The 53,712-nt window shown below is 58.4% G+C and carries 63 protein-coding genes and 4 pseudogenes (2 of these 67 running past the window's edge); 27 read left to right on the forward strand and 40 right to left on the reverse strand.

Annotated elements, in window-relative coordinates:
- A protein-coding gene (locus ASD99_RS11030) for a zinc-dependent alcohol dehydrogenase (protein ID WP_057143632.1) crosses the window boundary here: on the reverse strand, positions 1–485 show its start. 670 nt of this gene lie to the left of the window's left edge; only the first 485 of its 1,155 coding nucleotides appear in the window; the start codon lies at positions 483–485; the stop codon falls past the left edge of the window.
- Between the two features lie 371 nt (positions 486–856).
- Here ASD99_RS11030 and ASD99_RS11035 point away from each other — a divergent pair, with 371 nt between their 5' ends.
- The 5 genes from ASD99_RS11035 to xth all read left to right on the forward strand — a co-directional run bounded on the left by ASD99_RS11035 (position 857) and on the right by xth (position 4,646).
- Complete coding sequence (locus ASD99_RS11035; RefSeq protein ID WP_057143634.1) at positions 857–1,597, forward strand: DUF4142 domain-containing protein; 741 nt, start codon at positions 857–859, stop codon at positions 1,595–1,597.
- 21 nt (positions 1,598–1,618) lie between these two features.
- On the forward strand, positions 1,619–2,215 hold the full coding sequence (locus tag ASD99_RS11040) for a general stress protein (RefSeq protein WP_057143636.1): 597 nt from the start codon (positions 1,619–1,621) through the stop codon (positions 2,213–2,215).
- Positions 2,216–2,839: 624 nt separating this feature from the next.
- A complete protein-coding gene (locus ASD99_RS11045) occupies positions 2,840–3,031 on the forward strand; it encodes a DUF3606 domain-containing protein (RefSeq protein WP_057143720.1) in 192 nt (63 codons plus the stop codon).
- Between the two features lie 485 nt (positions 3,032–3,516).
- Positions 3,517–3,855 (forward strand): SemiSWEET family sugar transporter, encoded by a 339-nt coding sequence (locus ASD99_RS11050; RefSeq protein WP_057143637.1) that lies wholly within the window; start codon positions 3,517–3,519, stop codon positions 3,853–3,855.
- Positions 3,852–4,646: an exodeoxyribonuclease III gene (gene xth, locus ASD99_RS11055; RefSeq protein ID WP_057143638.1), complete on the forward strand. Its 795-nt coding sequence runs from the start codon at positions 3,852–3,854 to the stop codon at positions 4,644–4,646. The genes ASD99_RS11050 and xth overlap by 4 nt, the downstream gene beginning before the upstream one ends.
- Positions 4,647–4,888: 242 nt before the next feature.
- Here the strand turns inward: xth and ASD99_RS35435 are convergent, their stop codons facing one another.
- Positions 4,889–5,137, reverse strand: a complete 249-nt coding sequence (locus tag ASD99_RS35435; protein ID WP_057143639.1) for a DUF6894 family protein — start codon at positions 5,135–5,137, stop codon at positions 4,889–4,891.
- Positions 5,138–5,305: 168 nt separating this feature from the next.
- On the opposite strand from ASD99_RS35435, the gene ASD99_RS11065 reads away from it, so the two are divergent.
- Complete coding sequence (locus tag ASD99_RS11065) at positions 5,306–5,515, forward strand: hypothetical protein (protein ID WP_164482283.1); 210 nt, start codon at positions 5,306–5,308, stop codon at positions 5,513–5,515.
- A 19-nt stretch (positions 5,516–5,534) separates the two neighbouring features.
- On the opposite strand, the gene ASD99_RS11070 is transcribed toward ASD99_RS11065, so the two are convergent.
- From ASD99_RS11070 to ASD99_RS11085, 4 genes are all read right to left on the reverse strand, one after another.
- Positions 5,535–5,813: a hypothetical protein gene (locus tag ASD99_RS11070; protein WP_200950987.1), complete on the reverse strand. Its 279-nt coding sequence runs from the start codon at positions 5,811–5,813 to the stop codon at positions 5,535–5,537.
- A gap of 52 nt (positions 5,814–5,865) precedes the next feature.
- A complete protein-coding gene (locus tag ASD99_RS11075) occupies positions 5,866–6,069 on the reverse strand; it encodes a hypothetical protein (RefSeq protein ID WP_244497694.1) in 204 nt (67 codons plus the stop codon).
- A gap of 88 nt (positions 6,070–6,157) precedes the next feature.
- Positions 6,158–6,397, reverse strand: a complete 240-nt coding sequence (locus ASD99_RS11080; RefSeq protein ID WP_057143640.1) for a DUF6894 family protein — start codon at positions 6,395–6,397, stop codon at positions 6,158–6,160.
- Between the two features lie 19 nt (positions 6,398–6,416).
- Positions 6,417–7,142, reverse strand: a complete 726-nt coding sequence (locus ASD99_RS11085) for a Crp/Fnr family transcriptional regulator (RefSeq protein WP_057143642.1) — start codon at positions 7,140–7,142, stop codon at positions 6,417–6,419.
- 422 nt (positions 7,143–7,564) lie between these two features.
- Between ASD99_RS11085 and ASD99_RS33255 the strand changes: the two genes are divergently transcribed.
- Positions 7,565–7,798 (forward strand): hypothetical protein, encoded by a 234-nt coding sequence (locus ASD99_RS33255; RefSeq protein WP_156388971.1) that lies wholly within the window; start codon positions 7,565–7,567, stop codon positions 7,796–7,798.
- Between the two features lie 344 nt (positions 7,799–8,142).
- Positions 8,143–8,484, forward strand: a complete 342-nt coding sequence (locus ASD99_RS11095; RefSeq protein ID WP_057143646.1) for a hypothetical protein — start codon at positions 8,143–8,145, stop codon at positions 8,482–8,484.
- A 375-nt stretch (positions 8,485–8,859) separates the two neighbouring features.
- Here the strand turns inward: ASD99_RS11095 and ASD99_RS11100 are convergent, their stop codons facing one another.
- Positions 8,860–9,147 (reverse strand): hypothetical protein, encoded by a 288-nt coding sequence (locus tag ASD99_RS11100; protein ID WP_057143651.1) that lies wholly within the window; start codon positions 9,145–9,147, stop codon positions 8,860–8,862.
- A 199-nt stretch (positions 9,148–9,346) separates the two neighbouring features.
- Between ASD99_RS11100 and ASD99_RS11105 the strand changes: the two genes are divergently transcribed.
- Entirely contained in the window at positions 9,347–9,550 is a 204-nt protein-coding gene (locus tag ASD99_RS11105) for a hypothetical protein (protein WP_244497695.1), read from the forward strand.
- A 124-nt stretch (positions 9,551–9,674) separates the two neighbouring features.
- Entirely contained in the window at positions 9,675–10,343 is a 669-nt protein-coding gene (locus tag ASD99_RS11110; RefSeq protein WP_057143653.1) for a methyltransferase domain-containing protein, read from the forward strand.
- 27 nt (positions 10,344–10,370) lie between these two features.
- On the opposite strand, the gene ASD99_RS11115 is transcribed toward ASD99_RS11110, so the two are convergent.
- Complete coding sequence (locus ASD99_RS11115; RefSeq protein WP_057143655.1) at positions 10,371–11,567, reverse strand: glycosyltransferase family 4 protein; 1,197 nt, start codon at positions 11,565–11,567, stop codon at positions 10,371–10,373.
- The gene (locus ASD99_RS11120; RefSeq protein WP_057143657.1) at positions 11,567–12,391 is read right to left on the reverse strand and encodes an amidohydrolase family protein; all 825 of its coding nucleotides are present in this window, start codon (positions 12,389–12,391) and stop codon (positions 11,567–11,569) included. The genes ASD99_RS11115 and ASD99_RS11120 overlap by 1 nt, the downstream gene beginning before the upstream one ends.
- Before the next feature lie 171 nt (positions 12,392–12,562).
- On the opposite strand from ASD99_RS11120, the gene ASD99_RS11125 reads away from it, so the two are divergent.
- The 3 genes from ASD99_RS11125 to ASD99_RS11135 are packed head-to-tail and all read left to right on the forward strand — an operon-like array spanning position 12,563 to position 16,495.
- Complete coding sequence (locus ASD99_RS11125) at positions 12,563–13,729, forward strand: glycosyltransferase family 1 protein (RefSeq protein WP_057143723.1); 1,167 nt, start codon at positions 12,563–12,565, stop codon at positions 13,727–13,729.
- A complete protein-coding gene (gene glf, locus ASD99_RS11130) occupies positions 13,722–14,852 on the forward strand; it encodes a UDP-galactopyranose mutase (protein ID WP_057143659.1) in 1,131 nt (376 codons plus the stop codon). The genes ASD99_RS11125 and glf overlap by 8 nt, the downstream gene beginning before the upstream one ends.
- Positions 14,853–14,854: 2 nt before the next feature.
- Complete coding sequence (locus tag ASD99_RS11135; RefSeq protein WP_057143661.1) at positions 14,855–16,495, forward strand: hypothetical protein; 1,641 nt, start codon at positions 14,855–14,857, stop codon at positions 16,493–16,495.
- Between the two features lie 91 nt (positions 16,496–16,586).
- On the opposite strand, the pseudogene ASD99_RS32070 reads toward ASD99_RS11135, so the two are convergent.
- Positions 16,587–16,748 (reverse strand): annotated as a pseudogene (locus ASD99_RS32070) (ferritin-like domain-containing protein); the annotation flags it as partial.
- A gap of 53 nt (positions 16,749–16,801) precedes the next feature.
- Positions 16,802–17,521 (reverse strand): Crp/Fnr family transcriptional regulator, encoded by a 720-nt coding sequence (locus ASD99_RS11140; RefSeq protein WP_057143663.1) that lies wholly within the window; start codon positions 17,519–17,521, stop codon positions 16,802–16,804.
- A gap of 186 nt (positions 17,522–17,707) precedes the next feature.
- Here ASD99_RS11140 and ASD99_RS11145 point away from each other — a divergent pair, with 186 nt between their 5' ends.
- From ASD99_RS11145 to ASD99_RS11155, 3 genes are all read left to right on the forward strand, one after another.
- A complete protein-coding gene (locus tag ASD99_RS11145) occupies positions 17,708–17,944 on the forward strand; it encodes a DUF6894 family protein (RefSeq protein ID WP_057143665.1) in 237 nt (78 codons plus the stop codon).
- Positions 17,945–18,398: 454 nt separating this feature from the next.
- Entirely contained in the window at positions 18,399–18,506 is a 108-nt protein-coding gene (locus ASD99_RS34640) for a DUF2934 domain-containing protein (protein ID WP_413813931.1), read from the forward strand.
- 127 nt (positions 18,507–18,633) lie between these two features.
- Positions 18,634–20,421 carry a thiamine pyrophosphate-requiring protein gene (locus ASD99_RS11155; protein WP_057143668.1) on the forward strand — a complete coding sequence of 596 codons (1,788 nt, stop codon included), beginning with the start codon at positions 18,634–18,636 and terminating at the stop codon, positions 20,419–20,421.
- 779 nt (positions 20,422–21,200) lie between these two features.
- Here ASD99_RS11155 and ASD99_RS32080 read toward each other — a convergent pair.
- Both ASD99_RS32080 and ASD99_RS11160 read right to left on the reverse strand, forming a co-directional pair.
- Positions 21,201–21,431 (reverse strand): DUF768 domain-containing protein, encoded by a 231-nt coding sequence (locus ASD99_RS32080; protein WP_082583235.1) that lies wholly within the window; start codon positions 21,429–21,431, stop codon positions 21,201–21,203.
- Position 21,432: 1 nt separating this feature from the next.
- Entirely contained in the window at positions 21,433–21,651 is a 219-nt protein-coding gene (locus ASD99_RS11160) for a DUF768 domain-containing protein (RefSeq protein ID WP_057143670.1), read from the reverse strand.
- Between the two features lie 279 nt (positions 21,652–21,930).
- On the opposite strand from ASD99_RS11160, the gene ASD99_RS11165 reads away from it, so the two are divergent.
- Complete coding sequence (locus tag ASD99_RS11165) at positions 21,931–22,224, forward strand: hypothetical protein (protein WP_156388972.1); 294 nt, start codon at positions 21,931–21,933, stop codon at positions 22,222–22,224.
- Here ASD99_RS11165 and ASD99_RS34645 read toward each other — a convergent pair.
- From ASD99_RS34645 to ASD99_RS32090, 6 genes and pseudogenes are all read right to left on the reverse strand, one after another.
- Entirely contained in the window at positions 22,211–22,813 is a 603-nt protein-coding gene (locus ASD99_RS34645; protein WP_244497697.1) for a hypothetical protein, read from the reverse strand. The genes ASD99_RS11165 and ASD99_RS34645 overlap by 14 nt on opposite strands.
- Positions 22,814–23,561: 748 nt before the next feature.
- Complete coding sequence (locus tag ASD99_RS11180) at positions 23,562–23,855, reverse strand: hypothetical protein (RefSeq protein WP_057143674.1); 294 nt, start codon at positions 23,853–23,855, stop codon at positions 23,562–23,564.
- Between the two features lie 1,208 nt (positions 23,856–25,063).
- The gene (locus ASD99_RS11185; protein ID WP_057143676.1) at positions 25,064–25,264 is read right to left on the reverse strand and encodes a DUF768 domain-containing protein; all 201 of its coding nucleotides are present in this window, start codon (positions 25,262–25,264) and stop codon (positions 25,064–25,066) included.
- The gene (locus ASD99_RS11190) at positions 25,261–26,118 is read right to left on the reverse strand and encodes an RNA ligase family protein (RefSeq protein WP_057143680.1); all 858 of its coding nucleotides are present in this window, start codon (positions 26,116–26,118) and stop codon (positions 25,261–25,263) included. Before ASD99_RS11190 ends, ASD99_RS11185 begins: the two co-directional genes overlap by 4 nt.
- A 324-nt stretch (positions 26,119–26,442) precedes the next feature.
- Complete coding sequence (locus tag ASD99_RS11195) at positions 26,443–26,940, reverse strand: hypothetical protein (protein WP_156388973.1); 498 nt, start codon at positions 26,938–26,940, stop codon at positions 26,443–26,445.
- Between the two features lie 608 nt (positions 26,941–27,548).
- Positions 27,549–28,361: pseudogene (locus ASD99_RS32090) on the reverse strand (IS5 family transposase).
- Between the two features lie 76 nt (positions 28,362–28,437).
- On the opposite strand from ASD99_RS32090, the gene ASD99_RS11210 reads away from it, so the two are divergent.
- Positions 28,438–28,809 (forward strand): hypothetical protein, encoded by a 372-nt coding sequence (locus ASD99_RS11210; protein ID WP_082583236.1) that lies wholly within the window; start codon positions 28,438–28,440, stop codon positions 28,807–28,809.
- An 837-nt stretch (positions 28,810–29,646) separates the two neighbouring features.
- Here ASD99_RS11210 and ASD99_RS11215 read toward each other — a convergent pair.
- From ASD99_RS11215 to ASD99_RS11230, 4 genes are all read right to left on the reverse strand, one after another.
- Positions 29,647–30,123 carry a ferritin-like domain-containing protein gene (locus tag ASD99_RS11215; RefSeq protein ID WP_057143726.1) on the reverse strand — a complete coding sequence of 159 codons (477 nt, stop codon included), beginning with the start codon at positions 30,121–30,123 and terminating at the stop codon, positions 29,647–29,649.
- A 103-nt stretch (positions 30,124–30,226) separates the two neighbouring features.
- The gene (locus tag ASD99_RS11220) at positions 30,227–30,478 is read right to left on the reverse strand and encodes a GlsB/YeaQ/YmgE family stress response membrane protein (protein WP_023784928.1); all 252 of its coding nucleotides are present in this window, start codon (positions 30,476–30,478) and stop codon (positions 30,227–30,229) included.
- Between the two features lie 88 nt (positions 30,479–30,566).
- Positions 30,567–31,004 carry a DUF4112 domain-containing protein gene (locus ASD99_RS11225; RefSeq protein WP_244497698.1) on the reverse strand — a complete coding sequence of 146 codons (438 nt, stop codon included), beginning with the start codon at positions 31,002–31,004 and terminating at the stop codon, positions 30,567–30,569.
- Position 31,005: 1 nt separating this feature from the next.
- Positions 31,006–31,500: a YidB family protein gene (locus ASD99_RS11230; protein WP_057143688.1), complete on the reverse strand. Its 495-nt coding sequence runs from the start codon at positions 31,498–31,500 to the stop codon at positions 31,006–31,008.
- Between the two features lie 606 nt (positions 31,501–32,106).
- Here ASD99_RS11230 and ASD99_RS11235 point away from each other — a divergent pair.
- A pseudogene (locus tag ASD99_RS11235) lies at positions 32,107–32,670 on the forward strand (recombinase family protein).
- A gap of 840 nt (positions 32,671–33,510) precedes the next feature.
- Positions 33,511–34,209 (forward strand): response regulator, encoded by a 699-nt coding sequence (locus tag ASD99_RS11240; RefSeq protein WP_057143689.1) that lies wholly within the window; start codon positions 33,511–33,513, stop codon positions 34,207–34,209.
- A gap of 161 nt (positions 34,210–34,370) precedes the next feature.
- Here the strand turns inward: ASD99_RS11240 and ASD99_RS11245 are convergent, their stop codons facing one another.
- From ASD99_RS11245 to ASD99_RS11280, 6 genes are all read right to left on the reverse strand, one after another.
- Positions 34,371–34,634, reverse strand: coding sequence for a hypothetical protein (locus ASD99_RS11245; protein ID WP_057143690.1), 264 nt, complete (start codon positions 34,632–34,634; stop codon positions 34,371–34,373).
- Between the two features lie 39 nt (positions 34,635–34,673).
- Positions 34,674–34,871: a hypothetical protein gene (locus tag ASD99_RS11250; RefSeq protein ID WP_057143728.1), complete on the reverse strand. Its 198-nt coding sequence runs from the start codon at positions 34,869–34,871 to the stop codon at positions 34,674–34,676.
- A gap of 80 nt (positions 34,872–34,951) precedes the next feature.
- A complete protein-coding gene (locus ASD99_RS11255) occupies positions 34,952–35,251 on the reverse strand; it encodes a DUF1236 domain-containing protein (protein WP_057143729.1) in 300 nt (99 codons plus the stop codon).
- A 1,278-nt stretch (positions 35,252–36,529) separates the two neighbouring features.
- The gene (locus ASD99_RS11270; protein ID WP_057143693.1) at positions 36,530–36,946 is read right to left on the reverse strand and encodes a hypothetical protein; all 417 of its coding nucleotides are present in this window, start codon (positions 36,944–36,946) and stop codon (positions 36,530–36,532) included.
- Positions 36,947–37,201: 255 nt separating this feature from the next.
- A complete protein-coding gene (locus ASD99_RS11275; RefSeq protein WP_057143694.1) occupies positions 37,202–37,948 on the reverse strand; it encodes an SOS response-associated peptidase in 747 nt (248 codons plus the stop codon).
- Positions 37,949–38,202: 254 nt separating this feature from the next.
- The gene (locus ASD99_RS11280; RefSeq protein ID WP_057143695.1) at positions 38,203–38,454 is read right to left on the reverse strand and encodes a DUF768 domain-containing protein; all 252 of its coding nucleotides are present in this window, start codon (positions 38,452–38,454) and stop codon (positions 38,203–38,205) included.
- A gap of 133 nt (positions 38,455–38,587) precedes the next feature.
- On the opposite strand from ASD99_RS11280, the gene ASD99_RS11285 reads away from it, so the two are divergent.
- Positions 38,588–38,983 (forward strand): low affinity iron permease family protein, encoded by a 396-nt coding sequence (locus ASD99_RS11285; RefSeq protein WP_057143696.1) that lies wholly within the window; start codon positions 38,588–38,590, stop codon positions 38,981–38,983.
- Here the strand turns inward: ASD99_RS11285 and ASD99_RS11290 are convergent.
- The 3 genes and pseudogenes from ASD99_RS11290 to ASD99_RS11300 all read right to left on the reverse strand — a co-directional run bounded on the left by ASD99_RS11290 (position 38,949) and on the right by ASD99_RS11300 (position 40,440).
- Entirely contained in the window at positions 38,949–39,293 is a 345-nt protein-coding gene (locus ASD99_RS11290; protein ID WP_057143730.1) for a low affinity iron permease family protein, read from the reverse strand. The genes ASD99_RS11285 and ASD99_RS11290 overlap by 35 nt on opposite strands.
- Positions 39,294–39,334: 41 nt before the next feature.
- Positions 39,335–39,580: a hypothetical protein gene (locus ASD99_RS11295; RefSeq protein WP_057143697.1), complete on the reverse strand. Its 246-nt coding sequence runs from the start codon at positions 39,578–39,580 to the stop codon at positions 39,335–39,337.
- Positions 39,567–40,440: pseudogene (locus ASD99_RS11300) on the reverse strand (RNA ligase family protein). The gene ASD99_RS11295 and the pseudogene ASD99_RS11300 overlap by 14 nt, the downstream one beginning before the upstream one ends.
- A 448-nt stretch (positions 40,441–40,888) precedes the next feature.
- On the opposite strand from ASD99_RS11300, the gene ASD99_RS11310 reads away from it, so the two are divergent.
- A complete protein-coding gene (locus ASD99_RS11310) occupies positions 40,889–41,077 on the forward strand; it encodes a DUF3606 domain-containing protein (protein WP_057143699.1) in 189 nt (62 codons plus the stop codon).
- Positions 41,078–43,088: 2,011 nt separating this feature from the next.
- Here ASD99_RS11310 and ASD99_RS11325 read toward each other — a convergent pair.
- Both ASD99_RS11325 and ASD99_RS35440 read right to left on the reverse strand, forming a co-directional pair.
- Positions 43,089–43,415, reverse strand: a complete 327-nt coding sequence (locus ASD99_RS11325; RefSeq protein ID WP_057143702.1) for a hypothetical protein — start codon at positions 43,413–43,415, stop codon at positions 43,089–43,091.
- Positions 43,416–43,691: 276 nt separating this feature from the next.
- A complete protein-coding gene (locus tag ASD99_RS35440; protein WP_156388974.1) occupies positions 43,692–43,919 on the reverse strand; it encodes a type IV toxin-antitoxin system AbiEi family antitoxin domain-containing protein in 228 nt (75 codons plus the stop codon).
- A 182-nt stretch (positions 43,920–44,101) separates the two neighbouring features.
- Here ASD99_RS35440 and ASD99_RS33280 point away from each other — a divergent pair, with 182 nt between their 5' ends.
- Both ASD99_RS33280 and ASD99_RS11340 read left to right on the forward strand, forming a co-directional pair.
- A complete protein-coding gene (locus ASD99_RS33280) occupies positions 44,102–44,377 on the forward strand; it encodes a hypothetical protein (protein ID WP_156388975.1) in 276 nt (91 codons plus the stop codon).
- 816 nt (positions 44,378–45,193) lie between these two features.
- Positions 45,194–45,442, forward strand: coding sequence for a hypothetical protein (locus tag ASD99_RS11340; RefSeq protein WP_057143705.1), 249 nt, complete (start codon positions 45,194–45,196; stop codon positions 45,440–45,442).
- 459 nt (positions 45,443–45,901) lie between these two features.
- Here ASD99_RS11340 and ASD99_RS32115 read toward each other — a convergent pair whose 3' ends face one another.
- Positions 45,902–46,147, reverse strand: coding sequence for a hypothetical protein (locus ASD99_RS32115; RefSeq protein WP_082583241.1), 246 nt, complete (start codon positions 46,145–46,147; stop codon positions 45,902–45,904).
- 221 nt (positions 46,148–46,368) lie between these two features.
- Here ASD99_RS32115 and ASD99_RS11345 point away from each other — a divergent pair, with 221 nt between their 5' ends.
- The gene (locus tag ASD99_RS11345; RefSeq protein ID WP_056596036.1) at positions 46,369–46,800 is read left to right on the forward strand and encodes a cupin domain-containing protein; all 432 of its coding nucleotides are present in this window, start codon (positions 46,369–46,371) and stop codon (positions 46,798–46,800) included.
- Between the two features lie 91 nt (positions 46,801–46,891).
- On the opposite strand, the gene ASD99_RS11350 is transcribed toward ASD99_RS11345, so the two are convergent.
- Positions 46,892–47,347, reverse strand: a complete 456-nt coding sequence (locus ASD99_RS11350) for a carboxymuconolactone decarboxylase family protein (protein WP_056596039.1) — start codon at positions 47,345–47,347, stop codon at positions 46,892–46,894.
- A gap of 255 nt (positions 47,348–47,602) precedes the next feature.
- Between ASD99_RS11350 and ASD99_RS11355 the strand changes: the two genes are divergently transcribed.
- Entirely contained in the window at positions 47,603–48,361 is a 759-nt protein-coding gene (locus tag ASD99_RS11355; RefSeq protein ID WP_057143706.1) for a copper homeostasis protein CutC, read from the forward strand.
- A complete protein-coding gene (locus ASD99_RS11360) occupies positions 48,358–48,855 on the forward strand; it encodes a GNAT family N-acetyltransferase (protein ID WP_056596045.1) in 498 nt (165 codons plus the stop codon). The genes ASD99_RS11355 and ASD99_RS11360 overlap by 4 nt, the downstream gene beginning before the upstream one ends.
- A gap of 43 nt (positions 48,856–48,898) precedes the next feature.
- On the opposite strand, the gene ASD99_RS11365 is transcribed toward ASD99_RS11360, so the two are convergent.
- From ASD99_RS11365 to ASD99_RS11380, 4 genes are all read right to left on the reverse strand, one after another.
- Positions 48,899–49,921, reverse strand: a complete 1,023-nt coding sequence (locus tag ASD99_RS11365) for an acyltransferase family protein (RefSeq protein WP_056596048.1) — start codon at positions 49,919–49,921, stop codon at positions 48,899–48,901.
- A gap of 392 nt (positions 49,922–50,313) precedes the next feature.
- On the reverse strand, positions 50,314–51,111 hold the full coding sequence (locus ASD99_RS11370; RefSeq protein ID WP_056596051.1) for an FAD binding domain-containing protein: 798 nt from the start codon (positions 51,109–51,111) through the stop codon (positions 50,314–50,316).
- Positions 51,112–51,122: 11 nt separating this feature from the next.
- Complete coding sequence (locus tag ASD99_RS11375) at positions 51,123–53,474, reverse strand: xanthine dehydrogenase family protein molybdopterin-binding subunit (RefSeq protein ID WP_057143707.1); 2,352 nt, start codon at positions 53,472–53,474, stop codon at positions 51,123–51,125.
- Between the two features lie 129 nt (positions 53,475–53,603).
- Positions 53,604–53,712: the end of a (2Fe-2S)-binding protein gene (locus ASD99_RS11380; protein WP_057143708.1), read on the reverse strand. The gene runs 392 nt beyond the window's last position; only the last 109 of its 501 coding nucleotides appear in the window; its start codon lies off the right edge, out of view — the gene reads right to left on this strand; its stop codon occupies positions 53,604–53,606.

Genomic DNA, 53,712 nt, shown 5'->3' on the forward strand with positions numbered 1-53,712 from the left:
TCGTCTGTCAGGCCATCTGGCACCTTGATAGGGCCAACGTCGGCATAGGGTACGCGCAAGAATTCTGCCTGGCCACCCGCGAAGCCGCCATACATGTGCGAATAACCGAACAGCCCAGCAGTTGGATACCCCATCTGCTCGGCTTGCTTGGCGCCGGCTGGATTCGACCTCTCGCAGAGCGAAAACAGCTGCCACTTGCACATCCGGCACTCGCCGCAGGCGATCGTGAACGGCACCACGACGCGCTCGCCCATCCTGAACTTGGAGTGACCCTTCCCGACTTCAACGACCTCGCCCATTGTCTCGTGCCCAAGCACGTCATGGGCGTGCATTTCCGGGACAAATCCTCCCATCAGATGAAGGTCTGACCCGCAGATCGCACAAGCCGTAACCTTGATGATAATATCGCGGTCGTTCTCAATGATCGGGTCATCCACCTGCTCGCACCGTATGTCACTTTTGCCGTGCCAGGTGAGCGCCTTCATCGTCATTCTCCGGTGGTTGTGCCTCGCTAACCTGCCGCTTGACAAAATGTTCCTGATCCAGCGCGAACCTTTGCTCGGTTTGAATATTCACACCGCAAACAACCAGTGAACTCGCCCTACGGATTTGACCTGACACCCCGTCAGCCTGTGAGAGGACGCATTTCAGCACCGAGAAGGCCGCTCATAGGCTCGATGGCGAACCACCGGCTCTTCCGCGCAATTCGCGCCGCGCCAAAACTTTTTCGCCTGCTTCAACCATGTGAACGACGAACAGCGCCTTCATTGAATTTGGCAGCGCGTTCGTATTTGCCTGGGAACAAACACGCCGCGAGCAGGTTTGGATTCACCAATCTCAACTGAGGAACATCACCATGAGAAACAGTCTTCGTCTGGCGTCGCTATCGTTAGCCGCGTCGGTGGCATTTGCCTGGCCATCGCTCGCTGTCGAGACCGCCCAGGATTTCGTCACCAAGGCCGCGATCGGCGGAATTTTCGAAGTCCAGTCGAGCAAGGTCGCCCAAGACAAGCTGCAGGACCAAGGCCTAAAGGACTTCGCCCAGAAGATGATCTCCGATCATGGCGCCGCCAATGCGAAGCTTGAAAGCATCGCCGGCGAACAGAAACTGAAGGTGCCCGCCGACCTCGATGCTGCACACAAAAGCGATGTCGACAAGCTGCAGGCGGGTCCGGCGCCAGTAGACGCATCTTATGCAGACATGCAGAAGGCGGCCCATGCCGATGCGGTCAGCCTCTTCGAGGCCTATGCCAAGGACGGCGACAACGCCGCCCTGAAATCCTTTGCGGCTGACACGCTGCCCACACTCAAGATGCATCAGGACATGATTCAGAAGGTTGCAACGACGGCGCCTGCTTCTGACGGCAGCACACCGGCTGTCACCAGCGGCGCCACCAATCCGGCAGCTCCAGTTGCCGGCGCCAACAGTTTTACCGAAGCCCAGGCCAAGAGCGCGATCGAAAAGGCGGGTTATGCCGACGTCTCTGCCCTGACAAAGGATGACAACGGCATCTGGCGCGGAACAGCGAGCAAGGACGGCAAGTCGACGCCGATCGCGCTCGATTACCAAGGCAACGTTGTTGCCGGCACCAAGTGAATAGAAAGCCAGGAGAACCAGATGAAAACCGTAACCGGACTGTTCGACAATTATGACGATGCCAATGATGCCGTAGGCGAACTCGTGGCCACCGGCGTCCCGCGCGATGACATCAGCATTGTGGCCAACAATGCGACCGGCTGGCACAAGGATGAGGAGAGCGAAGCCGGCGAGGACGCGGCCACTGGTGCTGGCGTGGGCGCCGTCATTGGCGGCGCCGGCGGCCTGGCAACAGGCCTCGGCCTGATGGCCATTCCTGGGGTGGGACCTGTGGTTGCAGCCGGGTGGTTGGCTGCCACTGCTGTCGGCGCGGTTGGCGGGGCCGTGGTCGGTGGTGCAGCAGGGGGCATCATCGGCGCCATGACAAACGCCGGCGTCCCTGAAAACGACGCCCATGTCTATGCCGAAGGCGTTCGTCGCGGCGGGACGATGGTCACGGCCAAGGTCGACGATAATCTTGCGGCGAATGCCGAACAAATCCTCAAGCAATACAATTCGGTCGACGTCGCTGGCAGACGCAATGAATACGAGGCTGGCGGCTGGACCGGTTTCGACCCGAACGCCGACGTCTATAGCGGAGAAGACCTACAGCGGGATAGACGTGGACGCGATCTTTGATGTGACACTCGCAAGGCGGCCAAGGCCGCCTTGCTCCTTTCAGATCCGCTCATCGCTCATCAGCGGGAGCGTGAATTTACGTGCTCTAAGCGGCTGCAATCCCGCAGCCGAGCCGTGGCTAGGAGCAGGGTTCAATTCTATGAGCGTAAACAAGTCGAACGATTCAAGTCGCGTCGTAAAAGGGCAAGAGCTTGAGATCGACCATCTTACACAGGTCGCATCGATAACACCGAGGCAGGCACGCAGGCTTCTTCAAAAGCACGGCGCCGACTGGCCCAAACTCAAGCGGGAAGCAGAAGCACTAAAACCAAAGACTGACGATATTTAACGTTAGCAGCCGCGTCAGTCCAACACCGTCGATAAGATGGAAAATCGCCTTGGCCTCGCCCGGCTTTAGCTTCTGGATGCGTCTGTCAGGTTCGACGATATCTTGTATATATGCGTCGCACTTCCACGTCTCGACAAGATGCGCCCCAAGAGCCCGGCGGATGTCATGATATGAGTTGCCTCACGAATTCGGGATCCAAGTCAGCGTCAAAAAATCTGCCAGCCCGCCAATGAGATAGATTGAAACAAATCGCCTCGAATGGCGTTTCCGTCGATCGCTTTGTATGGAGGAACAAAATGGCTGATGATAAGAGCAAACGAGACTTTCGCGACCGCGATCGTGTATCGGCTGACGAGGACTACGAGGTCGAATATTTCGCCAGCAAGACAGGCATCACCCCCCAGCAAGTGAGGGAACTCATCGCAAAGCACGGCAACAGCCGTAAGATACTGGAAAGGGAAGCACTGGCGCCGAGAGGCCGAGCCTGAGGTAGGTGTTGAACTGGCCAGTCCTGTTGGTTGCGTTGCGTATTTGCGCAGCCCGATCGATCCCAAAAATTGGCTTGTGAGGGATCCTCGCCTCGCCGCGTTCCTTTTGTTAATTTTTTCTATTGGGACGTTCGCTAAACTCTAGGTGCGGGGGGGCAAGCTGATGGAAAACTTTCGGGTCGAATTGATGAATGGCAAAAAGGTCGTGCGAAGCCTTTCAGTTGCGGCGCAAAGCCATGTGCATGCGGTGGTTAAGACCGTCCCTAAGCCTATGATGCCCGGGAAAGCATCCGGAAAACCGTGGATTAGGGTAAGACCCGCTGCGGGCGGAAAAACCAGCGCGTTTCACGTTATTGAGCAGGGGGAAAAGTAACCGAAAACCCTATTCCCGGAATGGGTCTGCAGCTTAGGCGGGAAGCTCCGGCGCCTGCTTGCGCGACAGCTGGCACGCATGTCCGAAGACCAGCTTCATTAGGGCGGCACGCATGAACGCAGTCACGCTTATTGGTTACCTCGCAACTGTCTGCTCCATGACCAGCTTTACACCACAGGCTTGGAAGATCATCAAAACGCGAGACACAGGCGGGATCTCCGCGCCCATGTATGGAATCACGGTTTTGGGTTTTGCCCTGTGGTTGGCTTTTGGCATGATTAAGCTGGAATGGCCCATAATCATAACCAACGGCGTCTGCCTTTTGCTGTCAGCCTTCATCTTTACGATGACGGTTCTACCTCGCGATGAGAAGGATGCAGTCGCCGACGTTCTTGATCCGGATCATCAACGCGCATCCAGAACTCAACAGGGCAATAAGAGGTCCGCATGACCCGTATTGCAACTTTCAATGTAAACGGCGTCAACGGTCGACTGCCAGTACTTCTCAGATGGCTGGATGAAGCCAAGTGCGACATCGTTTGCCTTCAGGAACTCAAAACATCTGACGAAAAGTCTCCGTTGGATGCGATCAGCAACGCTGGATACGGCGCTATCTGGCACGGCCAGAAGTCCTATAACGGCGTTGCAATCCTAGCCCGCGGGACGGATCCCGTAGAACGCCGACGCGGTTTGCCTGGCGATCCCGACGATACGCACAGCCGCTACATCGAGGCCGACGTAAATGGGCTTGTAATCGGCTGTCTCTACCTGCCCAATGGCAATCCAGCGCCAGGTCCCAAGTTCGATTATAAGCTTGGCTGGTTTGACAGGCTTATCAGCTACGGTCAGTCGTTGATTGAAGCCGGCAGGCCAACCGTGCTCTGCGGCGATTACAATGTGGTTCCGACCGCACTCGATGCGGTCGTGCCGAGGCGATGGATCGGCGACGCGGTGTACTTCCCCGAAAGCAGGGACGCCTACAGCCGGATGCTTGCTCAAGGATGGATCGATGCCGTTCGTCACACTCATCCAGAGAACGCTATCTACACCTACTGGAACTTCTCCTATCGAGGCGGATACGACCGGAGTTCAGGACTTCGAATGGACCATCTCCTGGTGACCCCTTCCCTGTCTTCCCATTTGCGCAGTGCCGGCGTTGATGTGGAGACACGCGGATGGGAGAAACCAAGCGATCACGCGCCGGCATGGATCGAGATCGATGAGCAGAACCGCCGAATCTGAGCCGTGTGCGCAATGCTATATGGCATCCGCAAATTCCGCTTCAGTTCCACCACCCACGCTTACGACGGGTCAGGCGAAACATTTCCGGGCTTCAGGTCGCATGGAGGGCCGCGAAGAAGATCGGCGAGCAATGCTAAAGTAAAGGCCCGCACCAGACCGCACAATAACGACCACCGGTATCGGCAGGTGCACACCTCAAGCCGCGACAAGCCTGACAAAATAACCTCCTTGCGGTCGCCCGGTTAATGGCTTGCCATGGAAGGATGGCCCGGTGCATCCCTCCATTCAAGTGTGATGGTGAGGTGCAGATGGTGCCGTCCTGCTTCATCACAAACGTTGAATTCGAAGGCGCGTTTGGTGCCGTCCGGATGTGATTCCCTCATGATCGCTGCGAGGGCTCGTAGTCCTGCCTCACGCGCGTCGTGGACGTCGACAAGATCGTTTGGATCAGCGATGTCGGCATCCGGTACGTCAAAGAAATATCTCGCCATAGCCGTCTAATTTGCGGGATTGGAAAAGGTTCAATATTCGATTTAAACCGACCGGACGCGCGAGCGATCCCATATTGCATCGCTGTGGAAGAACAATTGGAACGACAATGCCACTTCTTGGCATGTCGGAAGTTGTCATGCTGTTCCTGCGATTGGCCGGATCGAAAAATGCTGAGAGGTAAGGCGATGAAAGAGGTTCGTCACAGTGAGGTTGAGCGGATCGACCAGTTGGCAGAACGCGCCACCGCCGACTTTCTCCGCCGCTCGTCGCTCACATATTTGGAATGTTGCATCGCGGTAATGCTTACCCATCTCGATCATGAGGAGGTGGCGGAAATCCTCGAAAGAGAAGCGAGAGACCTGCGGGAGTTCGGGTGACGACGCCGACGGTGACAGGTCAGCTCGATGCCGAGCGGGAGCCAGTTTCCGGAACATCCAGATGCTGGGCTTTTAACGCGCGAGCCGAGCCATCGAATTCGATCGCAAATCCAGCATCGACAGCAATCAGCGCGATGAGATCCTCAAGCTCCCGATCGGTATGTTGGTCAAGCAGCAACGTCGTCCTTAGACTGTCGAGAACATTGGCTATAGAAATACAGGGATGATCCACATTGCCAATTAGACAGCTGACAATCGCCTGGCGGATCTGCAACGTATTTGGCTTTTGGTCAGACACGAATGCGCCCTCCTGCTTTACGCGCGCAGGGTTTTTGAACCCGAGGCCCTTGCTACATCACACGCGATTGGCACGCCGTGCACATCGCATGTTTTCGCCAGCAATCGCTCCAACTCATGATCGGCTGCCAGTCCGGCATTAGCGTTCTGATGGCGCGGATCGCCTGGGCCATCGACATGAACCGGCCCTTGCTCCTGGAGAGAACACAAGCTTCAACTGCCTTCTCAACCGTGAGCGCATCGAAAGTGTGGGTCATCTTTAGCCTCCCTAAGAGACGAAGGTAGGCATGGTTCATCGCGGTCTTCAAGGCTCGGTATGACTCCGAACAGTCCTGATAAGGCCAGTCATGCTGATCCGAAATCAGGCTCGCCAAGCACTGCGGCAAACGGCAGTACGAGAACGACTCTGCCGCTCTGGTCAGTGATCTCAAAACTGCAGTCGAACCAGCTGCGGATTGCGTCCATGCGGGTGCCGAACACAAGATCTCGCGCGACGGCGAGCGCATGGTCGTGCACAGCCTCCTCCGCGGGCAATTCGTCGCCTTCATGATCGGGCATGATACGACCGCGGTAGCGTATGTTCATGAAGTACCGCAAATCCAACTCACCGGCCTCGCTTGATAGGGAGGGCGAACACGTTGGAATATTCCTTCTCGGCAAAACCGTAGGACTGCCCGGCGAGATGCTCCAGCTTCTCTCGGTCGCGCATCGTGATGTGACCGCGGCCGGCTCGAATGGCGCCGGTGCCTTCCAGCATTTGCACCGCGAGCGTGACGCCGGGTCGACGTGTACCGAGCATGATACTCATGAATTCATGGGTGACTGGCATGTCGTCATGCTCTAGCCGATCGTGGGTCATCAGCAGCCAGCGCGCCAGCCGCTCCTCAAGCGAATAACCGGCATTCGCGTAAGCGGTCTGACTGACTTGAACGATGAAGGTGTGTATGAAGCGCAGAAGGTGCGCACGCAATGTTGGGCTGCGGTCCATCGCCGACTGCAGTTCGCCTGATCCAATCCTAATGGCTTCTCCAGTCGCCTGGACTAGGCAGGTGTGCGGTGTTCGGTCGATGCCGAGCACGACAGATGTTCCTGCGAAACCTTCCGACCCGACCATGCCAACCTCGAACCTCCCCTCCCCGGTATCCGCCACGATGGAGGCGATTCCATATTCCGGAAAAGTCACATGTGCGATCTTCTGATCAGCTCGGAACAAATGGTCGCGCACCTCTAATGTGACCGTCTCGAGGTGCGGTCGCAAAAGCGCATAGTCATCCGCCGAAAGCGAAGCCAACAGACGGTTGCGAACGGTCGATTGCTGAGCCTGGCCCATGCTCTTGGCCTCCGGTCTGGGGCAAGAGCACGAGCACCGCTATCTCTCAGCCGCTTGCGCCCGAACAGTCGGCAAGCGATGACTCAATTATCCCGCCACGTCCTAGCCAGCGCAATGGCTAAGAGCGTTTTCCGAAGACCGAGACGACTTGGGTACGACTCCGTACCAACATTTCTTAATGCAGCCGAGTCCCACGAAGATAGGATTCCATTGTCATCTAGAAGTGAGACAAGGCAGGAAAAATCCGAAATGAAAGTTCGCTGCGTTGAATTGGTCGAAGGTTACGGAGAATGGCACGTCCGTGTGATCGAGGAAGACCACGAGCACACCCGTTCTTTGGAGATCGAATCGTTTGCCTTGGCTTACGCGGAGGGCCAACGGCGGCGGTTAGCACTCGCTGATTTTACGCGGATATAGGCTCGATGAGCCGATGGGAAAATGCCCGCATTGATCTAGACGACGAAGTTTCCAACAAGCCGGCAAAACAGGAGGCTGCCTTGGCAAAACGTCGAATCGACAAGGAAAAATTTGAACGAGCCGATCGTGAAGCGCGCAAGCTGATCGACGCCGAACGTCAGGCCAGAGATGCCAAGACCGCCCGGCTGAGAGAGTTGCGGCTCAGCGCAGGCCAAGACTTGGCTCTTGCCAAAGTATAGGCATAATTTGCTCGTTTATGAGCGCTTCTGTCCTCACATCTTTGCAAGTGGCGGCTGTCTACAGTCTTCCTGATGCGCATGCGCGTCACACAGGCTTCGGCACTCCCGGCCGATCGGAGACTTGCCGACCTGGCCGAGATCCGAGCGACTGTGGCAGTCGCAGAAATCGATGCTTCATTGTCGTTTGTCATGGAACTCTCTCCCAACGGCCGGAACCTTTGAGACCAGTCAAGGTTGAACTCACGTAGTACGTTTCATGGTTCCTGCCGCTGGCCAAGTTGTTCCTCGTCTCGGTCGGCCAGCCTGTCGCAGCAAAGTGCCAGACTTCTTTCACGAGGTGTCCTATGACGAACAACGTTCCCGAGAACCAAGCCCGACAAGGCCCTCTTGGCAGGCCCGTCCTTGTTGTGCTCGTAGCCGCGCTGCTGCTAGCCATTGCCGCCTGGGGTGTCGCCGAAATCTATGGCGTGGTCATCAAAGGACCGTCGACAGACCAGCAAGACAGCCAAGCACCTGCGAGCACCAGCCCAAACCCGGCATCGACTGATCCAGTTCAATCTCAGTCTGATAGTGTCAACAGCCAGCCGATCGACCAGAATCCCAAGGTGGACAAGAATCCAACCCCGCAGTCCAGCACAGGCGGGGACCAGCAAGGGGTGCAGCCGTCACAACCCGCGGCACATTGAGGATTAAACGGGTCCACCGACGCCGCATATCGTCGTTAGGTTCTCGTCCGCATTGAATCGGTGCGGGCTCTGATCCGTAGGGATCCGCGCGTCCTAGTCGATGTTTAGTACGGTTATCAACCGGCCTGCTTGCCGCTGTGCGACCGCATCTTTGAAAGCCGCTGCAGCGGCATCGAATGCCGGCTTGGATGGGTCCATAAAGATTGAGAATGATCGCAGCCGACTTCTCGGACAAGCCGTGCTTCGATGCGAATCCATCTGCGCCGTATTGCCCCGTCCGCTCGTGTGACCTTCGGCCCTGCATTGCCCGTTCCTCGGTCGCCAAAATGGATCGGCGATCACAAACTCGCGCGCATTGCGGCAAACGTCAAGACTTTAGCCGGCCGGCTTTATGTAACGGTAGTTGACCAATGACAATCGCTCGCCGTCTGCTGAACCGCGGATACCGGTTTGCCCAGGCAATTTCGCTTTATTGGACATCGGACCCACCCATGCGGTGAACGCTTTCCGCAGTGCATCTAAGCCAACAAGCTGCCAACAAGTGGCGACGTTACAGACCGACCTTGACGCGTCGAGACGAGCGTCCAATTCACACAACTGCGCGATCTTTTCTTCAGTTGAAAGCAGTCCGTCTTCAGCGATCTGTTCGGCGAACATCACCATACCAGAGTGTCCTCAAGTGGAGATCATCGGCAACGTCGATCGGCTACAGACGTTCCACAGCCTCGGTCGCAAATTGAAGTCCGCCATAAAGCGACGCATCGCGCGGCCCCACTCGATATGAACGACATCAGGCCTCGAAGTGCTCCGGGAGGGAACAAATCATCTCCCGGAAAATTCCTATTAGGCATATCTGAAATGCTTGAACGAGGAGGAAATGATGGGGTTTTTCGGGAAGTATTTTTCCGGCCTCTTGGGCAAAAAAGAACAGCCAGAAAAGCGCAGCGGCGACATGCGTAAGGCGACCGGCGCCGGTCCCGCTTTGGCAGCTCACTCAAAGGACGCAAAGACAACAGCTCCCAGCGGTCAAAATGCGACGGCAGCGAGGAAGAAAGCCGATGGCTGATCCAGAAGGACTCTGCGGAGATGCCTCACCGTTGTGCCAGCGATCTGCCCCCAGATCGGGTGGGCCTGAACGGTGCGACCCGGTACGATCCTTGCTGCGCTACGCCCCCGCGGTTTAATCACACATGCGAACTATCCCGGCGCCCGGTACGGTGGTTTTTGGAGACCTCGGCGATATCGAGCCCCTAAGCCGTAAATTTGGCGGCGATCGCGGCACGCCACTTGACCGTTACTACATCGAGAGTTTCCTGCAGCGTCATGCGGGGGACATTCGAGGACGCGTCGCGGAGATCGGCGACAATGTCTACACGCTCCGTTTTGGTTTGGCACGAGTCGTCACTTCCGACATTATCGACTCACCCGAAAGTGCCAATCCTCAGGCCACGATTTGCATCGATCTCCAGAACGAGAATGAAGTGGATGCCGGGCGCCTTGACTGCATCATCGTGACCCAGACGCTGCACATGATCTACGACGTGCGTGGTGCAATTGCTACGATCCATCGCGCCTTGGCACCAGGTGGCGTCGTGTTGGCGACGGTACCAGGCATCACTCCCATCGACGCGCAGGACGGGCCAGAAAAATGGTTCTGGGCCATGACACAGAGTGCCGCACGACGCCTGTTCGTGGAAAGGTTCGGGGCGGCCGGAGTGGAGGTACAGCAATTCGGCAACGTGCTTGCCGCCACAGCCTTTCTTCAAGGCCTCTCTTTCGAGGAGATGGACCGCGCAAGCCTTGACGTTGTTGATCCGCTCTACCCTGTCATTACCGGAATCAAGGCCACGAAATTCTGATCCTGCTGTGCTCGTGCTACCCTGAGGTCAGGGAACGGAGTGGAGGCGCGCCTTGTCGGTACGAGGTCCCAGCAACTGACGGAAAATGTGGCTCGTCATAGTGGCCGACTGACGGATATCGAAGCTGGATTGCGCCCGCCTCACGCTCGCGCCAGCCATCGACTTTAGCCTGGCGGGATTGGATAGCAGCGAGATTGCCGCCAGGGCAACACCTTCCCAGTCGCCAGGATATTCCGAGACGATGCCGGGCCATTCGGTGGTTCCTATAAGAATCCCGGTCTCCCCCGCAGAGACGATTTCCGGGACGCCGCCGACGCCGATAGCCACGACCGGCACGCCAGACGCCATGGCCTCCAGAATGGTAAGCGGCATCGCGTCAGCGCGCGACGTATGCAACAGCAAATCTAGGGCCGGATAGATCCGATGGGGTTCGCGCGCGAGCCCGACCATATGGATGCGCGACTCGAGTCCCGCACGACGAATTGTGGCGGTCAGATCCTTTTCCATCGACCCCGTGCCAACCACTGCGAAGTGCACCTCGGGCCGCCTTTGCAGTATGAATTCGGCTGCTTTGAGGAATTTGTCGGGGCCCTTTTCCCAGGCCAGCCTGCCAACGAACCCGACCAACATATCGTCAGGGGCGACGTTGATCGTTTGCCGGAATTCCAAGGGGTCAGCCGACATTGGATGATACATTGCGAGATCGACCCCGTTAGGAACGAGACTTACATTCTCGGGCGACAATCCCACCGCAAGTGCTTGCGACCAGGCTTCGCGGCACACCACAATGGTATGGCTCCCTGTTGTGCGAGCCACACTGATTTCCTGCGGATGCAAGCTCATCCCATGCAGCGTGGCAACTGTCGGCGTCGCGCTCAGTCGACCGGCCATAGCAGCCACGGTATGCGCGTTCATCAGGTGAGCGTGTAGCAGGTCGATACCGGTTTCGCGAACGAGCGTGCAGATGAGTTCGATTGTCTTCCAAGGTGGATCGTCACGCAGAGGCGCAATGTAGACGTCCCTGCCCTCAGACCGCAGCAATGCGGTGTATGGGCTTTCATACGGGCACAGGAGCGAGACTTTGAACTCGTTCGAGGGCAGGTTCGCAGCCAGATTGCGCACGTAATTTTCCATGCCGCCCACAATGGCGTTGCCCAAGACCTCAAGGACATGCGTGCGCTCATCAGTCTGGCCGCCTGGCAGCACACGCGGGGTCCGGGCCATCAGTTTCCTCCTTGGGACGGGTGCAGCCTCAGCCAATCCATTGCCGTCCCCGACATGATCGCAATTCGGTCATCGGCTGCGAGGTCGAGTTGATCTAGAATTGCCGTGACCTCGTCTATCGCCGCGTGGATGTGGGCCCCGCTGCACGGCAAGAAACGGTCGCTGCCGAATTGCAGTGAGCGTGGGCCGATCACGTCGATCGCCTTGCGAAAGACCTCGCCGCGGTAGATCGGAGGCGGTCCAAAGGACAGGTCGAAGCGAAACTGGCTCTCGGCTGGCTCGACGCCATTGATCCGATCGATAACGCCAACTGCGTTGGCTTCGTCACACCATGGCCAGCCAAGGTGAGCCAACGTCACGCGAAGGCCGGGGTGATCGCGAACCGCCTCGTAGAAAGATGGCCGGCAGAACCGGCCAGATCGGCCGTCAATGAAAATTCCGCTATGAAACAATATGGGGAAGTCGAGCCTTGCGGCGACCGCGTACACTCGATGAGCGCACTCATCATACGGATACCAGCCGGTCGGAACCATTTTCAGCGCGCGAATGCCGGGAAGCGCAGCTGCCTCCTCAAGATCGTCGGCCGATTGCGGATGGAGCGGATTGACAACCGCGAACCCGATGAGCCGATCCGAGTGGCCTTTGACAAGCTCGGAAAGGTACCGGTTGCCGGCGCGCAGCGACTCCCGGTCATCAAGCGAATAGGGTGGTGTCAGGAACGGCGCCAGCAGGAACGCGATATCCACGCCCGCATCGTCAAGTGACTGCAGTACATCCGCCGTTGTCTCGCGGCCCGACGTATGAAGATGTGCATCGACGATCATTGGCGCCTCCCCGCCGACAACTTACGGAGGCGAGGCCCGTTCCAGCCATAACGAGAAATCGTGGCGCCTTTGATGTTCGGCTAAGAAAGACAAAATTCCGCGTTGCCGTGGAACCCGATCTGCGAACGGAGCTTGATCCACCATAAGCCAACCCTAATGCGGATTGTTGCAATGGATCAGACTGTATCCAACCCCTTGCTCGTGCCTTTTGACAACCCACTCCTGATATGTTTTTCCCACCTGCGGTGGGACTTTGTTTTTCAACGCCCGCAGCATTTGATGACGCGCGCCGCGGCCGACTACGCCGTTGTGTTCTTCGAGGAACCCCTGTTCGAGCCTGTTCAGATGCCTATTCTGCGCCGCAAGGCGGTGGCGCCAGGCCTGGAAGTTGTGACGCCAATACTGCCGCAGTGTCACTCCGGAATTGAGGTCGACAGAGCTATCGCCATTCTGCTTGAGAATCTCGTCGCAGGCGTCGAGCACGACCAGTTGGTGACTTGGTACTACACCCCCATGGCCCTGAAGTTCACCGATGCGCTGCAGGAGGATGTCTGCGTCTATGACTGCATGGACGAACTTTCTGCCTTCAAAAACGCGCCTCCTGAACTCGAGCGACTGGAAGAGCAGCTCTTTGGCAAGGCCGACGTCGTGTTCACCGGTGGAATGAGCCTTTATGAGTCCAAGCGCCGCCGGCATCCCTCCGTCCACGCGTTTCCAAGCAGCATTGACACGGCACACTTCCATCAGGCGCGCCGGCCTCAGGCAGACCCTGCAGATCAGCAGAGCATTGCGCATCCCCGCGTCGGCTTCTTCGGAGTCATCGACGAGCGGTTCGATATTGACCTCATGGCTCGAACCGCTGCAGCGATGCCTACCGTCCAGTTCGTCACGATCGGTCCAGTGGTCAAGATCGACCCGGCCACCCTGCCCGCCGGCTCAAACATTCATTGGTTGGGCGCCAAGCGGTATGCCGAGTTGCCCGGATACATGGCCGGTTGGGACGTAGGGTGGATGCCTTTCGCCTTGAACGATGCGACGCGTTATATCAGTCCGACGAAGACCCCTGAATTCCTGGCTGGCGGACTGCCTGTGGTGTCGACTGCAATCGTTGATGTGGTGCAAACCTTCGGCCGTCGCGGATTGGTCGACATTGCTGATCCAGGCTCGATGCCAGCCGCCCTCGATGCCGCTCTGCGCAAGGGCTGTGAAATGGCCAAGGTCGACGCCTTCCTCTCAGGAATGTCTTGGGACACGACCTGGAGCGCAATGCACGATTTGCTCAAGCCCGCGAAGGTTTTGCGTCATCAGGCATTCAGGAGCTTGGTCGACCATGTTTGATTGGCTTGTCGTCGGCGCAGGCTTTGCCGGAAGCGTTTTGGCAGAGCGCCTGGCCAGTCAGCGCGGAGAGACAGTGCTGATCGTCGACCGTCGCAGTCACATCGGCGGCAACGCTTTCGATTGGTACGATGAAGCCGGTATTCTTGTGCATCGGTATGGGCCGCACATCTTCCACACCAATGCTGAGGCCATTGTCGCCTACCTGTCCCAGTTCACGGCGTGGCGTCCCTATGAGCACCGTGTACTGGCCAAGGTAGACGGTCAGCTTTTGCCAATCCCGATCAACCTGGACACAATCAATCGCCTCTATGGCCTCGACCTGACCTCCGACCAGATGGAGCGGTTTTTGGCCGAACGCAGGGAGAGCGTGGAAGAGATCCGCAGCGCCGAGGACGTGGTCGTGGGAACGGTGGGGCGGGAGCTCTACGAGAAGTTCTTCCAAGGCTACACGCGAAAACAGTGGGGCGTCGACCCCTCGCAACTGAGCAAGTCAGTGACCGCGCGCGTGCCGACACGAACCAATCGTGATGACAGGTATTTCGCCGACACGTTCCAGAGCATGCCGGCGGGCGGGTACACACGCATGTTTCAACGGATGCTGGCCCATCGCAATATCAAGGTGATGCTGCAAACGGACTATCGCGAGGTTCGAGAGGTCATCCCCTATCGCCGCCTCATCTATACCGGTCCAATCGATGAATTTTTCGACTTCAGGCTGGGGAAATTGCCGTACCGATCGTTGCGTTTTGAGCACGTCACACTCGACACGCCACAGTTTCAGCCGGTCGCCGTCGTCAACTACCCGCAGACCGAGGCCTTCACCAGGGTCACGGAATACAAGCATATGACGGGACAGCACCATCCGCAAACCAGCCTGACCTACGAATATCCGACCGATGACGGCGATCCTTATTATCCGGTGCCCCGCGCCGAGAATGAAGGGCTTTACAAGCGATATGAGGCACTCGCTGCCCAGCAAACCGATGCGATTTTCGTCGGTCGGCTGGCAACCTACCGCTACTACAATATGGACCAGGTGATTGGTCAGGCGCTGGCGGCGTTCAATCGCATTCAGAAGACGGGCGCGCCGGAACTATCCCTTGCCAAGGGCGCGGCGGGATAGTCATGGTGGAAGTTTGGGGCGGTATTGAATGCAGTGTGGTTCGCGTCGGTGGCGTGATCCGCGATCAGCTCGCCGAAACCGGTCATTCAAACCGCATCGAGGATTTAGACCTCGTCGCTTCCCTTGGCATCAAAACGCTTCGATATCCTGCGTTGTGGGAACACGTCGAGGTAGTGGACGGGCGCGATGACTGGAGCTGGCACGACGAGCGATTTCAAAGGATGCGCCGTCTCGGCATCAGTCCAATCGCAGCCCTTGTCCACCACGGGAGCGGGCCATCCTGGACGTCCATTCTCGCGCCAGATTTTGCAGAACGCCTCGCGGCGTTTGGAGGGCGGCTTGCTCTTCGGTACCCTTGGGTAAAGACTTTCACGCCGATCAACGAACCGATGGCAACCGCCCGTCTAAGCGGCCTTTATGGGTTTTGGCATCCCCACCTCGCGGACGAGCGAAGTTGCCTGCGGCTTCTTGTTGCCCAGTGCCGTGCGATAGCCATGACAATACTGGCTATCCGAAAGGTCATCCCCGATGCTCGCCTTCTGCAGACAGAAGATTTCGGAAAGATTTTTGCGACGCCAAAGCTGGCATACCAGGCTGAGTACGAGAATGGCCGGCGGTGGTTATCGCTGGATCTGCTTTGTGGGCATGTCGGTTCGCGCCACCCGTTTCATGAGCGCCTCCTCGACGCTGGTATCGATCCCGACCATCTGGCTGAGTTGGAGGCCGCGCCCTGCCCTCCGGACCTGATCGGCGTTGATTATTACCTCACCAGCGACAGGTTCCTCGATCATCGCGCCGAACGGCACCCTCGAGAACCTATCGGTGGCAACGGCATCGAGCCGTATGTCGACATTGCCGCTATCCGCGCCGGCGTGCCAGAGTGCGAACTCGGATTTGCCTCTCGCCTGCGCGAGGTGTGGGGCCGCTACGCCCTGCCGGTCGCAATCGGAGAAGTACACAACGCCTGCACCCGTGAGGAACAGCTGCGCTGGTTCATGGAGGGATGGGACGCTGCAGTCGAATGCGCGGTTGAGGGCATTGACGTACGTGCCGTCACGTCTTGGTCACTGTTCGGCGCCGTGGACTGGAATTCCATGATGATGCGCAACGATGGCTACTACGAATGCGGGGTGTTCGATGTGAGGGCAGACCTTCCGCGCAGAACAATTATGGCTGATGCCATTTCGGCCTTGGTGAATAAGCAGTCGTTCGGCCATCCCGTACTTGTCCAGACGGGCTGGTGGCGTGCGCCGCGAAAGAGGTTGGGCAAATCGCCCGCGATCCGGCTCCGAGGTTTCGACCGGCGGCTATCGACCCTGGGAGAATGTTGCAGCCGCCGGCGACTGCCAGCCAGGGCTGCACCCCAGCAGCCAGGATCGCCGAATGCATGGGTTGAGCTGAGCGTAGGGGACACCGGAGGCGGCTCCCCAGTTGTCTTGTTCGCCAGCTATTGCCCGGGCAAGACTTTCTCGCTCACGGTGCGTGATGGTGTGGACTGGGTTGCCGCCTGCAACGCCTTCCTCGACCTTGTGATCGACGGACTTACCGGGACCTATGAGTTGGTTGCCGCACATCGCGACAACCAGTACCGGGTCGCCGAATGCCCAGCATCACATACCTCTGCCACGGCACATCAGGGCTGATCCACCCTGGTAATCTTGCAGGCTGGAGCCATTGACCTGCCTAGAAAATGCGCGGCGGCAGGGAACAGCGGTCCGCCGCCGCGCCTGGTTTTCAGGCTGCTTGCCGGTTCACGCCGCTTTCGGCCATTTCGGTCAGTTTCTGGTCCGTCGCCCGCTCTTCCTCAAACGTCTCCGCCAAGATGCGGGCAGAGTCTTCATGTCCCAATTCCTTGGCCCAGGCGATCAGCGTTCCGTAGCGGGTCATCTCGTAGTGGGCTGCAACGTGCAATAAGTGCGACGGTTCCGTCGCCGAGTTGATGGCGCCGGTTAGCGCGGATCTCGCACCATACTTAGGTAGGTCGGATCAAATTCCGCGGTCTCCTGCAGGCGCTCCCAGTCGACAATCGTCAACGACTGATCCGCCCAGGTGATGGCGCCGAGCTTGCGAAGTTCGCCCACGATGCGATTCATATGAACGACCGACAGTCCCAGCACGTCGGCGAGTTCCGTTTGCGTTATGGGCAGGCGAAAACTCAGGCCAGTTGTGCGATTCACCACCTTCAACCGGACGTAAAGTTCGCAAATGAGATGGGCCAGATGGGAGATCTTCGACCGGCGTCCCATAGCAACGATCCATTCCCTATGGATCGCTCCGTCGACCAGCGTGTCCAACCAGAGAAGACGCGTGAGATGTGGCGCCGTCTCCGTAATCTTTCGCAGCCGGTTATGATCGGCGAAAAGCACACGGCAAGACGACAAGGCGATAATGCCATGATCCATGGTTTTGAGCAGGAAAGCGTGAAGGTCGACGAAATCGCCCGGCACCTGAAGCGACGTGAATTGCCGGCCGCCATCCTCCAGCACTTTGTAGCGCGCTGCCAGTCCCTCGACCAACAGGGTACTGTAGGTCGGACGGGATCCGGCAGATACCAGATCCTTGCCGATGGCGAAATCACGTCCGGTTGATATCGCCTGCTTCAGCAAATCCCGTTCGGCATCTGAGACGACATCGTGCTGTTCAAGCTGCAAAAAGAGAGATTCAAGCATCACATGTCTCGAGGCTTATAGGAGGAGAGCCGCCGCTCTCGTCGATCACGCCGGAAGAACTGCAAGTCCGGCAACTCCAAATGAATTCGCCGGAACAATCTGATGTATTTTTTTCCGAAATGCCAGCAGTGAAGGAACCACGATTCAACGAGGAGATTTACAATCCGATCTCTTGGGTGGCTCTCAATGAACCGATATTTTTTCGATGTTTACAACAGTGACGGCCAGGTTCTCGACGATGACGGTCAATTTCTCGAGTCGCGCGACCGCGCCCGAGCGGAGGCCCTGCGAATCCTGCACGACATTGCGCGCGATGAGATGCCTGACCGCGACCTGGTCAAGCTTACAGTGAAGGTCAGGGGTGATGGCGGGGCACAGATGTTCGAAGCGTCGCTCATCCTGACATCCGGCTGGAGCGCGTAGGATTGTGTACGCTGCGCCGGGATTTAGCACCCGCGACGAAGATGGCGGCGATCCGTTGGTGCCAGAGCCTTGCACGATCCCTAGCGGTTCAGAAGGTAAAGCGCTCCCGCCCCAGCATGCCAGTCGCCCCTGAGTTGTTCTGAGCATTTCCTTCGGCCATTTTTTGCGGAAAAAATGGACGAAATGGAACTTCATCGCGCTGTCGCAGTTCGGTCACTGACCTAGAAAAAGAGGCATCGTCATGAGCAAAAAACCGAAAGACGGCCTACCGGGCACGACTGATCAGTCGCCGCGTTGGGAGGGCCCCCCGGAAACAAGGCCCCGGGGCTATCTCCCAGCGAGTGATGACCCGAGAAGCAATCCGGACGCAGCTGGCGAGGTCCTTAAGGACTTCGACGGCGATCTGGGCGATGCTTTCGGCCGAGACCCGCCAGCGGACAGGCGAACCGATCGCATTCGAACCCGGGCTTACGAAATCTGGGAACGCGAAGGCCGGCGCCACGGCTCCCATGAACAGCATTGGCACCAAGCTGCGAGAGAGATTGACGGCGAAGACGCATAGCGCTGTGCCTGACGAGCCGAACGTTGAGCGAGATTCCTAGTGCGCGAGAATCGCTCCAACTCGCAGACCTGCTTTCTGCCAGTGATTGGCCTTTGCGTTCACAACAGCAGTTTGAAAGTTCTTCCTCATGTCTCGAACCGTTGGCGATTTTCTTGTCTCACGCCTTCACGCCTGGGGCGTACGGAAGCTATTCGGCTACCCGGGTGACGGCATCAACGGCGTGTTCGGCGCGCTCAATCGGGCGGAAGGCGCAATCGAATTCATCCAGGCCCGGCATGAGGAAATGGCTGCTTTCATGGCGTCTGCTTACGCCAAGTTTTCCGGCGAACTGGGGGTGTGCATTGCGACCTCAGGTCCAGGCGCCACGCATCTTGTGACCGGGCTCTATGACGCGCGGCTTGATCACCAACCAGTCCTTGCCATTGTCGGCCAGCAGGCGCGCGCTGCCATCGGCGGGCATTACCAACAAGAGGTCGACCTCGCGTCCCTGTTCAAGGACATCGCCGGCGATTTCGTTCACCAGGCTGCCGTCCCCGGGCAGGAGCGCCATCTCATCGATCGCGCCATTCGGATCGCGCTGGCAAATCGCACGGTGACAGCGCTGATCCTGCCCAACGACCTGCAGGAGATGGCGTACGAAGAGCCTGCGCGCGCGCACGGCACGGTGCATTCCGGCATCGGCTACAGGCCGCCATTGATCGTTCCCCACCGTAACGATCTGGAGGCCGCGGCGAGTGTTCTTAACAACGGCAAACGTGTCGCGATTCTCGTTGGCGCTGGCGCTCTTGGCGCGACGGCGCAAGTCATTGCCGTTGCCGACCGCCTGGATGCCGGGGCCGCCAAGGCACTTCTCGGCAAAGCTGTGCTAGCGGATACCCTTCCCTGGGTCACGGGCTCCATAGGACTGCTCGGCACCGAGCCGTCCTGGGATCTCATGCGCGAGTGTGACACGTTGCTGATGATCGGGTCGGGATTTCCGTATTCGGAATTCCTTCCGAAAGAAGGCCAGGCTCGAGGCGTTCAGATCGATATCGAACCCGGCATGATGTCGCTACGCTATCCCATGGAGATCAACCTTGTCGGCGACGCCGCCGAGACGCTCAAGGCCTTGCTGCCGTTCTTGAAGCAGAAGAAGGGCAAATGGCGCAAACAGGTCGAGAAGGGTGTTATCGAGTGGTGGAAGCTCCTCGACAAGCGGGCACACGCGAAGGCCGATCCCGTCAACCCTCAACTGGTCGCATGGGAACTGTCGTCAAGGCTGCCAGACGACGTCATCCTGACCAGCGACTCAGGGTCCTGCGCCAACTGGTATGCGCGCGATATCAAGATGAGACCTGGAATGATGGGCTCTCTTTCTGGCGGGCTTGCCTCGATGGGAGCAGCCGTTCCCTACGCGATCGCCGCGAAATTCGCCCATCCAGATCGGCCGGTGGTCGGACTGGTTGGCGATGGCGCGATGCAGATGAACAACATGGCGGAGTTGATCACCGTAGCGAAATACTGGAAGGGCTGGGAGGACGGCAGGTTCGTCATCTGCGTCTACAACAACCAGGACCTCAATCAGGTGACGTGGGAACAGCGGGTGATGGAAGGCGATCCGAAATTTGATGCCTCACAGAACATCCCCGACGTACCTTATCATCGGTTCGCCGATTTGATCGGTCTCAAGGGGCTGTTCGTTGATCGCCCTGAAAACCTTGCGGCTGCGTGGGACGAGGCACTCGCGTCGGAGAGCCCGGTTGTGCTGGAGGTCAAGACCGATCCCGAAGTGCCGCCGCTGCCACCGCATCTTACATTTGCGCAAGTCAAAAACCTGACGGCGACGCTGGTGAAAGGCGACCCGGATGAAGCCGGCGTCATCCGGGGGACGGTCAATCAGGTGCTCACTTCGATCTTGCCGGCGAGCAAAGGCTAGAGTGCGATTGGTGCCCGCGTTCGTGCAGCAACTGCTCTTTCACCATCTGGTCTAAAAACAGAGGGCGCTGTCGAACCCTCGGACAGGGCGGCTTTGGCGCCGTCGTCCTAAAACCGATTGCACCCTCTGCGGTGGGCGGTAAAGGAAATCTTGATTACGGCCGCATGAATTCGCATGGAAGCTGGAGGCACCGCTGGCTGGGGTTCGATTGCCAATCACGCCTTAAGCACAATCCCTCCTACCGGCTATCGTCACTCGATTCGCTTGATGCGACCTTTTTCAAGACGAAATACCCCCGAGTTGCCGCCCTGCTTTTCAAAATCTGTCTGAAGGTCGTCCCAAGTACCTAGGGATTCGCCGCAATCACTGCAGACTATCCACGTGTCGCAGCGCCGCGAGGCATAGGTTTTGCGGCACATTCCATTGGTCGCGATGGTCTCGCAGCGTGCGTGGACGGGCGGCGGGCGGCCGCTCGCGTCACGAGCCCAGCCGGGCACGAGACCCATCTGGCCGACACGAAGCCAGCCATGGAGGTGGACAGTTCCTCGCGGATGATGATCGATAGTTGAGGCTCGGCGCACCGTTCCAGATCGGGAAACCGTTGCCCATGCGCTCAACGTCGCCAGGATGGGCAAACTCGAAACGCCGCACCATGGCAGGGATTGTCGTGCTTACGAAAACGCGTCCACGCATGAGCTCACCAAGCCTGTCGTTGCGGAAGACCAAAATGGGAACAAGTCGAGAACGAGTCAAGCGGTGTCGATCGACCAGTCGACCATCTATTGTTTCAGAGTCGGCGCTCTATGGCGCCGGCGGACGAAGGCGGCGAGACCCTTATGAACATCGACAAAACTATCAGCAAGTTCCTCCTCGCCGATGCCTTGCGCTTCCGCTTCAAGGAATAGCTGAGTGGCGAACTTAGAAATTTCGGCGTCGTCGACCTCGCGATCATCAAGCAAATTGTTTCGTTCCAACCAGAGGTGCAGGAAACGGATAGCGCGCCTTGTCATGCTACGGCGTGCCGCCTTCGCGATGGTCCAAGGCTTCGGCTATAACCTCAAACACGCTCGGAACTTCCTCACTGATTTCGGCGTTGGGAATGGCCGCCTTATCGGCCGCCCTCATTGCCTTGTCCGCAAGGTCGCTGATGACAATGGGATCATCGGTTGCGGTTTCGGGTAGCTGTTTAGCCATCCATTTGTCGAGGAAGTTGATGCCGCACGTGCTCATCGTGGCTTAATTTCGGCTGCCGGATTATGTTCCCGTGCATGTTGCCGTTTAGCCGCAGCTCCCGTAATCGCGCCGTCTTTGCCTCTCTGGCGTGTCGTTCCGCCTCCAGCACCAGCCTGCATTCGGTCCGCCCTATCGAACTTTTAGCTTTCAACCCTTCGAAGTTTCATGACAGCCTCCGTTGGTCTGACGGGCCAAAAAACGTTGGCTTGAGAAATGGTTCCCCGCAAAATTTTCGAGCTCGATATCATTTGTTATTGCGACGGTGGGAAGCCGTGCTTGAGCGAGGAAGCCTCGGCAGGTGGTAAAAAACGTACGATAGGATTTCGGTTTTTCTCATCGTCGCTTGGCGTAAGTGCCAACTCATTCTTCGAGCACATTGTCATGGAAGATGGTGAAGGTGCCGGCCTTTCGGCATTTGAATTTGATATTCTGCGCGAGGCTTTCAGGAAGTCAGTGACCGAACTGAAAATCGCCGAGCATCATTGGCCTGAACAAGCTAGGGAGCTCTATCGCGCGATGGCCGACGGAGAGCCCGACGAGAACTTGATAGCTCGGATCATAAGCCGCTAGCTGCTGGCGGCTCATCGACCGCCGCTTCGTCCTCAGCTTCCATCTGATCGCTGACCGGCTTGGCCTTTACGCCGCCTTCCAGAGCGACACGGTCGAAACCCTGCAGCCAGGCGTCGCCCCACTCTTCCCAATACTGCGGCACGGCACGTTCTCTGCCATCCTTGCGTGCCTGCGCGCCGTACATCCAGGCGTAGCCGGCGCGCTCCTGGTCCTTCTTAGCTACCATCAGTTTCCTCCTCGCGGAAATCCTGAGTGAAGCGTGCCGTAGATCCTCCTCGCCGCGCAAGGGCTTCACGCGTCCAATGATGCCGGGCTCAACCCATTGCGTCGCCGGCCGCTTCATCCCCTTTGGCGGGGACCCGGCATGTTCCTGGACCCGTTTCCACAGGCGTTCGCGAATGGCGCGGCTGGACTTAATGAATGCCGAGCCGACATACCTCCCAGTTGCGCGATCCGCCATGAGCGCGAAGGCCGGCTTGCCCGCCTCCCTCTCAACGCCGAGAAGCTCGAGTAGCATTTCGCCTTCAGCCAGTTGGTGGACGGCCACCATCCTGAAAGTGATGGAGGACGGCGTGTCGAGCGTTTGCATTCCCTCCTACAATTTCCCCCTAGCCATCGACACACCGAAGAAAGCCAAGGCCGGGCAGAAGGTCGGGATTAGTGGTTTTGCAACTCGCGTCGATGACGAAGACGGGAAGATAAGGGTCCGGATCGATGGAGGGGGATTGGTGATGGTGGACGTCGATGCCATCGCAGATCTCTCGACGACTTCGCGGGTGAATGTTCGCGAGTAGCCGATTGAACCCGGAGACGCACGCGCAAGTTGACCTGACGGCAGACCAGTGAGCGACAGATATGAAGCTTCCGAAACCACGACAAAAAGGCCGCCGGCCGAAGCGTGGAGGACATCACGCCGTAGGAACACCCGGGCGGACTGCGGTTCCGGTTGGCTGGGCACGATCTGGAATGGACCAAGCCGCTGCTCCAAGGGAGTGCTGGGATCAACCATCACAGGCCAACGAACGGCGGAGGGGTTGGTTGCGGAGCTGGGTGGCTGCTCAAGCTATCGCTGCCGCCAGCGTGGCGAACGTCGTGAACATGATGTCCTCCATCTAGACGCGCAAGCCTTACGCCGCGCGATTTTGTCAAGATGGCCCGCGCCCCTCGGCAGAAGCGCGGACGACCAAGGAAGACTTGGTCAGCCGCTTTTACCCGGGAAGGAACGTCCCCGCCACTACTCGAATTTTGGCGCCGCTCAGATGTTCCACGGCTGCTGCCTTAGAACGACAAAACCCGCTGACGGTGTCAGCGGGTTTATATAAGCTTTCAACTGGCCGTTAGTTGGCGCCGCCGAGCTGTTTGGTCATCTTACAAAAGTTGTCGTGCTGTTTGGCGATTGCCTCATCACCACACTCCTTCATCATGCCGGCGCGGTCTTCTTCTTTCATGGCCATCCAGGCAGCTTTGAACTCCGCCTCGGATTTCATGGTCTTCATGCCGGCATCGGTGAAGAACGGCGACATTTTCGCCGGATCATCGAGCGCTGACGTCCCGGTGCTGCCGCCTGCGAGCGCCGAGCCAGTCATCATTGCAAGCGCCACAGCGCCCATGGTGAGCATCTTGAAATTCATGGAATATTCCTCCTGTTAAAGCTACTCAGATAGCAGCTTGTTCCAACAACTCCGTGCTCGATAAATTGTTTCGCCCGCGATGGCGAAAACCTAGCCGTTCAACGTCGCAAAGGCAGCGCGAGCGGTGCTGAACTGGTCGCGAGTACGCCAGGCCGCAAAGTCAAATCTTAGCGAAATGACAATCGCCGTTCTTGAAAACGGCGTTAGGAAACCGCGTCCCCACAACGTCGCGGCCATTCGCCAAGCCTTGTGAACGCCGGAATTGTCTTCGCCGTCGAAGGCATTCCATCGCTAGCCCGCCTCGAAAGAAGCCCGCCCCAGACAGTTTTGCCCCCGTCCAAGGCGGGCTATGGAAGCTGATGGAGGCAGCCTCCGACCCTGGCCCACGGGGAAACCAAGGCAGATTTAGAACTTCACCCCAGGACAAATGTTCCGGCCGTGGGATTCATTGCGTTTGGCTGGCTCTCTTGCCTCTGCTGGACTCTTTATGAATCGCATCCTCTCTTCGGGAACAGGGCGTGGACAAGTCCCGATACGACAATCGGTCAGATCAGTGGCGCAAACGTGCTGGCGCCAGGCGCCGGCTATTGGCCAACTACTGAGTGTTCCGAAGCGGCTGGTGTTCGTTATTCTCGCAGCGATGCTGGCGTACGCGACACAGTTTATCCTTCAGCATAGCAACGCCGCTCCCGATCTGGACGTATCTCGCCGGATTGGCAAATCCCCGCAGCCGATCACCGGAGTGCCCGCAATGCCAAAGTTACAGGCATATTAGCTACTGCTCAACTAAGCTGAGGTCCCTACGCCCCTCGATCGAAAGTCGGCTTCCCAGTCGAGGTTGCGCTCCCGCGACAAGGAAAGGTTCCGGTGGCGCTACCCAGCCGTATCCACACTTAGCCCTATCGTCCTTCAGAATCGCGCGTACCAGTCAGGCCCCATGAGGAATAAACTCACCGATACCGAGATGTGGAGAGCTGCTAGCGTTGCCAGAAGGGTCAACAAATACATGGTTGAGCGCCACAACATCAGGGGCGACCCCAGACCCGAGGCTCAAGCAGCGTTAGCAAGGCAGAAATGATCGACAATCGGACCATCTGAACTACGTAGGCCCGCACGCTGGAGCTGCAATTCACGATGGCGTGACGGCCAATCTCTGATCCACGGCCTGGCCCACTTTGGTAAACAACGAGGATGTCCAAGAAACGACGTCAGCGCAAATCGCGCATGATGAACTGGTACATTTGCCCGATCTCTTCATCAATCTCTTGGCCGGGAATGCCTTGGGCCTCGGCCGCCCGTTTTGCGGCCACGGCCATCTCAATCACCATCAGCACAGGGTCAATGATCGGATCGTCTGGCAGGTGATCTGATACCCAATGGTAGAGGAAATCACTCCCGCGCTTGCTCATTCTTCCCTAAAATCTTGCAGCGAGGCATGCCGCAAGTCTTCCTCGCCACGCAGATGTTTCACGCGACCGATCAGCCCTGGCTTCACCCATTGCGTCGCCAGTCGCTTCATGCCCTTCGGCGCCATCCCTGCGTGGTCTTGGACACGCTTCCATAGCCGTTCGCGCATTTCCCGGTTCAAGGTGATGAACGCCGACCCGACATAGCGCCCTGTGCCTCGCTCTGCCATCAGCGCAAAGGCCGGCTTGCCGGCCTCGCGCTCCACACCGAGCAGTTCGAATTCATCAATGGTATACGCCTTGATCTTCAGCCAGGCCGTCGAGTTGCCGCTCCGATACTTACTGTCTTTGCGCTTCGAGACCATGCCTTCGAGCCCGGCCTTATCGACCAGTTCGAAGATCGCCTTGGCATCGCCGGGCAGGGCATCGCTAAATTGGATGCGAAGGCCGGGCGGAATTATCGCGTAGAGCCCAGCTCGGCGGTCTTTGAGCGGCATATCGCGAAGATCATATCCGTTGAGGTGCAACAGATCGAAGGCCACGAAATAGAGATCGTGCTGCCGGCTGGTGATCGCCTTGCGGAGTGGACGGAAGTCGGACAGCCCAGCCTCATTCGTGACAATCACCTCGCCGTCGATGATAGCGCTTTCGACGTCGAGATCGCCGGCCGCTTTGGCGAGATCTCGGTATTTCGACGTCCAGTCGAGGCCGCGGCGGGTGAATATCCGAACGCCTTCGGAGTCGATGATGACTTGGGTGCGGTAGCCGTCGAACTTGACCTCATGAATCCAGTCGTCGCCCTCGGGTGGCTTCTCGACCAGGGTCGGCATGAGAGGGGGGACAAACGTCAAACGCATGCACAGACTCGCAAAACCGCGATTCAATTAGCATGCTCTGAATTAGTTCCGGAAGATTTTAACGAATCATTGACCGCGCTGTCCCAAAATAGGACGGCGCGGTCAAACCCCAAACCGGGCTGCGCAGGCGGCTCCGGCAAAACCCTTACCCAAGCCCGTTTGTCGGAGCCGCTCCTCACACCTCTCCTTATACCAGCAATGGTTGAATCAACGGTTACGGCAATTGCTTACCAGTGCGTTGCCGAACGCCCGTTTTTCGACCTTCTATCGTCCGGCATTTGTGCCGATTTTCTTGGCCATCGCCAGCGATTTGCTGGCAGCTTTTCACCGGTTGGGAGCAGTGAAGCGGTCGGAGTTGGCGATCTGCAACATGTTAAGTGGGTCCGAGCCGTACTTGGCGCCGAACCAGTCATCATACACAATGCGAATCGCAAATATCGCCTGCGGTTTCCAAAAGCTTTGCTGCGGATCCATGTGCGTCATCCCAAATGAGCATGACGTCTTGTCGCCGTTTTGGAGGAGCGGGATTTCCGTCGAATTGTGGAAACACGCCAGCCATCGATTTTGGTTATCGTCACTGGCACCGGCTCCAAGAGCCGCTTTGAGCCCCGCTTGATCGTAAACGATCAGGCGGATATTTGTCGCCGGAATGGATCCAGAATTCAGCACCACTAGCTTATAGGCGATCCCATTGTTCCCGCCGCTATGAGTTTTAACTGTAGCCGTTACGATAGGGCGAAACTGACGCTTCCAAAAGTAGAAGGACATACCCAGAGCAAGCAGAGATATGGCCAGCGCGGCAAGCGCTATTAAGGTGTCCAAGTCGATCTCCTTCTTGTATTTAGCCCGCCGCCTAACGGTAGCGGGCCTCTTCAAGGCGAAAGCGTACTTGTTTCTTGAGCAATCCTGGTCACCCCCTCCCCGGTCAACCATGGGCTTCTTTGAGCATTTCGCCTGAGTCGGGCCGCAGCCGATGGAGTGCAAACCGAATCCGGAATGCAAGATGGTCAAATGAGGTAGATTGCAGGCCCCGCGGGGCGATGACAGTTATGCGCAATCGCTAATATACGGAACGTTCCATGGAGATTGCCGGAACCAAATAAGGCCGATCAGACTTTTGCACTAAGCAGTCTGAGACCTTGGGTCCATATCCGTTTTAGGTAGTAGGCGCCCCTGAAAACAGGAGATTTCTTCCGCGTGGATTTGAATTGTGTCGTCGAATCCCATTGAACCGCCGTCCAGCGTAGGCGGCCTAGCGGGTCGTGTGGTGTTCTTTTGTCAATCCGGGCCTCAGCCTCCGGCGATGACCAGTTCGGTCGCTAGCCAGAAGCCGGATGCCATGAACAGGCCAACCACGATCACAAATATGAGAAGCCGCATGCGACGCCCCCGCCGTTTTGCCTGCAACGTCTTAGAGTCCGTTTCGGAATTCATGCTGAGCGTGCGATGCGCCTGACGAGGACCATAGCAGCGGCCGCGTAGAGGAACGCAGTGGCGGACCCGATTGTGGCTTCGAAATCTTTGGCAAGGCGGCGGTTGCGACCCAACCAGGCGAAGGTTCGTTCAACAACCCAGCGTCTTGGATGAACCGTGAAGCCGATTTGGCCGGTCATTTTGCGAACGATCTCCATGTCGATCGAGGTAGCATCGGCGACGCGACTAGAGTTGTAGGCACTGTCGGCAAATGCCTTGGCCACCAACGGGTGACGACGGCGGGATTGTTTGAGCAATGGCACCGCTCCGTCGCGATCTTGCATGTTGCCGGAATGCACGAGCAGCTCAAGCGCTCGGCCATCAGTGTCGACCATGGCGTGCCGCTTGCGCCCCTCACCTTCTTGCCGGCATCGTAGCCGCGCGGGCCGCCAGCTACCGTGGTTTTTATCGACTGCCTGTCGATAACGGCGGCAGAAGGTGCTTCTTCGCGTCCGTGTCGAACACGGTCGGCGAGAACGAGCATGTGATTGAAGCTTTGGAAGAAGCCCGTGTCACGCAAGGAAGCGGACCACCGATTAACTGTCTGCCAAGGCGGAAAGCCCGGGTGGCAAGCATCGCCAAGGTGCGCCGGTTCGCAGCACGAACAAGATGCCATCAAACAGGCATCGCCATGGCCAACGGCGTGGTTGCCCGGTTTTGCGATGGGCGGGAATGTGTGCAGCGACGATCGCCCATTCGGCATCGGATATGCTGCTTGGATATCGAAGTTGATCGCGGCTATATTGCCGCCGAGTGTCGCGGGTCCACATGGCTTGTCCGAGGTTGGTATCAGCAACCCCCTTGAATCAGCCGATCCCGCGATACTCAACATGGAGGTGCGCTCGCATGCTGCTTCCACCTTCCTTGTCGGCTGAGGTGCTGGAGCGATCGTTCCGCTCGGGTAATGGGGAACTTGGCGTTCTCCCCACAGATACGGAAGCGTTCCTGGCAGCCTGCGAGGCGGACCGAATCGAGGTGCTCGGCTGGGAGTTATGGCTGGTCGACCATGGCTTCGATCCTGAAAGTGGCGGCCCCAAACAAGCCGATGGATTGTGGTGCGGCCTAATCCCCACGCTTGAATATGACCTGCCCGCGGTAATCGCCGGAGCAGGCGACGCCCGCCTGACCAGAACCGATATCGCTGCCTTAAACCTAAGCGCGGTGGTCAAGCCCCAATGGCTCCGATACGCCCGGTTCAACGTCACACTCGACGTATAGTGCCTTTAGAAACGGTCTCTTAGCTGTTGAATAGTGGTTCAGCGTTTAATCATTCGGGCCACGCCCGATGCATAGCTGTCGTTCAAATTCGATCTTCATCCTTGACTAACATTTCAGCTCCGCAGCTATATTCTGGCGAAGCAAAGTATTGGTATGATCGAACATGGCCGCCAAATACGACCGCAATGCTGCACTCAACGCCTTGGGTGGCTTTTTTGGTGGGTACGGGTTCACAGCCTTAGTCTGTTTTTTTGTCCTCCTTCGCACTTGGGCGTCAGCAGCCCCGCATACGCCTGACCCATCTAGAGGTCTGATTTTCCCTCACAATGAACATGGCTGGATTACCTATTTGTCGGGTTTTCAGGCAACGAGCTCATGGCTCCTGTTTTATACGTCCATGTTCTTCGCGGCGCTGGGTTGGTACCTCCGGCCAAAACGCAACTGGGTGGTTCGTAAAACCCGGTTCTCAATCGGCTCAACTTTCGATCGGGACGACCCCCATAAACTTAGCCGATGGGGTATGCTCGCCGGAGCGTGTTCCGCCCTCGTAATCCTCGTCGTCGTCCACCACCCGTTATCGTTTGGTTGAATAGGCGGGTTTCGTTGTCGGGTTCTAGACCAAGGTCAAAACCCAATCACTCTTGAACGACGAGTTCGACCCTGAGATGTCTACGTGGGGTACCAAGCGTCAGGATTTCACCACTGGGCTTCAATAAGGCAGGCCGCGTCATCTAAAGCGGCTCATCCGGCCAGGCGAAGAGCCCGGTTGCCGATGTGTCGGCAAGCCGGTCCTCAAGGGCTTCTCTTAGGAGTGCTCACGGTCTGAAAGGCCGGGGGTCAATTTGTCCTGTTGATCGACGTAACCGCAAGGTTCGTTAGCTTGTTGTTGGTGGCTTTCTCCTGGTCGAGGATCTCGCTGAGCAACTTGTGAGCCTCGTCATGCCCAAGGTCCTTTGCCCATTCCCGCAGCGAGCCGTACCGCGATATCTCATAGTGCTCCACTGCCTGACAGGCTGCCAGCAAGCCGGAATCGAGGGCCGTTCCTGATGCTTCCTTCATCAGTCCGTCAGCTTCCTTGATGAGGCCCTCTATCGCGTCGCACTTCTCGCCAGACGCCTTCTTGCCTATCGACTTGAACACCTGCTCGAGCTTCTTGATCTGTCCCTTGGTTTCCTCTAGATGGTCCTCGGCCGCTTGCTTCAGCTTGGCGTCCTTCACGGCTGCAGCTACCTTAGGCAAGGCCTTGGTAATCGCGTTCTCCGCGTAATACATGTCCTGGAGGGTGTGCTCGAAAATATCGGCCAGAGTTCTCATTGCAATGCTCCTTGCTTGAATTGGGTCTGGACGAAAGAGGCGCAAGATGTCTGGGATCATGCGCCTCAATCTGAGTAATAATTTGCACGAATAGATTGTCGGTTCAGCGCCTGATCATTCGCGCGACGGCAATTAAAATACATGCACCGATGAAGCCTGCGACCAGATACCCAAGCCAGCCGGCCATCGATACGCCTAACAGGCTGAGGAGGAAGTTGGCGACGATGGCGCCCACGATCCCCAGAATGATGTTCATGAGTACGCCCATATTGCTCTTCATGAACATCTCGGCGAGCCAACCGGCAATACCGCCGATCACGATAGCAGCAATCCAACCAACACCTGGATTTTCCATATTTTTCCCTCTACCTGAACCGAAATTGGTTCGGCGGCAAAACGTGCGATAAACCAATAAAGTTCCTTGAGCGAATGCTGAGCTGCAATCAGGCTCGTCGGCGCCCAACTTCGACTTTACCAAGGTGGCGGCGAAGCAGCGTAATGTTGCGATTGTTGGCCTTGAAATACACGTCGAAGATCGAGCCCAGAACAGGGGTGCTTCCAACAACCGTATCAAGCAATACGTTCCCCAACATTCTGGCGACCAAGATATTTCCAGCTCCGCAGCTTCGGGCTCGCAACACGATGTAAGCCGAAACGATACCTGTCGCCGCATCTCCGAGTACGGGCACCAAGCCCACCACGGCATCCAGTCCGAAACGAATTGAGGTTCCCGGGATGCGCCAACGGGAATCAAGCAGCGCCGCCAACAAATCCAATTCGGCAACCGCGCTTGCTGCCTCGGCGTCCCGAAAGCCCAGCCCACTTATCCCAACGGCCGAGCTTGCAGGCCTCAGGGGATGTTCCTGAGATATGGCCGTCATTCTAGACATCGTTTTGCCCGGTTGGTTTGGCTTCCGTCGTATGTGGGGGCACGTCGTCGAGCAGGGTTGTCTCACCGGAGCCCTTTGTTGGCTCTGGTGGCAGTGCACCATTTGGCGTCATCTTGTTGACGGCCTCGGGCAAATCCCGGGTGATCCTGCTGATGAGTTCGTCACGCGAAAGGCCGGTCTGCATCGAGAGGGACGTCAGCGTGTCTTCGTCTATTGCCGCTTCCACGTCATTTGGTTCGATTGGCTGGTTCGGCCCAGTGCCTACCCAAGAATCTACCTTTGATCCTGCCCCCGCGCCTCTGAATCGATCCAGGATATCACCAAGCGCCGTCCCCGAAACACCTTTAGAAAGCTGATCTAGAAGCCCGCCTTGCGGGTCGTTTGGATTACGATCTCCCGCCCCACGGATCACTTCGCCAATTTTGTCGCGATTTTGGTAGGCTAGAACGCCAAGCATTGCGATCGCCAGTCTTCCCAGATTTGCCATTTGGGTACCTCCACTGTTCAAGAGGAGAAGGCCTTAACCTTGCAAAGGTTCCGCCAGCGACGATCAATCTGAGGAAGCCGACCCCGATCAGTCAACGATGCGCTGCGATGGATCGCACCAGTGGCTTACGGCGTTACGCCACGAGTTTGCTGAGCGAAGCCTGAAGCGTCTTGTTCACGCAAAGCATTGGAATCTATTTGGGATTCGAACGGGCATTGATTTGCCGGCAAAGATTCCGTTATCGTCGTCAAGTTCAAAACACCGCAACTGTGGCAAGGCCGTCACATCAGAACAACACAGCACCGCCAACGATGGCGCCACAGACGCCCGCCTTCGCTGGCTGAAAGTCTGCTTTTGGTCAGTTCACAGATGCCCCTAAACGGCAGAGATGAGGCGCAAAGCGGCCGACGCGGTTTCGAAGTTGGTTGTCTGCTTCAGCGGCACCGGCCATGAACGTTGCGCTCGCCGGGCGACAACTTTGGTACGTCAAACCAGGGTATACCCCGCCGTGCCGTAACACCCAGGGCGCCACGTGGCGTAACATCTGGGTTGACATCGACTATTTGTGACAAGGTAGCCTCGGCCTAAACCTTGAGGTGACAGGCTATGGCTCGCATTGGTTACGCCCGCGTCAGCACAATCGATCAAGATCTCCACACCCAAATTGCCAAGCTCAAGGCCGAAGGCTGCGGCATAATTCGGTCTGAGAAGATCTCAGGAGCCAGCCGGGATGGTCGAGCGGAACTCGCGACCGTCATCGAATTTCTCAGGAACGGTGACGAGCTGGTTGTCACGCGGCTTGATAGGCTTTGGTCGTAACACCCGCTGACGTACTCAATCTTATTCATGAGTGCGAACAGCGAGGGGCGTTTGTAACAGTGCTGGATCCACACGTCTCAACGCGCGGGGAAATGGGGCATTTAGTTCTGACTGTGCTTGTGCATGGTTGTCCAGATGGAGCGTCTTTTCATTAAAGCATCGACCGCCTGCGTGTCATCGAGATGCACATCGAAGGTTGGTATAACTGAAATCGCCAAAGCAATGGGCTGCTCCAGGATGCAGGTCTATCGAATTCTTCAGGTCTGCGGCGACGGGCGAAAAAGGGAGACTTCGCTCGGGTCGACCACATTGGCCAGCCACTCCCTTACCAAGGGAGTGCTCTACCACTGAGCTACCGCAGCAACGGGCGTCTGAATAACCGCTGACGCCTTTAATTGCAAGGCGTTGCGCCCCTTTTCGACATGATGCGCCAATTTGGTCTGTTGGTGCCAATTCGGCACCAAACGGGCACGACACGTCCACCAGCCTGCACCATTTGAGCGAGAGCTACACCATTGTTGTAACCCGCATGGTGCCAGGGTGGTGCGACAAAATACAGCACCGTACAGAAGTTTCTCGCACCCCCGCCCTTCACGCACTACCAGCGAAGGCTCCGCACGCGTCTTTGCCCCCTCAACGGTTCGATACGATACGGCTCAGTGGCTTTCCAACCTCTCATCTACCAAGACCACGCGTGTCAGCTAACTAAGACCGTCCTCAGCAAGCTCCATGCCGGTATGACCAGACCGCCGGGGAGACGGTGGAGGCTAATGGGTCTTGGCGCCTTCGCGTCACCGGCATGGCGCTGGCGCTAGCTTCGCTCCACCGCCTAACGGAGCGGGCTCCGGGTTGGGTACGAAGCGGTGCCAAAAACAAGCGCCTACGCCCGATTGGCTAATTGCGTGATTGCTAATATACCCATAATCATTCCGAGCGGGGGAATGCTCCCGCAGTGGCCGGTGTGGTCCGTTGCCCCCACGGTTGGAGCCCCACTGCATCGGCCATTCTCCCAGCCTGGGCACAGCCTGGCGCTTCGCAAGCAACCACCCCGCCGCTCGCTGACCTCTGCTGGTTGATCCAGCGCAAAGAGCTTGGCCTGCCCGTCTCCATTCGGGTAGCCCTTTTTGCCCTGCAAGGCGGAACTTAAAATCTAGCGTTGAGTTCGACAAGGTAGCTTCACGCGGAGTAGGCATGATCGGGATCATTCGCATCGCTGTTGTCGAAGACCATCCGCTTTTTCGCGAAGGTGTGACGCGCAGCCTATCAGAGATCGGGGGCTTCGAGATTGTCGATGAAGGGGCGACGGCGCAGGATGCAGAGCGCATCGCGTCTACGGTGCGACCCCACATATTACTGCTGGACATCTCGCTGCCGGGCGGAGGCCTGGCCGTGGTTGAGAGCATCCTTGCCGACCATCCCGCCCAGAAGATCGTCATGCTGACCGTTTCAGAGAGCAATGCCGATGTGACCAGAGCCCTGAATGCCGGGGTGCGCGGCTATGTTCTAAAAGGTGTCGGGTCGCGGGCTCTTGCCGAAATCCTCCGCAATGCTGCGGCTGGAGAGCGTTATCTTACGCCCACCCTGTCGGCGCGGCTTTCCGATATTCAAAACTCATCACCTGCGAACAGCGTGGCGGACCGGATGCGGCAACTCACCGAACGGCAAAAGGAAATCCTGAGGCTGGTGGCTCAAGGTCTCAGCAACAAGGAGGTCGCCCGGCACCTGAAGTTGCAGGAGAAGACAGTCAAGCACCACATGACTGGGGTTATGTTGACCCTCGGAGTCCGAAACCGCACGGAAGCGGCGCTCGTGATGAGTGAATTTGCGGCCGGCCAAACTGAAGGCCCGACGCTTCATCTCCGTGACGCGATGTCGGCGAGGTCAGCATAAATTTCGGTCCGATCTCCGTCGTGCTTCTCGATCAGGGCCAATGTTTCGACTCGCGTCATTTGCCCGAGCTTCATTAGAAATTCGAACTCGTGCTTTGGTATCGACGTCGCGAGACGGTCGAGCTTCATCTTTCGGCTTTCGCTTTTGCCACGCATTGAATGTCAGCTACCAGGTCGCGGCCGGACAAGGCCTACATTAAAATTGGGTGGCAAATCCAAGCGCGTCTTCTTAACCGCGGCTGTTTCTATGGCGTCCACGGGCAAGATAATCACCATTCGCGCCATCCGCGCGGGGAAGATTGGTTTGCCGGAAATGAAGAAGATGATTGCTAAAAGCCCTAGCAACAGAAGGATGGCGGCCACATTTGCGATCATCTCTCCAAATTGCCCACTGCTCTCCCGCACCACTTCTTCCTCCTGTCTCATTGGCGTTGGCCGATACGTTGCAACAAGGGCCTGGGCCAATCAAAACGGCTCAGCGAGGAACGATGCTGCGATCAGATCGTCGCCGGCAATCCGGCCACGACCGTCGTCCAGGATGGCAGCGACCTTTTGGAAGGTCTTTATTTCGGCGTCGGTTATGCGTGCTGCCCGCACTCTCGCCTGAAGATCGGCTAAGCGCGCCATAAGCGCATCTGTCGTCTCGACTTCAAGGTTCATCATCTTCATTGTCCAGTTGAGGGGATTGAAATGCACAGCCCGCCGCCGTGGGATGCGGCGGCGGGCAATTGGCAACTCGCTGTTCAGTCGTAGACTTTGATGATTTTGCGGGTGCTCGGATCCACCAGGACCGTGCGGTTGTCGACCACCACATAGCGGTATTTCACGTTGGGGACCTCGTGGAGTTCGACCGTGTCCGGCAGAGCCGTACCGATGTTCAGCTCGACGCCGGGTATCTTTACGGAAGCCAGCGGCTGCTTTTTCACGTACTCGCGCACGACGGTGTCCTGTTCCGGCGTGATGACAACGTCCTGTGCCGCAACTGCGCCGACGCCAGCCAAAAGCAACAGCGCCGCAGCGGCGCCGGTAAGGTGCATCTTCATGGTTTTTCTCCTCTTGTGATCAGGCGACAGCACCATCGTCTGTGCGCCAGCCACTCGAACTTCACGGCATGTCAAACGTTCCTCAGACGGGCTTCGGTCCCACCCAAGGCAGGACCAAAGTCCGGCCGCAAAACGCAATGGTCTTACCTCTTGGGACTAGGCGGAACGGCCTACGTCCATCGTAGTTGCTTCTCCAAATTCGGAGAAAGCAGATGGATAAAAGTGTTGGCCAAGCGCGCTGGTTGCTCGCACCGATTTTCGCGGCAGCCGTCACCTTTCTGGTGATGGGCATAGTCCTCGGCTGACATGTGATGGATCGGCACAGCTATGTCCCTTCCTGTGCTGATAGGACCCGCCAAGCCGCTTCCGCGGCTGGCGGGTCCTCTATTTTCACAGTGGGATGGCTTTAGCTCATGCAACCTTGGAGGTTTACTATGGATCGGCGAACTTTCCTGACTGCGGTGTTTGGCATTGCCGGAGCAGCTGCGCTTGCAAGCGCTGTCCGCCCAATCAACGCAATGGCCGGTGTTCCAAGCGTGGGACCCGGCATCCTTGATGAACTCGAAACGCCACAAAGACAGGATCTCGATGAAGGAGGCCAGGCGGAAGTCGAGCAGGTTTCCCACCGGGACTGGCACTACGGCCCCCGCCGTCGCCGGCGGGGTTGGCGACGGGTTTGCCGTAGTTACTGGCGACATGGTCGCCGTCGCGTCCGGTGCTATCGCAGACGCGGTCCTTCGGTCATCTTGCGATTCTAATTAGTTACTGCTGCACGAGGCCCGTTCCGGCTCGAGCCCCGAGAAGGGGCCGATGTGATGTTTATTTGGCGAGCAGAAGAAAATGATATTGGCCCGGAAATCGAATGAGAGTGGCAATGCGGACACTCCTGCAAATGACAACCTCGATGCTAATATGTCTAGGTCGTTGGACGCTGCGTCGAATGACGAGGAAAACCTTGCTGCCCTAGTCACGCGGACCGAGCGCAGGGCTATTTTGGTGCTTCTGGGAATGGGCGGATGGTTGATGCTCGTCCCCGCCATTTATGTGGTGCTGACCCACGGGATATGAGCGAAACAATCTCCGTTTCGCGAAGTCGCCAAGCGCGGAGGGCGTCTCTGCTTGTGGTCAGCCGAAAATTGATGGCCATGAACGAACAGCAGACCCTCGAGAAATTGGTGCCCGAGCCGTCTCCACGGTGCAGAACAATAAGGTGCTGCTCGCGGCCGCCGTTCTAGTTTTTGCCTTTTGCGCTCTGGTCGGAATATGGTTTTTTAGACCCTAGACACCCTTCGCCTGGGCATAAGGCGACGGCTTCGGGGGCATGGCGGCCACGTATGTCGTGAACTCGCGCTCAAGCGGTGCCACCGCTGCGTCTTTGGTGTCCTCCCTGCCTCGCTGACCGCCATGGACCCGCCAGCGCTTGTCGTTCGTGCTGATCGACCAGAACCATTTGTCCTTGCTGGGCCCGTGCTGTTCGCCAAGCACCCGGCCGACGCCGGAGCCGAGGAACGACGGCTCGAAATCTTGGGGACTAACGGTCTGGCCTCCAATCACAGTTCGAGCCCAATCGAGCCATAGCCGCGCGCCACGACCCCGGACAAACCGAGCTGCGTCGACGATGGTGGGGAAAGACCCGATCACCTCGCCGTCTTCTAGGACCTCATAGCCATCGGCCGCGGTGTCGCGGACCTTCAATCGATCAGCCGGAATGCGATCATCCTTCGTATGGCCTGTCAGTCGACTAAGCCCGCATCCTGGTATCGAAGCGCCTTATCGATCGCCTTAGAGGCGCTGCCTGTATCTTCCTCGATTTCAGCTCCTAAAGCCCAGCGTCCTCGCGTCGGCAAAGAGCATCTCCGTCAGCCGAAATATCGTCGGTCTCGTGAATGTTGTTTGCAATCCATTTGAAGAGGAAATTCGTCCCACGTGTACTCATCAGCCCACTCTCGGTCAGACGTCAAAAAGATCGTCGGGGCCGTGGCCCTTCACATCGATGATATCGGGACGGTCGATCTCGTCGATATTGTCCGGTGTGTTGTTTCGTGGGCTCCCGACCCGATTGCCGATAGGCCACATCTTCATGAGGTCGGACGGGTACGCCTTCATCAGGTCGCGAGGATCGGGCTCCGGTCCGAGCCAGCGCATGTAATCAGCAGGCGCCAGGATCACCGGCATCCTGTCATGGATGGTCGCCATTATCTCGTTCGGCTCGCAGGTGGCAATTGCAAAGGTGCGGATCAGCTCACCCGTGACCTTATCGGCATACTCTTCCCAGATCCCGGCCATGGCGAAGGGCTCGTCATCCTTCATCGCAATGGCGTAAGGCTGTTTCCTCTTGCCCGACGCGTCTAGCTTCTGCCATTCGAAATACCCGTCTACTGGCACCAGGCAGCGCCGTGACGCATAGGCTTTGCGAAACATGCCATTGCTCGCGATGGTCTCGCAGCGAGCATTCACGGGCGGCGGTCGGCCGCCCCCATCACGAGCCCAGCCGGGGACAAGTCCCCATCTCGCCGACACAAAGCCGGCCATGGAGGTGGAGAGTTCCGCGCGGATGATAATCGGATAGCTCAGGCTCGGCGCGCCATTCCAGATCGGAAAGCCGTTGCCCATGCGTTCGACGTCGCCAGGATGGGCAAACTCGAAACGCCGCACCATGTCAGGGATTGTCGTCTTGACGAAAACGCGTCCACACATGAGATCACCACCCTGTCGTTGCGGAAGACCAAAATGGGAACGCTTCGGGAACGAGTCAAGCTTTGCTGAACTTCGCCCTTCCCTTGTGCCGACTATAAACAGCTGGGGTGCGTGGGCTTCCCGGATGATCTTGGCGGCTTCGTCTCTCGTGATGCCGACCTTGCGGGCATAGTAGGCGGCTTCCGTTTCGAGCGCGCCCTATGGTGGGGCTTCAATCGCCTGCTTTGCTTTATGCTTCGCTTTCTTGCCCATGGCTAATCATAGCACATTTGAGGGTCAAGGCGTGCCGCCTTCGCGATTTCCAAGGCTTCGGCTATAACCTCAAATACGCTCGGCACTTCCTCGCTGATTTCGGCGGTGGGAATGCCGGCCTTGTCGGCCGCCCTCATTGCCTTGTCCGCAAGGTCGCTGATGACGATCGGATCGTCGGTCGCGCTCTCAGGCAGCTGTTCCGCCATCCATTTGTCGAGGAAATTGATGCCGCGTGTGGCCATCGTCGCCGCCATAAGCCGCTGCTCCCGTACCGTTTCGTTTTTATTGGCTGTCAAGCCGATCTGGCGGCCAGCAACTCACGGCCATGTGATGGAGCAGAAATAGCGGCGCCTCGTTGTCGGCCGCACCGTCCAATCAGGAGTCACGATGGAGAAGACTTTCAACCGTCTTGCGGGGGCCGTTGCACATGCGACCGGCCGCCCTTGGGCATTCGCGCTTTGTTTGGCATCCGTCATCATCTGGGCGGCAACTGGCCCCATGTTCCACTATTCGGAAACGTGGCAGCTCATCATCAATACCGGCACCACGATCATCACGTTTTTGATGGTGTTCCTGATCCAGAACACTCAAAACCGCGACGGTGCGGCAATCCAGGCTAAACTTGATGAGTTGATACGATCAGGCGCAGGCAAGAATGACTTCATCGGGATTGAGCATCTGACCGAAGCCGAAGTCGACGCCTTTAGAAAAGCCTGCGCTCAAGCAAAGCAAACCAAGGAAGCGACGACTAATCCCCGTTCCCAGTCTTCTGTCTGTCGGTAGATGCCGTTCGCTCGATGTTCGCCAGCTCATTGTCGATCTGATCGGGCGTGCCGTGCTCCAAACCAACGACCTCGTTGCGAGCCGTCTCCAACGAGACGATGATCTCGTTAAGCTTCGCTTGCATGGCTGCGGTATCGCGATAGTTCTGAAGCAGCACCACCCCGGTTAGGCCGATCGCTGCGATCGACAGGATGTCGGCAGCGAGAGTGTTGCTCATCACAAGGACGCAAGCCACCGCCGCGGCGAGCAGCGCTATAAACCCCAGCGGCTTGGAGAAGAATTCCGCCAAAAAATATAGTGGTCGGTGCATCCGAGTGTCCTCCCATGAACCGGTAGACATGATTGACCTGATCATTGGGCGCTAGTTTCTACGGGCCGCTCGATGGCCGCCTCGTCGACTCCGGCTTCCATCTGATCGCTGACAGGCTTGGCCTTGACCGCACCATCGAGGGGAACACCATCGAATCCCTGCAGCCAAGCATCGCCCCACTCTTGCCAATACTCTGGCTCGGCACGTTCCGTTCCGTCCTTCCGTGCCTGCGCGCCATACATCCAGAGATAGCCGGCGCGCTCCTGGTCCTTCTTAGCCACGGCCATCAGTTTTCTCCTCGCGGAAATCCTGTAGTGAAGCGTGCCGCAGATCCTCCTCGCCGCGCAAGTGCTTCACGCGTCCAATGATGCCGGGCTTAACCCATTGCGTCGCCGGCCGCTTCATCCCCATGGGCGGGGACCCGCCATGTTCCTGGACTCGCTTCCACAGGCGTTCACGGATGGCCCGGCTGGAATTGATGAATGCCGAGCCGACATACCTCCCAGTTGCGCGGTCCGCCATGAGCGCGAAGGCCGGCTTGCCCGCCTCCCTCTCTACGCCCAGAAGCTCGTATTCGTCGATCGAGTAGCATTTCGCCTTCAGCCAATTGGTGGACGGGCCGCTGCGATATCTGCTGTCGCGCCGCTTCGACACCATCCCTTCAAGCCCAGCCTGGTCCAGCCGATGATAGATGAGCTTGGCATCGCCAGGCAGAGGCTCGCTGAACTGGATGCGGCCGCCAGGCTCGATCATACTCGCCAGGATCTCGCGCCGCTCGTCCAGTGCCATGTCGCGCAGGTCATGGCCGTTGAGGTGCAGCATATCGAAGGCGACGAAATAGAGATCGTGCTGCCGGCGGGTGATGGTCTTGCGCAATTCCCCGAAGTCGGACAGCCCGGCTTCGTTCAGCACGATGATCTCGCCGTCCACAATGGCGCTTTCGGCGCCGAGGCGGTCGGCCACTTTGACCAGGTCGCGATACTTCGCTGTCCAGTCGTGACCGTTGCGCGTGGAAATACGGTGCCGTCCTCGTCGACGATAAGCTGTGAGCGATATCCGTCGAATTTCACCTCATGAATCCAGTCGTCACCTTCCGGGGGTTGGTCGACAAGGGTCGGCATCAGGGCGGGACGAACTTCAAACGCATTCACAAAAACTCATGACAGAACGGGACTCAAGCCACAAAGCCCAAGTCGGTTCCGGAACATTTTAGCTAAGTTGAATGTTACAATCGATTACGTGTTCAGACGAGCAAAAACATGGCTAGAGGTCCAAGAGTTGGCGACGAAATCACCCTAACGGCTACCATCCTGAAAGTGATGGAGGACGGCATGTCGAGCGTTAGCATTCCCTCCTACAATTCATCGACACACCAAAGAAAGCGAAGGCCGGCCTGAAGGTCGACGTTCGCGGTTTCGCTACTCGGGTCGATGACGACGACGGGAAGATAACGGTCCGGATCGATGGAGGGGGGTTGGTGACGGTGGACGTCGACGCGATCGCAGATCTCGCGACGACTTCGCTGGTAAACGTTCGCGAGTAGCTGATGGAACCGGGAGACGCCTTCGATGTTCTTTTTTTCAGGAGGAACCACAATGACTGATGACAAGAGCAAACGCGATTTCCGTGACCGCGACCGCGTATCAGGTGACGAGGAATATGAGGTCGGCTATTTCGCCAGCAAGTTCCAGCTTACGATCCCTGAAGTGCGGGAACTTATCAGAAAGCACGGCAACGATCGTGAGACACTGGAGCGCGAGGCAAAAGCGCTCAGTAGCCGATGACGAAGCTATCCGATCTTGGCCCGCCATCCCCGGCAAGCTACACGGCAGTGATCTGATCCGTGAGGAGGGTCATTTCTACAATTGCCCGAACTTCGGTCAGCGGGTCGATCAGAGAGATTTCCGGCAAGTGTTTTGGCATGAGGAGCCAGGGCACGAACCGTTGGAGCCCGAGCCCTAGGCGACAATTATCCGGCGCAGGAAATAAAAAGCCCGCCGCCCCATTCACGGCAGCGGCGGGCGCTAGGCTTGCTCGGGGCGTTGGAACCCGGCGGCAGTCCAACCTGTAGAGTCCGCCATTGTTCCAGCCTGTGTGGGGCATCAGACCTTTGCGCCGTAGCCCTAAGACCTTAGCCTCTAGCTGCTTTGGGTAGGAGCCTCGCCAGCGCGCGTTTACACCCAACCGCCATGCCGGCCAGTGCTATCTCGCGCGAATAACGGTCCGGTCGCGATTGCAGCGACCACAGATGCCCTTGTCGCGGTCGAAGTCGGACGTGGTTCCAAGTGCCCCCGTGATCTGGGCGACATGGGCTGGGGTTATATTCAGTTGATCTACGATGCAGCTATCGCAGACGGCGTCTGGTTTGTGAGTGGTGATCCACGAATTGATGCGCTGGGCTGTGCTCATTTACATGCGTCCGCTCGCTTGCCGAACCGTTATTCGGTGTAGTTCTCTGCTTCTAAACGACCAGTCCTAGTGCTTACGAATGGCCGGCGCGATATTGCCCGGTGAGACAACAGTGAAACCCGCGCCGGCCACTGCGGCAACTTGAGGGAATCGCCGCCTGCCGGAATTAGCGCACGCTAATGGGCCGACAATTGCTTGGTAAAAAACGTACAGACGAATCCCGTTGAACCCTTGAAAAACAGGGATATGAATCGCAAAATCGCTGGCTGGCAGTTGAGGGCGTCGGCGCTTGGTGAGTTCGCAAAGCTCCCGACCATCCTTTGGGAGTTGGGATCATGGACCAGAGCCATGGGAAAGAATCTATCTCAGCCTTCGCGTTTGACATTGTCCGCGAGGCTTTCCGAAAGTCTATAGTCGAGACCAAGCTGGCTGAAGAGCATTGGGCAGACCACGTCAAGTCGCTCGTCCGCGACTTCACAGGATGCGAGCCAGACCAATCCATGATCGACCGGATTATTGGGCGCTAGTCGCTTCGCTGTGCCTGATTTGGCACGAGTATAACTGGCGACGTGTGTCCCAGAATTACCACGGCAGCTAGCCACAAGCCGACAGCCATAAACAGCAGGACCGCGAAGGCGATGAACAGCACGCGCATGGGCCTGATTTAGCACACCAGAAATGAAAAAGCCCGCCAGCCGTGAGGCCAGCGGGCGGTAGTGAAGCGCTAGGGATCGACCCAGCCCGATCAAACTAGAGGCAAGTTTTATAAAAAGCAAATATTAGTTATCACTAATTGACCGATGATTCGACGATGAGGGCGGGATGCCTTATCAAATCAGGGAATATCTCGCGGGGCGGCTGATCGCCGAATACCGCGCTGAGGCGCCAACGTCCTACAGAGCAGTTGAGATGGCCACTGGAAGGGTGGTTACGCCTCACCAATCGGGAAACTACTTCCTTGAAGTCACAGATGGAATCAGCGGACGCGTTTCGGTTTACGAGTATGCCGACTTGCCGTACTGAAACGAAAAAGCCCGCCGCTCATAGGGGGAGCAGCGGGCGAGCTTTGGAACTGCCGCAAAGGATCGGCGAGCATTTTTAGCACTGATTTGTGTTTCTGCCACTGGGCAGGGAAACAAATGAGCCCGCGACCTTTCGGCAGCGGGCAAGGTCTCATGGGGGGAAAGCACTGAGGTCAGTGCTACTGCCGAAGCTCGCGAGCGTCAGAATGTTCCATGTTGCCGACCGATACCGGAAAAAAGCCCGCTACCGGGAAGCGGCAGCGGGCCAGGGTCTGGAGTAGCTGGGATCAACCAGCATAGGTCAACCAGCGGTGATGGGGTTGGTTGCCTGAGCATTACTGCCCGCTAGATCCCCGACCAGCAATTAAGTCTCGTCAAACCGACCTTCCCGGGTGGGATGACGGGCGATGGCGGCCTCCTCTTCATCGTCGGGCAAGGCGTCGTCGCTGTTCTGATAAGCGTTGTCGTCGTCTTCCTCGACAACTTCACCATCCTTTTCGATAACCGCATTCATTTCGAGATTGTCGTCGCGGTCGGATTCGATTCCGATAGTCTCGCCCTCACCATGGACCTGATCGCGATCCCAGTCGTTGGTCTTGTCGGGCGTTTTGACGACTGCTTCGCGAGTCTCCCGGTCTGTGTCCTTGCGGGGATCGGGGCCGGGCATATCGCGCGATGATTTGGGTTGCATGGGGTGGTTCTCCTTTGAAGACAAACCACTTCGGACATTCAAGGTTCCCTCACCCACCTCGCAGCACGCGCCAGATGTCGTGCCAATATGCGGTGACCAGAAGCGATGCCAGAGCCGCAGCCGCCATCCCTGTCACACCCAAGGGCGCCGTCCAGCGGTCACTTCGGCTGTCACTTCCTTGACGCTGGTCATGTCGGCATTGAGCTTGCTTCCCAGGTCAGTTGAATCGAAAAAGAACCCCACCCGCCGAAGCTGAGACTGAAAATGATGTTGTGGCTATGCATCTACCACCGCGGCGCGATACCGCCCGTAGCCGACCTTCACGAGCAGGCCTTCCTTGCACATCCGGGACAAGTAACAGCGGGGGATTCCTGCATTTGACAACTCACAGGTCCGCACCTCACCGCCCTTGCGAGCCAGAGCAACAGCTTGGTCGCGAAGTGACGGCTGGCGAACACCCGCAAGGCGAAGTGCCTCCGCACGGTCTCGGTCGCGTTTTCGCATCTTGAGTGCTTGCGGCGCATTCTGGCGAAGAGCTATAGCGAATTCGTAATTCGCGGCTTCACCGATCCCGGCGAGCCAAATCTTTTCAATGATTTAGCAAGGTACCAAGCCGAAGATTTTTCGGCTATGTACGGCATATGTACGCTCGATCGAGTTGCTCCTACTGATCAAAAGGACGCGCCGTGGATTTCCGCGAGATCATGAAAGGAAATGAATCTGGGCTGGAGAAGGCGATTCGTCTCGAAGCTCAAGAAGGCCTTCAACTCGATTTCAATCGCTCCGCTAGCGACAAAGACGGTGGCAATGTTTACGGCCGACCGCAAGCTCGCCAACGATGGCCGCCGGGCGATGGCGAAAGCGCTTTCAGCAATTCCGCAGGTGGCGTTATAGTCCTCGGCGTCGAATGCCGGAAGAATGCAGAAGGCGTGGATTACGCCCAACGACACTCAGCTCAGTGAGTTCGTCGGCAAGCGATCTGCTGCAGCCTAAGAACGGCGGAATCCGGGTGGAAGGCTTCGCTTCGAAAGTCGATCCCTCCAAGGGACATCTGGTCATCGAGGCTCCGCGCTCAGAGCGGCGCCCGCATATGTGCCAGATGACGCGGCAGTACTTCAGACGATCAGGTAGCAACAGTTTCACGATGGAGCATTTCGACATCGAAGACGCGTTTAAGCGCGCGTCAGTGCCGATCTCGCCTTGAGGACCATGTTTCGGCGGTACTCTTCCTCCGGGCCGCAAGCTCAATTCCAACTCGAGCTCTGGTTGGAGAATGTTGGCGAGGCCACCGCGTTTTTCCCGTCCAAGTGGAATGGGACGGTGTGACCCGCCGACCGTGAGGCTGCGGGCCATTATTCTCGACGGGAATTTTGATCAGAACCCAATGTGGGCAATCCCCGGCGCGACGGCATCGGCCAAGACCGCGAAGCATCTGCTTGCCTTGGGCATGACCCTCTCCGGTGAAGGCAAGACCGCTGTCAGGCCCGGTGTCGGCCTTCTCGGCCTCAGCGATCTCGTTAGGATTTCTTATCGCCGTTTGGATTGGGTACCGGTGCCTCTCGCACGTCTCGCGGTGGCGGATCGACGTGTTTAAGTTCTGACGGTGCTTCTTCGTCGCGACGATCGAGAGGCACCTTCTTCGGCTCGGGCCTCGATGGCGGTTCCTTGATCTTGTTAGGCATAATCCAGTTAACCGGAACGCCGGTCTCTTGTTCCCGTTGGGAGCCGAAAAAACTGAAAGCCCGAGGAACCGGGGGCGTTGAAGAGCGTTCTCTCGCATGCTCAAAAAGATCGTCTTTGCTGCTGTGCTGTTCCAGGTCGCTGGCTTCTCGGCTCTCCTGACTCAGACGGTTCTCTTCGCGTCATCCACCGCTACCCAGGCCGCGAACGTGCAGCCACGGGCATCCGTCACGGTCACAGAGAAAGAATGCGCCAAGGCGACGTGGCCGGATATTCCCGATCATTGCCTCAAGCGGATTGAGGCGAGGAAGCTCATCACGATGACCCTAGTGGCGACCGGGCAATAACAAGCACGCCGTTGCACGCGCGGAGCGATCTTGCAAAGCTTGTGCCGCCCAATCAGCCCTTGCCGGTCGACGCCGGCCATCTCCTCTCATCATCAATCCACCCAATTTAAGTCAGGGCGCTGTGCTTGAAAGCGCAATGATTCCTGCTACTTGCGGCGTGGGGACAATGTGTTTGGGCTGGGCAAGAATTGGCAATGACTTCAGTGAATATGGAATGCCTTCGCTGTCATGGCAGCGGCAGGGTTTTCGATTGTTCCAAATGGTATGCGTCAAATGGGCATTGCTGCCCGCAAGGGACCCATCGGACCGGTTGCCCCGGAAAGACGATCGCCTGCTCGGGATGTGCCGGCCTGGGGAAGCTGGCGGAGCCGCCGCTGAGAGCTGTCGCATAGCCCATGATCGGGTCGCATGCCGCTGATGACGAGCGCGGCCCCGACGCGCCCGACCGGCTGGCTTATCTTACTCCACCGGTGGTTCTTCAGGTGGTGGCGTCAAAACCGTGATGTCCATCCTGGCGATCTTGGATGCCGCGCGACCTTGCGCACCAGCATCCACGTCGCCGGTTGCGGCAACCATAATTTTGGCGAGATGTCCCACGGAGTCTGCGCTGCGACCTGGCGCAAAACCTTCGCCCGTTTCGGGCTTTCCCACTGCTGTTTGTTTTTCCGGCACTTGCCGATGTTGAGTTGCGATCGCGGAAACCATTGAAACCTCCTGTGGTAACGCCTCGAACCTTATATTAGCCATGGCTGTTGCGAGGCTGGCCTGGCGGCCCCTGTGCCAGCAGCCGCACTCATCGCCGACTCGCAATTGGCCGCCAGCCCAACTCTGCCGCACCGCACGAGGTCCACTGAACCCGGCGCTTGGCGCTACCTTGCACGCAACTGGCCGCCGCGCGATGCTTGGTGCCAAGGTTGGAGAGAATCATGCGAAAAAATCTGATGTCGGGGCTGCTGCTCGCGGTCGCCCTTGCCGCACACCCCGCTTGGGCGCTGGACAGCAGCGGCACGCCGGTCGTGGTGACGCCCCTGGCATCACGCACGACGACGGCGTCCGGCCAGCCGATCACCCTGCCGCAGAAGAACGTGCAGGTGCTGGTGTCGACCTACGACGTCGCGCCAGGCGCGACCTTGCCGGTCCACAGACACCCCTTCCCGCGCTACGCCTATGTACAGGCCGGCACGTTGAAGGTCACCAATGTCGAGACCGGCAACAGCAACACCTACAAGACTGGCGATTTCATCATCGAAATGATCGGCCAGTGGCATCAGGCCACCAATATCGGTGATATCGAGGTCAAGCTGCTGGTGATCGATCAGGTCGAGGAAGGCGCCAAGAACACGGAGTTGCGCCAGTAGCGGCCAAGGCCGGTATCGGTGGCCTGAGGCCGGGAGGAGGCGCTCCGCGCTTCACCACATCGTTACGTACAACCTACCTGCCCCAGGCGTCTCACCCCCAGGCGCCTACCATCTGCCGTGTCGTGGCGTTCAGCCGGTTGAAGGCGTTGATGAGTGCGATCTGGATGACCAGCGCGGCAAGCGCCTTTTCATCATAGTGCCGGGCGGCCTCGTCCCAGACATCGTCCGGCACCGCGTCAGGCCTGTCGGCGAGCCGTGTGCCGGCTTCAGCCAGCGCCAGCGCCGCGCGTTCCGCATCAGTGAAGTAAGGCGTCTCCCGCCATGCCGCCAGCGCAAAGATGCGCTCGTCCTTTTCGCCTGCCTTCTTCAGTTCGCGCGCATGCATGTCAACGCAGACGGCACAGTTGTTGATCTGGCTGGCGCGCAGATGGATGAGCTTGCGCGTGACATAGGGCACGTCGGCCGCCTCGGTCGATTTGTCCAGCGCCAGCAGCGCCTGCACGGATCCGGGAATGAGCACCACCGGGTTTTTGATCCTTGCTTGCATGGTCTTTATCCTTCGAGTGTTTCATCAGGGGGGTGTTTTGCCGGCTCGGATGCATGCATCCGGATCTGAGAGTTTGAAAAGATCTCTCGGCAGCTAATCTATAACCAATTGGCTATGGATTATTCATAACTATATGGTTATGAGAGTGTCAAGTGGAGAAATGTCGCTTGGCCCAAATGGGGGCGCGCTGTTCATGCTTTCGCGCCAACCGGCCTGATGCTAGGGCTGTCGGCGACATCATGGATCGGGTAGCCCTTGACCAGAGAAACTCGCCTGCCGCTGATCGAAATCTGTGTCGAAGGCATTGACGGCCTTTTGGCCGCGCAAGCTGCCGGCGCCGACCGGGTTGAACTGTGCGCCAGCCTCATCGAAGGCGGCATCACCCCGAGCCTTGGCACGGTGCGCGCCGCGCTCGAGCAGGCAAGCGTGCCGTTTCACGTCATGGTGCGGCCGCGCGGCGGCGATTTTCTCTACAGCGACACCGAATACGCCTCGATGCTGGCCGATGTCTCGGCACTGCGCGATCTCGGCGTGCCCGGCGTGGTGTTCGGCTGCCTGAACGCCGACGGCACCATTGACGAGGTGCGCATGAGCGAACTGACGCACGCCGCCTGCACCTTGAACGTCACCTGCCACCGCGCCTTCGACATGACGCGCGACCCGTCCAAGGCGCTCGAATCGCTGATCCGCTGCAAGGTCGGCCGCGTCCTGACCAGCGGCCAGCGCGACACGGCAGTCGAAGGCGTTTCACTCCTGGCGCATCTGGTGCGGCAGGCCGGCGACCGCATAGTCATCCTCGGCTGCGGTGGGCTCGATTTGCACAACATCGCCGAAGTGCGCAGCAAAACCGGCCTGTCCGAAATGCATTTCGCCGCCCTCAAGGATGTGCCGAGCGCCATGCACTACCGCAATCCCCATGTCGGCATGGGCGGCTCCGACCTCGACCGCGAGTATCGCAACACGTTGACTGACACCGACCTCGTGGCAGCTACCATCGCGGCGGCCAAGGCATGAGCGCGGCTCCTGCCCCGATAGTTCGCGTATCGGCCGAAGACGAAGCGGCGATCCTGGCGCTCAACAATGAGCACGCCGCCGAACTGTCGTGGCTGGAGGCTGAGCGGCTATCCTTCCTGCTTGGCGAAGCATTTTACGCGCGCCGTATTGGGGACCTCGAAGCCTTCATCATGACCTTCGACCAGGACGCCCGCTACGACAGCCCGAATTTCTTGTGGTTCGGCGAACGCTACGAGCGCTTCGTCTATGTCGACCGTGTGGTGGTGGCGGCGCAAGCGCGTGGCCGCGGCCATGCCCGCCGTCTCTATCAGGACTTGTTCGAACATGTCGTGCGTGCCGGCCATACGCTGGTCACCTGCGAGGTCAACACCGACCCGCCGAACCCCGCCTCGGATGCCTTTCACGCCGCCCTCGGCTTCACCGAGGCCGGTGACGCGGTGATCCATGGCGGTAAGAAAGCGGTGCGCTACTACGTCAGATCGTTGCAGGCATAGAGGGCCGAGCGCGCCGCAAGGTGGCCTGAACGGCCCTAATGCCTCACCAGTTGCGGTTGAGCCATTCGCGCGCCGGGCGCTCGATGAGGTAGTAGCTGCAGAGCGCGCAGGCAAAGACGCCCGCCAGCATCGGGATCGGCGCGCTGCCTTGCTCATGGACGAATTTGTAGAACGGCTGCTGCCACAGATAGAGCGAGTACGACCACAACCCCAGCGTCGCCATCGGCCAGGAGGACAGCAATCCGGAAAAATACCGGAGGCTGAAATCGAGCATATTGACGGCCAGGGCGAGCAGCGGCACAGCGAACAGATAGTGGATCGGCGTCGGCACCGGATCGAAGAACAGCAGAACGGCGCAGATCGATGCCGCCAGGGCCACATGCTTGCCTCGCAAGGCCGCCGGCAGCCTGCCATCGGCCTTGAGCAGGCAGATCGAAGCCGACAGCAGGATCGACGCGATATGCACGTCGGTGCGCCAATAGGTGGTTTCGTAGTCCATCCCGAAGACCCAGTACGAAACCGCGCCGTTGGCCATGGCCAGCAACGCCAGCGCCAGAAGCAGCACGACGACGCGAGAGCGACTTGAAACGATAACGCTGATCAGCGCCAGGATGATATAGGCGTGCTCCTCGATGCAGAGCGACCAGATATGGTCGAGCGCCCCTGCCCGCGTCACGAGAATGCCGGCATAATTGTAGGTGAATGTCAGCGCCGTCAGCGCCGCCTTCCATTTGAAGGCGATGAACGTGCCGGAGAGCGCAATCATCGCGACGACCACGAAGATCAGGAGCGCCGGATAGATGCGGGAAAAGCGGCGCTTGAAGAATTTCTTCAGCGGGTAGCGTTCGATGAACAGGATTTCGCCCATCAGCCGGCCGCTGAGCACGAAGAAGAATTCGACGCCCAGCACGCCGAGATTGATTCCGGGAACGGGAAAGAAATGGCCTATCAGCACCAGGGCGATCGACAGGCCGCGCCAGCCGTCGAGATAGGCCAGTCTTGTTCTCGCCGGTCTGTCGACTGCGGACCGAGATGGAACGGCATGCGTCGCGGAGATGTCGGTCATGCCGATCCTTTTGCATTAGGCATGCGAAAGGGCACGGCGGTACACTCCGAACCCGGCTCGCATTCCCCGCCCAAGCCATATTGCAGTGCAAGATAAATTTGTGCAAGCGCGAGATCGCTGCCGGGCCAGTGCCGGGCGAAGTATCGGGTGGAATTGCTTCAAGGAGACAATTGCTGCACGGCGGCGATTCCATCAGCAACTGGACGGGTACAAGTCACCACACACGAAAAAGGGCCCGAGGGCCCCTTTCCTTGTCTGCAACTCATCGTGTCAGAGAGTCATTTAGTGATGGTTTAGAGAACCGGAGCGCAGCGGACATTTGGGTCCGCGAGCACCGGAAGCGCAGAAAACGCCATCAGATGGCCGCCAGAGTAGAGTTTCCAAACAGTTTCTCAGGCGTTGGCGGCAGCCACCGCGCGCTTGGCCATCACCGCGATCAGATTGGCGCGATAGTCGGCCGAGGCGTGGATGTCGGTCATCAGATTCTTCGCCGGCACTTTCACGCTGTCGAGCGACGAGGCCGCGAAATTCTTGGCCAACGCGGCCTCGATCTCCTTCGAACGGAAGACGCCGTCGTCGCCGGCGCCGGTAACAGCGACGCTGACGCCATCCTTGCCCTTGGCCACGAACACGCCAACGATGGCGTAGCGCGATGCCGGGTTGCGGAACTTTTCATAGGCCGCCTTGGCCGGCGCGGTGAAGGTGACGGCGGTGACGATTTCGCCATCCTTCAACGAGGTCTCGAACAGGCCCTTGAAGAACTTGTCTGCCGCAATCTCGCGCTTGTTGGTGACGATGGTGGCGCCCAACGCCAGCAGCGCCGCCGGATAATCGGCCGCCGGATCGTTGTTGGCGATCGAGCCGCCGATCGTCCCCTTGTGGCGCACCGCCGGATCGCCGATCAGCGATGCCAGATGGGCAATTGCCGGACACGCTTTCTTCAGCTTCTCGTCGTTGGCAACGGCGTGATGCGTGGTGGCAGCGCCGATGGTGACCGTCTTGCCCGACACCTTGACGCCCTGCAGCTCCTTGATCCGCGACAGGTCGACCAGGTCTGAAGGCGCGGCGAGCCGCGTCTTCATCGCCGGGATCAGCGTCATGCCGCCCGAAAGCAGCTTGGCGTCACCTGTCTTGATCAGCTTGGCGGCATCGGCGACCGAGGCGGCGCGGTGATAATTGACCGAATACATGCTCGTCCTCCTCAGTGTTTCGTCGTCGCGCGGATCGCTGCCCACACGGTGGACGGCGAAGCCGGCATGGCAAGATCGTTGCTGCCGATGGCGTCGGTGATGGCGTTGATCACCGCCGGCGGCGAGCCGATGGCGCCGGCCTCGCCGCAGCCCTTGATGCCGAGCGGATTGCCCGGGCACGGCGTGTTCGAGGTCGAGACCTTGAACGACGGCAGGTCGCCGGCGCGCGGCATGGTGTAGTCCATGTAGCTCGCGGTCAGCAATTGGCCGCTATCGTCATAGTGGGCGCCTTCGAGCAGCGCCTGGCCGATGCCTTGCGCCAGCCCGCCATGCACCTGGCCCTCAACAATCATCGGGTTGATGATGTTGCCGAAATCATCGGCGGCGACGAACTGGATGATCTCGGTCGTGCCGGTTTCCGGGTCGACCTCGACCTCGCAAATGTAGCAGCCGGCCGGGAAGGTGAAATTCGATGGATCATAGAACGCCGTCTCCTTCAGCCCCGGCTCCATGCCGCCCGGCAGATTATGGGCGGTATAGGCGGCGAGCGCCATCTGGAACCACGGAACGTTCTTGTCGGTGCCGGCGACTTTCAACGCGCCGTTCTCGATAATGATGTCGCCCTCGTCAGCCTCGAGCAGATGTGCCGCGATCTTCTTGGCCTTGGCCTCGACCTTGTCGAGCGCCTTGACGATGGCCGACATGCCGACCGCGCCGGAACGAGAGCCATAGGTGCCCATGCCCATCTGCACCTTGTCGGTGTCGCCATGGACGATCGAGACGGAATCAAGCGGCACGCCGAAGCGCTCGTTGACCAATTGCGCGAAGGTCGTCTCATGACCCTGGCCGTGGCTGTGCGAGCCGGTCAGCACCTCGATCGTGCCGACGGCATTGACGCGCACCTCGGCACTTTCCCAAAGGCCGACACCGGCGCCCAGCGACCCAACCGCCGCGGACGGCGCGATGCCGCAGGCCTCGATGTAGCAGCTCATGCCGATGCCGCGCAGCAAGCCCTTCTTGGCGGCCGCCGCCTTGCGCTTGGCGAAGCCGGCATAGTCCGACGCCTTCATCGCCGCGTCGAGCGAAGCCGCGTAGTCGCCGGCGTCATAGCACATGATGACCGGCGTCTGATGCGGGAAGGAGGTGACGAAATTCTTGCGCCGCAACTCGGCGGGTGAAACGCCGAACTGGCGCGCAGCGGTCTCCATCATGCGTTCCATGACGAAGGTCGCTTCCGGCCGCCCTGCCCCACGATAGGCATCGACGGGCGCGGTGTTGGTGTAGATCGCCTTCACATTGGCGTGGATGGCGGGGATGTTATACTGGCCCGAGAGCAGCGTCGCGTAGAGGTAGGTCGGCGTCGCCGACGAAAACAGCGACATATAGGCGCCGAGATTGGCTTTGGTCTCGACCTTCAGGCCAACAATCTTGTGGTCCTTGTCGAAGGCCATTTCAGCATGGGTGTGATGGTCGCGGCCATGCGCGTCGGTGAGGAAGCTTTCGGTGCGATCGGCCACCCATTTGACCGGCACGCCGGTCTTCTTCGACGCCCACAGGCAGACGATCTCTTCGGGATAGATGTAGATCTTCGAGCCGAAGCCGCCGCCGACATCGGGCGCAATCACGCGCAGCTTGTTTTCCGGCGCGACGTTGTAGAAGGCGCTCATCACCAGCCGCGCCACATGCGGGTTCTGCGAGGTCGTCCAGCAGGTGTAGTGGTCCTCGGCCTTGTCGTAATGGCCAAGAGCCGCACGCGGCTCCATGGCGTTGGGAACCAGCCGGTTATTGATGATGTCCATCTTGACCACATGGGCCGCCGTCTTGAAGGCCGCGGCCGTGTCGTCGGCATTGCCGATGTCCCAGTCGAAGATCAGATTGTTGTCGGCTTCGGGATGGATCTGCGGTGCGCCCTTGTCCATCGCCTTGGAGGCATCGACGACGGCCTTCAACTCCTTGTAGGTGATCTCGACCGCCTCGGCGGCATCGCGCGCCTGCCCCTTGGTCTCGGCCACCACGACCACGACGGCGTCGCCGACATAACGGACCCGGTCGAAAGCCAGTGGCGACCACGCCCCCATCTTCATCGGCGAGCCATCCTTGGAGTGGATCATCCAGCCGCAGATAAGGTTGCCGATACCGTCGGCCTTGAGTTCCTTGCCGGTCAGCACGCCGATGACGCCGGGCATGGCTTGAGCCTTCTTGACGTCGATCTTCTTGATCTGCGCATGCGCGTGGGGGCTGCGCACGAAGGCGGCGTGCTTCATGCCGGGAACCACCATGTCGTCGACATAGCGGCCGGCACCGGTGATGAATCGTTTGTCTTCCTTGCGCGCGACCCGAGCGCCAACACCTTCAATGCCCATCAGAAATTCCTCCCGAAATGCTGAAATAGCGAATAGTGAGTAGCGAATAGGGAGTAGTGAAAATGGAGAGCCGCGTTCAGTCAGTGGAATACTGACTATTCGCTACTCCTATTCGCTGCTCCCTTCATCTCACGCAGCCTGTTTTGCCTTGCCCTTCGCCGCCTTGGACATCGTCTTCGATGCGGCGAGGATCGCCTTGACGATGTTGTGGTAGCCGGTGCAGCGGCAGATGTTGCCT

Origin of the sequence: Mesorhizobium sp. Root695, assembly GCF_001428185.1 — a bacterium.
Classification (GTDB): Bacteria; Pseudomonadota; Alphaproteobacteria; order Rhizobiales; family Rhizobiaceae; genus Mesorhizobium.

What these genes read in the sequence shown, in the direction of transcription:
- ASD99_RS11135 (WP_057143661.1), top strand. Translation starts at nt 14,855, where the DNA reads ATGGTGGAAGTTTGGGGCGGTATTGAATGCAGTGTGGTTCGCGTCGGT.
- ASD99_RS11250 (WP_057143728.1), bottom strand. Translation starts at nt 34,871, where the DNA reads ATGATGAACCTTGAAGTCGAGACGACAGATGCGCTTATGGCGCGCTTA.
- ASD99_RS11045 (WP_057143720.1), top strand. Translation starts at nt 2,840, where the DNA reads ATGGCTGATGATAAGAGCAAACGAGACTTTCGCGACCGCGATCGTGTA.
- ASD99_RS35440 (WP_156388974.1), bottom strand. Translation starts at nt 43,919, where the DNA reads ATGCGAAAACGCGACCGAGACCGTGCGGAGGCACTTCGCCTTGCGGGT.
- ASD99_RS11145 (WP_057143665.1), top strand. Translation starts at nt 17,708, where the DNA reads ATGAACCGATATTTTTTCGATGTTTACAACAGTGACGGCCAGGTTCTC.
- ASD99_RS35435 (WP_057143639.1), bottom strand. Translation starts at nt 5,137, where the DNA reads ATGGCGAGATATTTCTTTGACGTACCGGATGCCGACATCGCTGATCCA.
- ASD99_RS11230 (WP_057143688.1), bottom strand. Translation starts at nt 31,500, where the DNA reads ATGGCAAATCTGGGAAGACTGGCGATCGCAATGCTTGGCGTTCTAGCC.
- ASD99_RS11120 (WP_057143657.1), bottom strand. Translation starts at nt 12,391, where the DNA reads ATGATCGTCGATGCACATCTTCATACGTCGGGCCGCGAGACAACGGCG.
- ASD99_RS11210 (WP_082583236.1), top strand. Translation starts at nt 28,438, where the DNA reads ATGCTGCTTCCACCTTCCTTGTCGGCTGAGGTGCTGGAGCGATCGTTC.
- ASD99_RS32115 (WP_082583241.1), bottom strand. Translation starts at nt 46,147, where the DNA reads ATGGTTTCCGCGATCGCAACTCAACATCGGCAAGTGCCGGAAAAACAA.
- ASD99_RS11080 (WP_057143640.1), bottom strand. Translation starts at nt 6,397, where the DNA reads ATGAACATACGCTACCGCGGTCGTATCATGCCCGATCATGAAGGCGAC.
- ASD99_RS11285 (WP_057143696.1), top strand. Translation starts at nt 38,588, where the DNA reads ATGGAGAAGACTTTCAACCGTCTTGCGGGGGCCGTTGCACATGCGACC.
- ASD99_RS11050 (WP_057143637.1), top strand. Translation starts at nt 3,517, where the DNA reads ATGAACGCAGTCACGCTTATTGGTTACCTCGCAACTGTCTGCTCCATG.
- ASD99_RS11110 (WP_057143653.1), top strand. Translation starts at nt 9,675, where the DNA reads ATGCGAACTATCCCGGCGCCCGGTACGGTGGTTTTTGGAGACCTCGGC.
- ASD99_RS11310 (WP_057143699.1), top strand. Translation starts at nt 40,889, where the DNA reads ATGACTGATGACAAGAGCAAACGCGATTTCCGTGACCGCGACCGCGTA.
- ASD99_RS32080 (WP_082583235.1), bottom strand. Translation starts at nt 21,431, where the DNA reads ATGACAAGGCGCGCTATCCGTTTCCTGCACCTCTGGTTGGAACGAAAC.
- ASD99_RS11240 (WP_057143689.1), top strand. Translation starts at nt 33,511, where the DNA reads ATGATCGGGATCATTCGCATCGCTGTTGTCGAAGACCATCCGCTTTTT.
- ASD99_RS11340 (WP_057143705.1), top strand. Translation starts at nt 45,194, where the DNA reads ATGCTCAAAAAGATCGTCTTTGCTGCTGTGCTGTTCCAGGTCGCTGGC.
- glf (WP_057143659.1), top strand. Translation starts at nt 13,722, where the DNA reads ATGTTTGATTGGCTTGTCGTCGGCGCAGGCTTTGCCGGAAGCGTTTTG.
- ASD99_RS11035 (WP_057143634.1), top strand. Translation starts at nt 857, where the DNA reads ATGAGAAACAGTCTTCGTCTGGCGTCGCTATCGTTAGCCGCGTCGGTG.
- ASD99_RS11085 (WP_057143642.1), bottom strand. Translation starts at nt 7,142, where the DNA reads ATGGGCCAGGCTCAGCAATCGACCGTTCGCAACCGTCTGTTGGCTTCG.
- ASD99_RS11290 (WP_057143730.1), bottom strand. Translation starts at nt 39,293, where the DNA reads ATGCACCGACCACTATATTTTTTGGCGGAATTCTTCTCCAAGCCGCTG.
- ASD99_RS11345 (WP_056596036.1), top strand. Translation starts at nt 46,369, where the DNA reads ATGCGAAAAAATCTGATGTCGGGGCTGCTGCTCGCGGTCGCCCTTGCC.
- ASD99_RS11100 (WP_057143651.1), bottom strand. Translation starts at nt 9,147, where the DNA reads ATGGTGATGTTCGCCGAACAGATCGCTGAAGACGGACTGCTTTCAACT.
- ASD99_RS11040 (WP_057143636.1), top strand. Translation starts at nt 1,619, where the DNA reads ATGAAAACCGTAACCGGACTGTTCGACAATTATGACGATGCCAATGAT.
- ASD99_RS11255 (WP_057143729.1), bottom strand. Translation starts at nt 35,251, where the DNA reads ATGAAGATGCACCTTACCGGCGCCGCTGCGGCGCTGTTGCTTTTGGCT.
- ASD99_RS11375 (WP_057143707.1), bottom strand. Translation starts at nt 53,474, where the DNA reads ATGGGCATTGAAGGTGTTGGCGCTCGGGTCGCGCGCAAGGAAGACAAA.
- ASD99_RS11220 (WP_023784928.1), bottom strand. Translation starts at nt 30,478, where the DNA reads ATGGAAAATCCAGGTGTTGGTTGGATTGCTGCTATCGTGATCGGCGGT.
- ASD99_RS11215 (WP_057143726.1), bottom strand. Translation starts at nt 30,123, where the DNA reads ATGAGAACTCTGGCCGATATTTTCGAGCACACCCTCCAGGACATGTAT.
- ASD99_RS11095 (WP_057143646.1), top strand. Translation starts at nt 8,143, where the DNA reads ATGACGAACAACGTTCCCGAGAACCAAGCCCGACAAGGCCCTCTTGGC.
- ASD99_RS11115 (WP_057143655.1), bottom strand. Translation starts at nt 11,567, where the DNA reads ATGGCCCGGACCCCGCGTGTGCTGCCAGGCGGCCAGACTGATGAGCGC.
- ASD99_RS34645 (WP_244497697.1), bottom strand. Translation starts at nt 22,813, where the DNA reads ATGCAAACGCTCGACACGCCGTCCTCCATCACTTTCAGGATGGTGGCC.
- ASD99_RS11160 (WP_057143670.1), bottom strand. Translation starts at nt 21,651, where the DNA reads ATGAGCACGTGCGGCATCAACTTCCTCGACAAATGGATGGCTAAACAG.
- ASD99_RS11065 (WP_164482283.1), top strand. Translation starts at nt 5,306, where the DNA reads ATGCTGAGAGGTAAGGCGATGAAAGAGGTTCGTCACAGTGAGGTTGAG.
- ASD99_RS11075 (WP_244497694.1), bottom strand. Translation starts at nt 6,069, where the DNA reads ATGACCCACACTTTCGATGCGCTCACGGTTGAGAAGGCAGTTGAAGCT.
- ASD99_RS11280 (WP_057143695.1), bottom strand. Translation starts at nt 38,454, where the DNA reads ATGGCGGCGACGATGGCCACACGCGGCATCAATTTCCTCGACAAATGG.
- ASD99_RS11225 (WP_244497698.1), bottom strand. Translation starts at nt 31,004, where the DNA reads ATGACGGCCATATCTCAGGAACATCCCCTGAGGCCTGCAAGCTCGGCC.
- ASD99_RS11295 (WP_057143697.1), bottom strand. Translation starts at nt 39,580, where the DNA reads ATGGCCGTGGCTAAGAAGGACCAGGAGCGCGCCGGCTATCTCTGGATG.
- ASD99_RS11245 (WP_057143690.1), bottom strand. Translation starts at nt 34,634, where the DNA reads ATGAGACAGGAGGAAGAAGTGGTGCGGGAGAGCAGTGGGCAATTTGGA.
- ASD99_RS11360 (WP_056596045.1), top strand. Translation starts at nt 48,358, where the DNA reads ATGAGCGCGGCTCCTGCCCCGATAGTTCGCGTATCGGCCGAAGACGAA.
- ASD99_RS11185 (WP_057143676.1), bottom strand. Translation starts at nt 25,264, where the DNA reads ATGAGCAAGCGCGGGAGTGATTTCCTCTACCATTGGGTATCAGATCAC.
- ASD99_RS11125 (WP_057143723.1), top strand. Translation starts at nt 12,563, where the DNA reads ATGGATCAGACTGTATCCAACCCCTTGCTCGTGCCTTTTGACAACCCA.
- xth (WP_057143638.1), top strand. Translation starts at nt 3,852, where the DNA reads ATGACCCGTATTGCAACTTTCAATGTAAACGGCGTCAACGGTCGACTG.
- ASD99_RS11370 (WP_056596051.1), bottom strand. Translation starts at nt 51,111, where the DNA reads ATGTATTCGGTCAATTATCACCGCGCCGCCTCGGTCGCCGATGCCGCC.
- ASD99_RS11275 (WP_057143694.1), bottom strand. Translation starts at nt 37,948, where the DNA reads ATGTGTGGACGCGTTTTCGTCAAGACGACAATCCCTGACATGGTGCGG.
- ASD99_RS11180 (WP_057143674.1), bottom strand. Translation starts at nt 23,855, where the DNA reads ATGAATTTCAAGATGCTCACCATGGGCGCTGTGGCGCTTGCAATGATG.
- ASD99_RS11140 (WP_057143663.1), bottom strand. Translation starts at nt 17,521, where the DNA reads ATGCTTGAATCTCTCTTTTTGCAGCTTGAACAGCACGATGTCGTCTCA.
- ASD99_RS11155 (WP_057143668.1), top strand. Translation starts at nt 18,634, where the DNA reads ATGTCTCGAACCGTTGGCGATTTTCTTGTCTCACGCCTTCACGCCTGG.
- ASD99_RS33255 (WP_156388971.1), top strand. Translation starts at nt 7,565, where the DNA reads ATGAGCCGATGGGAAAATGCCCGCATTGATCTAGACGACGAAGTTTCC.
- ASD99_RS11350 (WP_056596039.1), bottom strand. Translation starts at nt 47,347, where the DNA reads ATGCAAGCAAGGATCAAAAACCCGGTGGTGCTCATTCCCGGATCCGTG.
- ASD99_RS11325 (WP_057143702.1), bottom strand. Translation starts at nt 43,415, where the DNA reads ATGCAACCCAAATCATCGCGCGATATGCCCGGCCCCGATCCCCGCAAG.
- ASD99_RS11190 (WP_057143680.1), bottom strand. Translation starts at nt 26,118, where the DNA reads ATGCGTTTGACGTTTGTCCCCCCTCTCATGCCGACCCTGGTCGAGAAG.
- ASD99_RS11365 (WP_056596048.1), bottom strand. Translation starts at nt 49,921, where the DNA reads ATGACCGACATCTCCGCGACGCATGCCGTTCCATCTCGGTCCGCAGTC.